41 protein-coding genes and 2 tRNA genes (1 of these 43 running past the window's edge) are annotated in these 40,700 nt (G+C 65.0%); 23 read left to right on the top strand and 20 right to left on the bottom strand.

From position 1 onward, the window contains the following. The 3 genes from H6G99_RS10165 to H6G99_RS10175 form a co-directional block, all read right to left on the bottom strand. Positions 1-173 carry the 5' end (the start) of a DUF1350 family protein gene (locus H6G99_RS10165; RefSeq protein ID WP_190611400.1) on the bottom strand. It extends 865 nt beyond the left edge of the window, so the window shows 173 of its 1,038 coding nt (coding positions 1-173); its start codon is at positions 171-173; the stop codon falls past the left edge of the window. 118 nt (positions 174-291) lie between these two features. Further along, positions 292-852 (bottom strand): hypothetical protein, encoded by a 561-nt coding sequence (locus H6G99_RS10170; protein ID WP_190611402.1) that lies wholly within the window; start codon positions 850-852, stop codon positions 292-294. Positions 853-989: 137 nt separating this feature from the next. Continuing rightward, on the bottom strand, positions 990-1,658 hold the full coding sequence (locus H6G99_RS10175; RefSeq protein ID WP_190611403.1) for a TetR/AcrR family transcriptional regulator: 669 nt from the start codon (positions 1,656-1,658) through the stop codon (positions 990-992). Positions 1,659-1,776: 118 nt separating this feature from the next. Here H6G99_RS10175 and H6G99_RS10180 point away from each other — a divergent pair, with 118 nt between their 5' ends. The 7 genes from H6G99_RS10180 (at position 1,777) to H6G99_RS10210 (ending at position 11,825) form a co-directional block, all read left to right on the top strand. Further along, entirely contained in the window at positions 1,777-2,496 is a 720-nt protein-coding gene (locus H6G99_RS10180; protein ID WP_190611405.1) for a Coq4 family protein, read from the top strand. An 11-nt stretch (positions 2,497-2,507) separates the two neighbouring features. Beyond that, a complete protein-coding gene (locus tag H6G99_RS10185; protein ID WP_190611406.1) occupies positions 2,508-3,698 on the top strand; it encodes an MFS transporter in 1,191 nt (396 codons plus the stop codon). Between the two features lie 356 nt (positions 3,699-4,054). Next, positions 4,055-5,107, top strand: a complete 1,053-nt coding sequence (locus H6G99_RS10190; RefSeq protein WP_190611408.1) for a hypothetical protein — start codon at positions 4,055-4,057, stop codon at positions 5,105-5,107. 130 nt (positions 5,108-5,237) lie between these two features. After that, entirely contained in the window at positions 5,238-5,903 is a 666-nt protein-coding gene (locus tag H6G99_RS10195) for a hypothetical protein (protein ID WP_190611409.1), read from the top strand. Between the two features lie 124 nt (positions 5,904-6,027). Continuing rightward, positions 6,028-7,752, top strand: coding sequence for a HEAT repeat domain-containing protein (locus tag H6G99_RS10200; protein ID WP_190611411.1), 1,725 nt, complete (start codon positions 6,028-6,030; stop codon positions 7,750-7,752). Continuing rightward, on the top strand, positions 7,749-9,449 hold the full coding sequence (locus H6G99_RS10205; protein WP_190611412.1) for a hypothetical protein: 1,701 nt from the start codon (positions 7,749-7,751) through the stop codon (positions 9,447-9,449). Before H6G99_RS10200 ends, H6G99_RS10205 begins: the two co-directional genes overlap by 4 nt. Positions 9,450-10,739: 1,290 nt before the next feature. Then, positions 10,740-11,825 carry a M14 family metallopeptidase gene (locus H6G99_RS10210; protein WP_190611414.1) on the top strand — a complete coding sequence of 362 codons (1,086 nt, stop codon included), beginning with the start codon at positions 10,740-10,742 and terminating at the stop codon, positions 11,823-11,825. Positions 11,826-11,955: 130 nt separating this feature from the next. Here H6G99_RS10210 and H6G99_RS10215 read toward each other — a convergent pair whose 3' ends face one another. The 4 genes from H6G99_RS10215 to H6G99_RS10230 all read right to left on the bottom strand — a co-directional run bounded on the left by H6G99_RS10215 (position 11,956) and on the right by H6G99_RS10230 (position 16,026). After that, entirely contained in the window at positions 11,956-12,720 is a 765-nt protein-coding gene (locus H6G99_RS10215) for a DUF3598 family protein (protein WP_190611416.1), read from the bottom strand. Between the two features lie 186 nt (positions 12,721-12,906). Then, positions 12,907-14,070: an LLM class flavin-dependent oxidoreductase gene (locus H6G99_RS10220; protein WP_190611418.1), complete on the bottom strand. Its 1,164-nt coding sequence runs from the start codon at positions 14,068-14,070 to the stop codon at positions 12,907-12,909. After that, the gene (locus H6G99_RS10225) at positions 14,067-14,846 is read right to left on the bottom strand and encodes an alpha/beta fold hydrolase (RefSeq protein ID WP_190611420.1); all 780 of its coding nucleotides are present in this window, start codon (positions 14,844-14,846) and stop codon (positions 14,067-14,069) included. The genes H6G99_RS10220 and H6G99_RS10225 overlap by 4 nt, the downstream gene beginning before the upstream one ends. A 4-nt stretch (positions 14,847-14,850) precedes the next feature. After that, on the bottom strand, positions 14,851-16,026 hold the full coding sequence (locus H6G99_RS10230; protein ID WP_190611421.1) for a glycosyltransferase family 4 protein: 1,176 nt from the start codon (positions 16,024-16,026) through the stop codon (positions 14,851-14,853). 307 nt (positions 16,027-16,333) lie between these two features. Between H6G99_RS10230 and H6G99_RS10235 the strand changes: the two genes are divergently transcribed. From H6G99_RS10235 to H6G99_RS10245, 3 genes are all read left to right on the top strand, one after another. Next, the gene (locus tag H6G99_RS10235; RefSeq protein WP_190611423.1) at positions 16,334-16,702 is read left to right on the top strand and encodes a hypothetical protein; all 369 of its coding nucleotides are present in this window, start codon (positions 16,334-16,336) and stop codon (positions 16,700-16,702) included. 31 nt (positions 16,703-16,733) lie between these two features. Then, positions 16,734-17,213, top strand: a complete 480-nt coding sequence (locus tag H6G99_RS10240; RefSeq protein WP_190611472.1) for a nuclear transport factor 2 family protein — start codon at positions 16,734-16,736, stop codon at positions 17,211-17,213. An 87-nt stretch (positions 17,214-17,300) separates the two neighbouring features. Next, positions 17,301-18,041 (top strand): hypothetical protein, encoded by a 741-nt coding sequence (locus H6G99_RS10245; RefSeq protein WP_190611424.1) that lies wholly within the window; start codon positions 17,301-17,303, stop codon positions 18,039-18,041. On the opposite strand, the gene H6G99_RS10250 is transcribed toward H6G99_RS10245, so the two are convergent. Further along, positions 18,011-18,850 carry a glycosyltransferase family 25 protein gene (locus tag H6G99_RS10250; protein ID WP_190611426.1) on the bottom strand — a complete coding sequence of 280 codons (840 nt, stop codon included), beginning with the start codon at positions 18,848-18,850 and terminating at the stop codon, positions 18,011-18,013. The genes H6G99_RS10245 and H6G99_RS10250 overlap by 31 nt on opposite strands. Positions 18,851-18,948: 98 nt before the next feature. Between H6G99_RS10250 and H6G99_RS10255 the strand changes: the two genes are divergently transcribed. Beyond that, complete coding sequence (locus H6G99_RS10255) at positions 18,949-20,736, top strand: glycosyltransferase family 2 protein (protein WP_190611427.1); 1,788 nt, start codon at positions 18,949-18,951, stop codon at positions 20,734-20,736. 15 nt (positions 20,737-20,751) lie between these two features. Here H6G99_RS10255 and ileS read toward each other — a convergent pair whose 3' ends face one another. Together ileS and H6G99_RS10265 are read right to left on the bottom strand one after the other, a co-directional pair. Next, a complete protein-coding gene (gene ileS, locus H6G99_RS10260) occupies positions 20,752-23,679 on the bottom strand; it encodes an isoleucine--tRNA ligase (RefSeq protein ID WP_190611429.1) in 2,928 nt (975 codons plus the stop codon). Between the two features lie 25 nt (positions 23,680-23,704). Further along, positions 23,705-24,316, bottom strand: coding sequence for a Ycf66 family protein (locus tag H6G99_RS10265; RefSeq protein WP_190611430.1), 612 nt, complete (start codon positions 24,314-24,316; stop codon positions 23,705-23,707). Positions 24,317-24,411: 95 nt separating this feature from the next. On the opposite strand from H6G99_RS10265, the gene H6G99_RS10270 reads away from it, so the two are divergent. The 3 genes from H6G99_RS10270 (at position 24,412) to crtR (ending at position 27,222) form a co-directional block, all read left to right on the top strand. Next, positions 24,412-24,493 (top strand) — tRNA-Leu (locus tag H6G99_RS10270). A 70-nt stretch (positions 24,494-24,563) separates the two neighbouring features. After that, on the top strand, positions 24,564-26,117 hold the full coding sequence (locus H6G99_RS10275; RefSeq protein WP_190611432.1) for an alpha/beta hydrolase family protein: 1,554 nt from the start codon (positions 24,564-24,566) through the stop codon (positions 26,115-26,117). 85 nt (positions 26,118-26,202) lie between these two features. Beyond that, a complete protein-coding gene (crtR, locus tag H6G99_RS10280; protein WP_094585827.1) occupies positions 26,203-27,222 on the top strand; it encodes a beta-carotene hydroxylase in 1,020 nt (339 codons plus the stop codon). On the opposite strand, the gene gatC is transcribed toward crtR, so the two are convergent. After that, on the bottom strand, positions 27,219-27,512 hold the full coding sequence (gene gatC, locus H6G99_RS10285) for an Asp-tRNA(Asn)/Glu-tRNA(Gln) amidotransferase subunit GatC (RefSeq protein ID WP_094585826.1): 294 nt from the start codon (positions 27,510-27,512) through the stop codon (positions 27,219-27,221). The genes crtR and gatC overlap by 4 nt on opposite strands. 48 nt (positions 27,513-27,560) lie before the next feature. Next, positions 27,561-28,379: a creatininase family protein gene (locus H6G99_RS10290; RefSeq protein ID WP_190611433.1), complete on the bottom strand. Its 819-nt coding sequence runs from the start codon at positions 28,377-28,379 to the stop codon at positions 27,561-27,563. A 70-nt stretch (positions 28,380-28,449) separates the two neighbouring features. On the opposite strand from H6G99_RS10290, the gene H6G99_RS10295 reads away from it, so the two are divergent. Continuing rightward, positions 28,450-28,746 (top strand): DUF6679 family protein, encoded by a 297-nt coding sequence (locus tag H6G99_RS10295; RefSeq protein WP_190611435.1) that lies wholly within the window; start codon positions 28,450-28,452, stop codon positions 28,744-28,746. A 36-nt stretch (positions 28,747-28,782) separates the two neighbouring features. Here the strand turns inward: H6G99_RS10295 and H6G99_RS10300 are convergent, their stop codons facing one another. Together H6G99_RS10300 and H6G99_RS10305 are read right to left on the bottom strand one after the other, a co-directional pair. Beyond that, positions 28,783-28,920 carry a DUF8629 family protein gene (locus H6G99_RS10300; protein WP_015109478.1) on the bottom strand — a complete coding sequence of 46 codons (138 nt, stop codon included), beginning with the start codon at positions 28,918-28,920 and terminating at the stop codon, positions 28,783-28,785. 65 nt (positions 28,921-28,985) lie between these two features. Next, positions 28,986-29,705, bottom strand: a complete 720-nt coding sequence (locus tag H6G99_RS10305) for a hypothetical protein (RefSeq protein WP_190611437.1) — start codon at positions 29,703-29,705, stop codon at positions 28,986-28,988. 90 nt (positions 29,706-29,795) lie between these two features. Between H6G99_RS10305 and H6G99_RS10310 the strand changes: the two genes are divergently transcribed. Beyond that, positions 29,796-30,488 (top strand): DNA-3-methyladenine glycosylase, encoded by a 693-nt coding sequence (locus H6G99_RS10310; protein ID WP_190611438.1) that lies wholly within the window; start codon positions 29,796-29,798, stop codon positions 30,486-30,488. Then, positions 30,485-31,495 carry an aspartate carbamoyltransferase catalytic subunit gene (locus H6G99_RS10315; RefSeq protein ID WP_190611439.1) on the top strand — a complete coding sequence of 337 codons (1,011 nt, stop codon included), beginning with the start codon at positions 30,485-30,487 and terminating at the stop codon, positions 31,493-31,495. The genes H6G99_RS10310 and H6G99_RS10315 overlap by 4 nt, the downstream gene beginning before the upstream one ends. 33 nt (positions 31,496-31,528) lie before the next feature. Here the strand turns inward: H6G99_RS10315 and H6G99_RS10320 are convergent, their stop codons facing one another. From H6G99_RS10320 to H6G99_RS10335, 4 genes are all read right to left on the bottom strand, one after another. Continuing rightward, the gene (locus H6G99_RS10320; RefSeq protein WP_199297110.1) at positions 31,529-31,867 is read right to left on the bottom strand and encodes a DUF565 domain-containing protein; all 339 of its coding nucleotides are present in this window, start codon (positions 31,865-31,867) and stop codon (positions 31,529-31,531) included. 318 nt (positions 31,868-32,185) lie between these two features. Further along, positions 32,186-32,383, bottom strand: a complete 198-nt coding sequence (locus tag H6G99_RS10325) for a DUF8635 family protein (RefSeq protein ID WP_015109473.1) — start codon at positions 32,381-32,383, stop codon at positions 32,186-32,188. A gap of 44 nt (positions 32,384-32,427) precedes the next feature. Beyond that, entirely contained in the window at positions 32,428-32,589 is a 162-nt protein-coding gene (locus H6G99_RS10330; protein ID WP_094585821.1) for a PCP reductase family protein, read from the bottom strand. A 91-nt stretch (positions 32,590-32,680) separates the two neighbouring features. Beyond that, positions 32,681-32,753 (bottom strand) — tRNA-Ala (locus H6G99_RS10335). A gap of 46 nt (positions 32,754-32,799) precedes the next feature. Here H6G99_RS10335 and isiD point away from each other — a divergent pair. Together isiD and coaBC are read left to right on the top strand one after the other, a co-directional pair. After that, entirely contained in the window at positions 32,800-33,018 is a 219-nt protein-coding gene (gene isiD / locus H6G99_RS10340; protein ID WP_190611442.1) for a protein IsiD, read from the top strand. Further along, positions 33,008-34,279, top strand: coding sequence for a bifunctional phosphopantothenoylcysteine decarboxylase/phosphopantothenate--cysteine ligase CoaBC (gene coaBC / locus H6G99_RS10345; RefSeq protein ID WP_190611444.1), 1,272 nt, complete (start codon positions 33,008-33,010; stop codon positions 34,277-34,279). The genes isiD and coaBC overlap by 11 nt, the downstream gene beginning before the upstream one ends. Here coaBC and H6G99_RS10350 read toward each other — a convergent pair. After that, positions 34,245-34,607 (bottom strand): hypothetical protein, encoded by a 363-nt coding sequence (locus H6G99_RS10350; protein WP_190611445.1) that lies wholly within the window; start codon positions 34,605-34,607, stop codon positions 34,245-34,247. The genes coaBC and H6G99_RS10350 overlap by 35 nt on opposite strands. Positions 34,608-34,719: 112 nt before the next feature. Between H6G99_RS10350 and psbO the strand changes: the two genes are divergently transcribed. From psbO to H6G99_RS10370, 4 genes are all read left to right on the top strand, one after another. Further along, positions 34,720-35,532 carry a photosystem II manganese-stabilizing polypeptide gene (gene psbO / locus H6G99_RS10355; RefSeq protein WP_094585817.1) on the top strand — a complete coding sequence of 271 codons (813 nt, stop codon included), beginning with the start codon at positions 34,720-34,722 and terminating at the stop codon, positions 35,530-35,532. Between the two features lie 151 nt (positions 35,533-35,683). After that, positions 35,684-36,853: a sulfate adenylyltransferase gene (gene sat, locus H6G99_RS10360; protein WP_190611473.1), complete on the top strand. Its 1,170-nt coding sequence runs from the start codon at positions 35,684-35,686 to the stop codon at positions 36,851-36,853. A gap of 66 nt (positions 36,854-36,919) precedes the next feature. After that, positions 36,920-38,764 (top strand): ATP-dependent zinc metalloprotease FtsH3, encoded by a 1,845-nt coding sequence (ftsH3, locus tag H6G99_RS10365; protein WP_190611446.1) that lies wholly within the window; start codon positions 36,920-36,922, stop codon positions 38,762-38,764. 49 nt (positions 38,765-38,813) lie between these two features. Further along, a complete protein-coding gene (locus H6G99_RS10370; RefSeq protein WP_502707680.1) occupies positions 38,814-39,383 on the top strand; it encodes a bifunctional 4-hydroxy-2-oxoglutarate aldolase/2-dehydro-3-deoxy-phosphogluconate aldolase in 570 nt (189 codons plus the stop codon). Between the two features lie 9 nt (positions 39,384-39,392). Here H6G99_RS10370 and aroC read toward each other — a convergent pair whose 3' ends face one another. Continuing rightward, on the bottom strand, positions 39,393-40,481 hold the full coding sequence (gene aroC, locus H6G99_RS10375) for a chorismate synthase (RefSeq protein ID WP_190611448.1): 1,089 nt from the start codon (positions 40,479-40,481) through the stop codon (positions 39,393-39,395). Between the last annotated feature and the right edge of the window lie 219 nt (positions 40,482-40,700).

The following is a 40,700-nucleotide window of genomic DNA, read 5'->3' on the forward strand; positions in this document are numbered from 1 at the left end:
AAGGCAATGATGGTGTATCCCTCCTCAAATAGCCGTCTCAAGAAATAGCGATAGAAGACGGTTGGGAAGGTGCCGAAGAAAGCGCCACCCATGAACTGGATCACCCCTTTGGGCTCAGGATGGATCGCAATCCAGCTATGGCTGATCGGTCTGAACCGGAAGGCTGGAGCCATGGTCGTTCACCATGAAGGATGTATTTGCGAAAGCTATGCCTAAATGAATGGCGGAGACTATGGGAGATTTCTGGGGGGATGGTTGGTCTCCATCCCCCTGGCCCTGGAGGCTCCAGCCCTAGTTCAGGGTGAGCAGGCCACCATTTTGAACTGTCAGCCCATAGGCAATCTGATCCAGTGCCCTGTCGGCGATATTGGGAGCTGTGGTGTTATCGAAGAACGTGCCCCGCTGCTCTGCTGTCACCAGAACTTTTGTCCCCGCTGGTGGCATTCCTGCCAAGGACGAGAGCTGAAGATCCACAAAGCCGCGAGCTTCAATGTCCAAAGCGGCGAGAGCCGCGTCCGTGGGGCTGGGCTGCAAGATGAACAGGGCCGTTGCGTCCGCAGGAAGGAAAAGAGGTGAAAACCTGTACTTATTTCCTACGCCTGACAAGGGGGCAGCCGTGTTAAGCCCGGACGTATCGACAAAGGTAATGACTTCATCCAAGGTCACTCCCGAGGGGAGCCGGGTCGTGAAGACCAGGGACAAGACGAGATCATACGGATTGATATTGGCGATGGTCAGAAAGTAGCCCTGAAGGACGTTGCGACCCAGGTTTTTGACATCATTGAAGCCGGGTGGCAGGGTCGCAGGCAGCTGGGGCGTGAGCAGGACTTCAAAGGTGGAGACGAGGGGCATGGCCGTAGCTCTCTTTGATGGGATGGCAGTATCCGTCTAGAATCTGAGTTGAGAATGACCAGGCGAATACGTCCAGGACCATCGCCTGATTAAAAGCCCAGGGCTGTGATCTTGATGACACGATCCTGTCCTGTTGGTTATGCCATCCGGGCATCCAGCCGCCGCCGCAGATAGGCGATCGCCAGGTCGCCGCATTCGGCCACCAGCCGGTCGCGGCGGCCCTGCTCCTGGGTGGCCGCCAGCCACAGCAGGTGGCCGACGGTCTTGACCAGCACGTAGGCGATCAGGTGGCCCTCCTCCGCGCTGAGGGGGCTGCCCTCGGCGGCGGCCTTCTCGACGATCAGGCCGCTCCAGTCGTTGATCAGCCGGACGTCGGCCTCCTCCTCGATGGCCAGCAGCTCGGGGGTGGCGCTCTGCACATCCAGGAAGATGGCCGGGTAGCCGGGGTGGTCGCGGAAGAAGCGATCGGTGAGGGCCACGGCGGCGGTGATCGAGTCCTCCAGGGGGAGGCAGCGGCCGTCCCCCTGGTCGAAGAAGGCCGTGAGCAGCCCGTGCAGCAGCTCGGCGTAGAGCTGGGCGAGGCTGCGCAGGATCGCCCCCTTGTCGGGGAAGAACTGGTAGAGGGAGCCGATCGGCACCCCGGCTCTGGCGGCGATGGCGTTGGTGGTGGTGCTGCCGACGCCGCCGGTCACGAACAGCTCCTCGGCCGCCGCCAGGATCCGCCGCACCCGTTCCTGGCTGCGGGCCTGGCGGGGCTGGCGGCGCAGGGGCGAGGGCTCGCTGGGGGCGGCTGTGGCGTCGGCCATGGCGTGAAGCGGCAGACCGGGAAAACCTGAGCGATCCTCGCATCCCGTTGACAAAGGCGAGGGATGCTCATAATTTCTTGGACGTGAGGACTGCTCACGTTCCTTCGCGACCTTTCCGATGCCCACCACCGTTTTCCGCCCCAATCCCTCGCCCGCCCCTGCGTCGTTCGAGGCCCCTGAGCTGCCGCCCCAGCTGTTCCGCGTCCTCGGCACCTTCGTGGCCATGGCCGGCGGCGACACCGACCTCGAGCTGGTGGGGGCCCTGGCTGAGGCCCTGCTGGAGACGCCCTCCTATGCCCTGATGGCCGAGCAGCTGCGCCGCGATCCGGCCTGCGCCGCCCTGATCGAGGCGCGCTGGATCCCACCGGCCCACGACCTGGCGCAGCTGGCCGCCCTGCCCGAAGGCAGCCTCGGCCAGGCCTACGCGGCGTCGCTGGCACGGCTGGGCTACGACCCCAACCTGCACGCCGGCATGGAACCCGCCACCGACGCGGCGTATGTGGAGCTGCGGCTCAGCCAGACCCACGACCTCTGGCACGTGGTCACCGGCTTCGACACCACGGTGACGGGCGAGATCGGCCTGCAGGCCTTCCATCTCACCCAGTTCCCCTACCCCCTGGGGGCGGTGCTCACGGCCCAGGCCCTGGTGTCGGCCACCCTCGGGGCCCCCGAGCTGCTGCCGGAGCTGGTGGAGACGATCCGCACCGGGCTGCAGATGGGCCTGGAGGCCAGGCCCCTGTTCGCCCAGCGCTGGGAGGAGGGCTGGGAGCGGCCGCTGGTGGAGTGGCGCGAGGCACTGCAGCTGCGTCCCTTCGCCGAACGGGTGGGGCGGCTGTGAGCGGGAACGCCGTGAGCGGATCCCTGCTGCGGCGGCCGGGCTTCCGCTGGCTGTGGCTGGGCCAGACCCTCCTGTTCGCCGGCGTCCAGTTCTGGTTCGTCGCCGTCACCTGGCTGATGCTGCAGCGCACGGGCTCGGGCACCTCCCTGGCCCTGGTGCTGATGGCGGCGGCCCTGCCCCGGGGGCTGCTGCTGCTGCTGGGCGGCGTGCTCAGCGACCGCCATCCGCCCCGGACGATGGCGGTGCGGGCCGGCTGGATCCTGGCGATCGCCACCGGGGTGCTCACCCTGCTGGCCAGCCGCGACGCCCTCGACCTGGGCCCGGTGCTGGTGCTGGCGGCCGTGTTCGGGGCGGCGGAGGCCTGCCTCTACCCCGCCGCCCTGGCCCTGCTGCCCCGCCTGCTGGAGGACCGCCATCTCGGGCGGGCCCACGCCTGGCTCCAGGGCAGCGAGCAGATCAGCAACGTGGCCGGCCCCGCCCTGGCGGGGCTGTCCCTGGCCGTGGCCGGGGCGACGGCGGCCCTGGCCTTCGACACCGTTCTGCTGCTGCTCGCCGTGGGCTGCTTCGTGCAGGTGCGGCCTTCCTTGGCCGCGGCGGACACGGTCCCGACGGGGGGCCTGGGGCAGGGCCTGCGGGAGGGGATCGCCTTCGCCTGGGGCCACGGGGCGATCCGCACGGGCCTGACGCTGATCGCCATGATCAACCTGGCCGTGCTGGGCCCGGTGGTGATCGGCGTGGTGGAGCTGGTGACGCTGCGCTTCGGCGGTGGCGCCGCCAGCTACGGCTGGCTCCAGGCCGCCTACGGCGTGGGCGCCCTGGCGGGGGTCTGGTGGGCCGGCCGGTTCGGCGCCATCGCCCATCCGGGGGGCGCGCTGGGCTGGCTGTCGGCCGGGCTGGGGGCGGGCCTGCTGGGGCTGGCGGTGGCCGGCCAGTGGTGGACGGCGGCCGCCCTGCTGGCGGCGATGGGGATCGGCGGCGGCCTGGTGGGGGTGCTGGCCACGGCCTGGCTGCAGCGGGAGACCCCGGCACCCCTGCAGGGCCGGGTGATGGCCCTGGCCATGCTGGCCGGCGTCGCCTTCGATCCCCTGTCCCAGGCCCTGTCGGGGGTGCTGATCGACATCTCCCTGCCGGGGCTGTTCGTGGTCGCCGGGGGGAGCCTGTTGCTCACTGTGCCGTTTGCCTTGCGCAGTGCGGGGGGGTGAGGGGGCGGCATGGGTATCCACCTTGTGCTGGTTCGCGTTGCGGGACTTGAACTGCTCAAGGTGGGCGGGAGGGCAAGACTTGGGTATCGCTGGTTACAGGTGGTTATCGGACCCGTGAAAATTGCTAGAAAGCGAAAGTTGCTCTCGAAAGGCTGTGAAGAGATAGGGGTTTCCGGCAATCCTCACGGCCGCTCTTCAAGTGGTTCTTGGAAAGAGAGCAGATCGCAGGAGTGGTTCTGGGAACCGTGACATGTCGTGTTAGACCGTCTATGCTGTCTCTATGCTAATGATAAGCACGCAGTCCGCTAATCGCCCTTCGATGCAACTCCGTAAATACTGATTGACAGACATCTGCCATGGCATTTCAACTTCGAAGAAAGCAACCATTTAAGATTGAGACTCGCGGTCTTGGTTCAATGCTATTTCCGCCATTCTTGGCCGGGACACTAATTGCTTTTGACAAGTCCTTGGTCAACGGAGAGGCCAATCCGGAGGAGTTTGTCAGGTACTTTTGCGCAGATCAAGGACGCAAGCCCTGCCACAATGAAGCGGATATTTCCTTGCAGTATGAGAACGGTTCGACAATCGATATCACTGAAGTTACTACAGAAGATATACCTATCATCGCTGCCGAGTACTTGCGAGTCAATGAGACAGAAATGGCTTGGTATGCTTCGGGAGATGATATCGAAACCTCAGAGCCCAATAAGTGGCAGCCAGCTCAAATAGTAAAGCGCAGATCGAGCGAGAGCGATGTTGATTACTTCAGCCGTCTGGCTCAAGAATGCACCAATCAATCAGCTGCATCATGGAAGCGAATAAGCGAATCATTTAAGTCAATTACGGATATTGGCAAAGTCGGTCAATTCGCATTGGCAGACTTTAATGCTACTTTGAGCGCAAATCGGATTAAAGCCTTAATTAATTCTCCAGCCATGCATTTTAGGAACGTGGCGCCAATCCAATCCACTCCAAAGAATTTGGCACCTCAAGCCAATGACACCATAAAGAATAGCCTTGAGGAGTTGATTGGTGAAGTCCAAAAGGTGTCAAGCTTGATCGCTGAGCAGTGTGAAGCTGCACGGAACCAAAATATACAAACCGATCTTCTCATCGAAGCTTCAAATGAATCCTCATTGAATGCGGCTGAAAGTCTGAGAAAAGCAGACGCTAACTTGAAATGGGCAAAGAGAGGGGTATTCTTTGCTTCCATTCTAAGTCTACTCTCTCTGCTGCACTCCGTTCAGACTGCACACGAGCAAGGCTTGGGCGACACAACACGCGCCAAGGAGACTGCTCGGTTAATGAGCATTGCTTCTTCCTATCAAGATGCATTGATTTCTATTAGTAAATCCATTGACTCGATCAGCGATCAAATCAAGTTGTGGCCTGGCAAGAGTATAAAGTAATGCCCATAGAGGCAAGCTCATCACAAAGCGGTCTACCATCACTCACCCTACCCAGTGCTTGCATTAGGTCTTCAAGCAACGGGACCTGCGGGCGGGTGATGATGAGCGTTGGGCATTCCATCAGACACTAATGGCTAATCCAGATTTGGAGCTAGTTGATTTGCTCCCGATCAGATCCTCTTATCCAAACTCGGCAATATCCCAAGCGCTCTTGGAACATGGTATCGGCGAGCTCATCTCATCACAAGTCCACGAGTCTCATGAAGCATTGCTTGAAAAAATCATTAGCGATGAAGGCTTAGGCGCTACTGCTAGAGCAGTCGAAGAAGCACTAAAGGCTTCCGTAACTTATAAAAAGTGGCAGAGATTAATGCCGTATCTTCGGGATGTGCCGCAGATTAGAGCATATCGAATGGAGGAAACCGAAAATGATCTTTCTGGTGTCAATCTAGAAGTGCTATGCAATGGTGGCTTTCTTCAGGCAGGCCAAATCCTCTTTTGCGGAGGAATCTTCGTCTCAGAACAGGTGGTGATCTCGAATGGCCCAATGTCCACGACAATGCATCCAAGTGTCGCTCGGTGGCACGCCAAAATGGTGAATGGCCAAATTGCAATACTCAAAATCGCAGCTTCTCACTCGGTCCTTGGATTCGTGTATAGAGTGACGGGGAACCAGAAGTTCAAGCATGAATATGAGGTTCTGCTGCAGAATAATTTGCGACTCGTGCAGACTTCAATCTGCTGTGTCGGCGAATTTCAAGTCAGATCATATGATGTTCACCCATGTACTGCCTAAACTCCAAGTTAAGAAGGCGGGATTCCAAGGTGCCTCCTATGCCGCCGCCTCAGCCCACTTCTGATTTGGAGCGGTGTGCCAAAGTGCTATCGGCAAACAAGTAGTCTTCCATGGAGATTCCCAAGTGAATGCCAAGCCCTCTCTTCATGAGCGACTAGAAGATGCAGATCGGCGTGGTGGCTTAATCCCTTTTCTCCTTTTGCTTGATAAGGGTATCCGAAACAGGGAAGTCGCCCCCGCCTTGAGCGAGTTGAATAACTCAGGGAAAGTATCGCTGACCTCAGAGCATAATCTGAACGCTTTGCAGAGCTTGGATCGTAACGAGTTTTGGTCAGTTGTACATATATTTAACCAGATGATCCCCGAACTTGATTGTTCGTTTGGAGATGTACTGAGGTTGGTCCACACTCTTGTTTGTAAGGCTGGAAATGACGGCGCGGCAGGCAAGCCAAACATTTCACTGGTTAAATGGTGTAAAGCTAATCCGGATAAGGCTCAACTGATTGTTGAGGGTGCTATGTCTCTTGACCAGCTATGCCTATCACATTGTGTCTTTGCGATCCAAGGTCTTGGGAATATAGAACTAGCGTTCGAATTGGTGGGGCACTCAGATAAGGTTGTTGTAGCAGCGGGTCTGCGCTCTCTAGGAATGCTTGATCTGGGCAGTGAAGAATCCGCTAGGCGAGCCGTAGACCAATGCTGCCAAGCTATTTCTAATGAGAACGATAGGGATGTAAGAGCTTCTGCAATCGAGGCGGCTTTCTGTGCTTGGGAAAGGTCTAGTTCGTTGGGGTCATATCGTCAACAGGAGTTTGTTGGAGCCATTGTCAACGCAAATGTGGGTGGCGAGTTGGTTCAATTAGTAGCCAATCTCTTGTCGCATCCTAAAGGCGTTTCGGCTGAGAGCATCGATATAATCCTGGAGGCTCTCACTGGAGATATTTCAAACCCACAGGCATCTCTTCATTGGCTTGATGCCGCCTTGCATTCAAAAGATATTGATTGGAGCCTGACGAGAATCATTGATATCTTTACTGCCCAAATCCCGAAGCTCGAAGGTTCAATTGGGCCGATTCAGCTTGCAAATTTCTGTCAGTGGATATGGGACGATCCTGAAAACGCAGCTCAACTCTTTTCAAAATGGCTCATTAGTGGGCAACTTGAACTGTGTAGATTCCTTGCTGGTATGGTTGATGAATGTGGCGAGAAAAGCATGGTTGTGGAGCTTTCGAGAGCTAACTTGCCAAATGATCTGAACGATCAAGTCTTTTTGGCGCGGAAGTGTGTTGGTTTCCTTTGTCATAATCCAGTCACCGCCGTTTCCATTCTCTTGAGTATCGTAAAGCATGGCAAGATGATGGCGCGAGACGAAGCAGAGGAACTGATCTATGATCCTCTACTTCTTTGCTACAGTGTTTCTCTCCGAAGTTTCCTTGGTGAGCAAGGAAAAAATCCTTCTAAAAGGATCTCAAGTTGCATTGAGCGCCTACTAAAAAGGCACGACGATTATCTGGAAGGTCTTAAGAAGGCGGAACATTTGGTCGAACTACGCCCCACTATTGAGCAACGACGTGCCGCAGCGATTAAGGATCGTGAGTTCAATAAGGATATTCAGAAACAAGCGTATGAGAGATCAGTGCTAGTTTATTCGACTTCTCATAAGACTCTCCTTTACGGAAGGCAAAGCTTTTTCTTGGTACACGGGGACGATGGCAGTAAAGTTCCCAAAGTAATGCCATTATCAGAGTCTACATTTGGCGCCGAACTGCCGCGCTTGCACATACTAAACCCTGTGGGCTTTAGGGAGATGACCACGCTTCTTCGGATTGAGCCGAAGATTATGCAATGAAGATCATTCTTAAGGAGTACCTCGCATCCCTTAGAGAGCGTGGAGACTTAGATAAGTCTGTCTTGCCTAATCTTCTCTCTGAAATGGGCCTGCGCGTTTTGAACACACCAATGATAGGAACTAGGCAGAATGGTGTAGACATAGCGGCTGTTGGGAAAATTAAAGGCGACGATAAGCAGAGATATCTATACCTGTTCTGTATCAAGGCGGGAAACATCACTCGTAGCGACTGGTCAACGGGGGTTCAGGGTGTCCGTTCAGAGCTGGATGAAATTAGGGATGTGTATCTACGGAGCAACGTGGCGCGAGAGTACGCCGATCTTCCAATAAAAATCTGCCTATGCTGTGGAGGAGAACTAGAGGAGACTGCTCTTATGAACTGGGCAGGATACACTGATACGCACACGACGGATAGAATTAGCTACGAAGAGTGGAATGGAGATCGACTAGCTGATCTCATGATGCGATGCCTCTTGGCTCGTGAGCTTTTGGATGACGAGCCACGACGAAACTTCCAAAAGGCGGTGGCAATGGTCAATGAGCCGTCTGCTTGTTGCGACTACACTCGAACCTTTCTCGGAAACCTATTGCTAGATGAGCCTATATCTCAGAAGACCCAGCTACTTTCTTTACGCCAATCGTTCATCTGCCTACATGCCGTGATTTCTTGGGCGATTGAGGCAAATAACTTAGAAAGTACGTACAGGATATCCGAGCTTGGATTGCTGTACTGTTGGAACTCACTTCGGAAGGTAAAGCCATGGGAGAAGGCAAGTAAGCACAACTCTACGTTAATGCTAATTCTGGATCAGTTTTTACAGCTCTATCTCATGGCGTCTGAGATGTACTTTGAAAAAACGGCATATGCCCATTGTGAGACGCCGCACGCACTCTCTGTGGCTGTAAAATCACGAGAGCCTGTTGATGTCAACCTGGCAATGTATGAGCTCATGGGTAGATTGGCGATGCGAGGTATTTGGACTGACCATCTTTCCAAGGCTCTATCAGAAGCTGACTCAGGGCGCTGGAGAAATGCCCTAGTGGTGAGTACTATGCGCGCATTGAATACGATAGTCTCATTGATTAATACGAATCCAACTCTGAGCTCGCCGATTCGTGATGATCACATGATTGAAATTGCATTAGTTATGTATCTTGCGCAGTTGACGCACTCAGAGTCTCGTTTTCTCCCATGGTTAAAATGTATTTCTAGTCGAACAACCTTTGCTCTTATTGCGAATGCTCAGTATCCCACATGCCTGAGTGACTACGCCGATCTTCTAGTGCATCCAAAGAGCAAAGAACAATCTTATATTGACGAGGCATGCGTGGGCAGTATCTTGTATCCGTACATCTATTTCTGGATGCAGTACGTGGCCGATGAGCAGGAGCTGAACGCATTCACAGATCGGCTAAGCACCGTGATACCAAACTGTACCCATCAAGCATGGTTTCCGGACGAGGAATCCGATGAGCTAATGTGGTGTGGTGCCACGCATCATGGGATCTGCGTGCCCGATCTATCGCCTCAGAATGGCCTAGATGCATTGACGTTTACTTTAGATCAAGCTTTGGCAACCTGCACGGCAATAAGAACCAATAGTGCACTTGAGGCTGGATTTATACCTTTGTTCTTGGCTGCATGTAGGCACTATCGATTGCCTATTCCGCCAAGCTTCTGGTTTCTGCCTAAGTAGGCTCAATTCGCACATTTGCTATATCTCAAAGTGTTTCTTCGATGTGCCAAATGCTTGCCCGTGATTCAGTATGGCAAGTTACTTCATTTGGTAAGTCGCTTGCTCCGCTCTTGGTGTGCCGGTCGGCTGAGCAATGGGCGGATAGATGCGAAAGCTCTTTCAGTTATTGATGAAAATGATAAGCCACTCTATCATTTGCTGCTCTTAATGTGTTAGTCCTTTCTTTTCGGGAGGCGGTATAAAACTCACCCATTTTCCGCAGTCGCAATTACGCTTGCTAGCAGATATCCCAAGTCACGTTCTTCCACGCACATTGCCTTGGCTGCGAGTGTAAAAGATTACAATTCCGCTAATGCGTTTGCTGTTGGCCTCGAAGGAGGCCTGGCCGGCCTCGTAAAGAATGATTCTGATCGGCAAGTAAAATCGCTACATCTATCAACCTGCGCGGACCTTGTTGAAAGCGAACCAAGGACTGTGAAATTTACCTAGATGTGAAGTCTTTGCGGGGCCGAAGGAGACGCCGGCAAAGACCGCAGTTAGCGCCTAGGCTAAGATCAGTATCGCTGTGCAGTGCAACAGATGAGAGCTCTGAGGGTAATCGAGTATTATCCAGAGGATTGACTAGGGCCAGCTTCAATGGAGGCTAAGTCTGATTTTGGGGTCGAACTTCATGAAGTAAACTGGGTGATTTGGGAGACTCCTCCTTTCGCGTCTATTGTCACTTGGCCTGCTTCTCGAATCACAGGGATAGCGAGTGAAAATATGAGTTGATCTGTGGCTTTGTCGATTAGACAGATCTGGATTTTCTGTAATCAACGCGCTGAGGAGGACTGCGTGTGTTGCTGTTGTCCCTTGTTCTCCTCAATGAGATGGCTCATGAGCATGTCGGCCGCTCTGCTTCCAGATCAGCAGAGTGGTACGAGCTGCTATCTGTCACGATTGGCGCTTGCCCAGTTCTGGTTTGGGGGTGTTGCGAAGCGATTTCATGATCCTCCTAGCGTGTCAAGACACGGCATGAAGAGGTAAGCATGTCTAGAGGCGTCTAGGCGGATCTCGTCAGCGAAGCAATAGGTTAGAAGTCTTGTGCACCTATCTGCAGGCGAAGCTCCCGTTGATCGGCATCTAGTTGCCGTTCTTCTGAAACGATGAAGCGAGCTTTTGGTTGCAAGCGGAGCGCAGCGGTTACCCGTTAGGTCTTTGCATTAGCTCAGCTCCTGACTTCGCCTGCCACGGAGTGGCCCCCCACAACGACCACCCCTCCTGATCCCCCCCGGCCCCACCCCCTCCCCCATGGCCACCAGCGACTTCTTCCGCCCCGATTACACCTCGGCCCGTGAGGCGTTCCTGGCCGCCGCCCGTGGCACCGGCGCCCGGCTCAGCAGCCATGTCCTGCCCGATCACCGCGGCCCGGCCGGCGAGCCGCTCGCCATCGATGCGGCGGCCCTGGGCCCCGCCGAGCCTGAGTCCCTGCTGCTGCTGATCTCCAGCACCCACGGCGTGGAGGGCCTGGCCGGATCCGGTTGCCAGGTGGGCGTTCTGCTGGATGAACTCCACGGCGCCCTGCCGGCCGGCGGCAGGGCGCTGCTGATCCATGCCCTCAACCCCCATGGCTTCGCCTGGCTGCGTCGCGGCAACGAACACAACATTGATCTCAACCGCAACGGCCTCGACTTCCGCGGCCCCCTGCCCGAGAACCCGGCCTACGACGCCCTCCACGACGCCCTGCTGCCCGGCGACTGGGACGGGCCCGAGCGGCAACGGGCCGACGCCGTGCTGGAGGCCTTCATCAATGGGCAGGGGATGGCCGCCTACCAGGCGGCGCTGCAGCGCGGCCAGTACACCCATCCCACCGGCCTCTTCTACGGCGGCAGCCGCCCCAGCTGGTCGCTGTCCACCCTGGAGAAGATCCTCACCGAGCACCTGGGCCCGGCCTGCCGCCGCCTGGCGGTGATCGACCTGCACACCGGCCTGGGCCCCTGGGGCTACGGAGAGCTGATCGGCAGCGGCAGTACCGACGACGACTGGGACCGGCTGCAGCGCTGGTATGGCCCGGAGGTCACCCGCCCCGGCCAGGGCCCCTCCAGTTCGTCGGTGGTGTCGGGCTCGGTGCCGGTGTTTCTGCGCCGCATGTTCCCTGCGCTGGAGCTCACCTACCTGGCCCTGGAGTTCGGCACCCGGCCGATCGATCAGGTGCTGGCGGCCCTGCGCGCCGATGCCTGGCTGCACGCCGTGCCCGATCGCCCCACCCCCCACCGGGAGGCGATCCGCCGCCAGGTGCGCGACGCCTTCCTGATCGACAGCCCCGCCTGGCGGGCCGCTGTGTACGGGCGCTGCGCCGATGTGGTGCTGCGGGCTTGCCGGGGGCTGGGGGGGTGAGCGAAGCCCTTGATGCCCTGTCATCCAACCCTGCGTACCTTTTTCTAGCGCAATGAGAATGTGCCCGCTTCTCTGGCGGATGTTGGATGGGTTGCCGCCGCGGTGAGGCCGTTGCCGGCGTGCCGGCCCCTCAGACGCGCTCCAGCACCTCGTGGCTGGCGGAGACCCAGGCGCCGGTGGCGTCATAACGGCGGATCAGGCGCTCCATCCGGCCCGGGGCCGGCAGCCAGCCGCCCACCAGCTCGAAGGCCGCCCGGTGGCTCACCTGCTCCGGCAGGCGCACGAAGCCGCCATCGGGCAGCAGTCGCAGCGCCGCCAGCTCCGCGGGCCCCAGCTCCAGCTGCACGTCGCTGGTGTCGGACTCGCTCCAGTCGGCGCTGATCGTGGCTGACTGGCCCTGCCAGTGGCCCAGCAGCTGCTCGGCGTTGGCGCGCGCGGCCTCGGCGGCTTCGCTGCCGGCGCGGAACTCGCGGATCAGCACCAGCTGATCGAAGCGGCCGTCGGGGCTGTACAGCTGCACGATCCGGTGGCGCCGGTCGGCCCCGATGAAGCCGAACTCACCGCCGAAGACCGTGTTCGGCGCCACCTGCAGCGACCCCTTGTTGAACGCCCCGGAATCGAAGAACACCACCTGGCGCCCGAGGGTCCGGTAGTCCTGCTCCATGGCGCGGCTGGGCTCGCCCGCCCCCGGCGCCGGTCCGCCGCCCGTGGCGATCGCCGTGCCGGCGGGCCAGCGCTCCAGGCTGAAGCGCACCAGGCGGTCGTCGTCGTCGCCCGCCGCCAGCGTCAGCACCGACGGATGGCTCTCCAGCACCTCGCCGCCTGCGCTGATCGTGGTGAAGCTGCCCCGCCACTCCCCCAGGTTGCGCAGAAAGTTCTGCCATTGGCTGGCCATGGGGAAGGGCGGCAAAGGGGCGATGGTAGGCAGCCCGCCGTGGCCGGCGAGCCTGGGCGCCGGGGTGGGGAGCAAGCGGGGAATCGGCCGGCCTTCCGGTGCCCTTCTTCTGCAACGAAGACTGGGCCTGTGCATCTATTCCGATGTGGTGCTGCGGGCCTGCCGGGGGTTGGCTGCCATCGGCCCCTAGGGGCAGCTGCCTGCCGTTACTTTGGCTCGAAAATGGGGCATCACCTCTTCGGCAAACAGCTCCAGATTTCGCTTCGTCTGCGCATGCGGCAGGCTGCCGAATTGCATGATGGCGCAGAGATGGCCGATCCCCAGCCGTTGCTCAAACTCCGCCAGACGCTGACGGACCGTCTCGGGTGACCCCACCAGGAACATGCCGAGCTTGTCGACGGCCTCCAGGGAATGGTTAGCCATCAGCGTTTCGCGGCTGGTGATCAGGAGCGTTTTGAGGGAGGACACCGACGTGTAGCCCGGTGGCAACAACATCTCGTTGGTCATGCGCAGAAACTTGTTGAAGAACGCCTCGATGTGGGGCTTGGCTTCTCTTCGGGCGATTGCATCGGTTTCTGCCACGTAAATGGGCAGGGCCATGCCCAGCTGGTCGGAGCTCGCGGTATAGCCGTACTCCTCGGCACAGTTCCGGTAGGTGTCCATGAGGCCGCAGGCCACATCGACGTTGCTATAGACATTCAGATAGACATACTTCCGTTTGGGATCGGAGGCCCAGCGAATGGTTTCCAGGCTGCCTCCGGAGGGAATCCAGACGTCGGGATGGGGCTGTTGGAAAGGACGCGGCCATAGATTCACATAGTTGTAGCTGTAATGCTTTCCTTCAAACGGAAACGGACCCTCTTCCGTCCAGGCGCGGATGATCAGATCGTGCGCTTCATGGAAACGCTCCAGGGAATAGGTGGGATTGACGCCGGTGGCGTGATACTCAACACCAATCCCTCGGACGAACCCGGCAATGAAGCGTCCGCCGGTGATGTTGTCGAGCATGGCGTATTCTTCCGCCACGCTGAGGGGATTGGACAGCAGGGGCAACGCACGCCCCAGGATGCAGATCTTGCCTCGCTTCACGCTTCTGGAGAGCGCCCCCGCCATCACGGCCGGTGTGGGCATCAGGCCATAGGCCGACTGGTGATGCTCGTTGACGCACACACCATCAAAGCCGAGCTCATCGGCTAGTTCCAGCTCATCGAGATAGCGGTTATAGAGCTGATGGCCAATTTGGGGATCGTAGTAAGTGTTGGGCAGCACCAGGCTTGCCGAGATGTGCTTCTCGACGTAATCCAGATCGAGCGCCCCATAGGGCATCAAATGAAAGGAATAGAACTTCATGCGGATGCCTTGGCAGTGAATGCGTCCAGATGCTCGAGGTAGCGATCGGTGGCTTCCAGCATCGGGAAATGGCCGCAGTCCCTGTAGAGATGGAGCTGGGCGTGGGGGATCATGGCGTGGTAGCCGTGGGCATAGGCCACGGGGAAAAGTCTGTCGTTCTCACCCCATTGAATCATGGTTGGCATCGTCAGCCGATGCAACCATTTACGTAGATGGGGGTTGTGAAAGCGAGGATGCCAGGCCAATCGCGCCGACATCTGTCTGGCTTTCAACATCAGCTCGATATCACGTTCGCTCGATGGCTTCTCCCGCATGGTTTCCCTGGCCTGCGGATCAACGATCAGCTGGCCGATGGTGTCGTCCGGGTTCCACAGGAAGGCATCCCCCATCGGGCAGCCGTCAACACGGATGCCGGCTGCGGCACACAGGCTCAGGCTCTTGATCCGTTGCGGCTGCATCACGGCAACTTCCGCTGCCAGCCAGCCGCCCAGGCAGTGGCCGGCCAGGTGGCAGCTCTCGATCTGCAACGCATCCAGGACATCGAGGTAAAAGAGGGCCAGATCGGCCATGCCGTCGATCCATTCCCCTGACCCCGAGGAGCCAAAGCCGGGATGGTCGGGCAGGATCACATCGTGGTGCTCCGTCAGCCTGGACAGCACGCTTTCCCATGAGGCTCGCCCATCCATGCCATGCAGGAGCAGGAGAGGTTCGCCTTTGCCGCCACGCTGATAGAAGACTTGGCAGCCTCGAATGTCGATGTGATGTTCCGTGATCATGGGGCTATTCGGGCCTGCTGTCATGGGTCAAGTCCCGATAAAGCCGGTGGTGCCGCTCGACGGGATCCTTCCATGAGAAGCGCCTGCAGACGTCCAATCCGTTCCTGACCATGGCCTCCTTGGCGAAGTCTGACATCGTCATGAACCTGTGGATGGCGTTCTCGATGGCCTCGGCGCTTAGTCCGTCTGTCCGGATCGCGCACGTGTCATCGAGGTAGTCATTCATCCCCCCGGCAAAAGAAGCGATCAGGGGTGTGCCGCAGGCCAACGCCTCGAGTCCAACCAGGCCGAATGGCTCATGGATGCTGGGGAAGATCACGGCGTCGGCCGCTCGGATGATGTTGAACTTGTCATTCCCTGCGGTGAAAGGGATCCGGTGTAAGTTATCGCGTTCGCGTGCCAGGTTCTCAAGCCGTTGATACAAGTCCGGATTCGAGCCGGCTTCTCCTCCCATCACGATCAGGTCGACGCCGCTCGGCAATCGGACATCGAGCAGCCGCCCGACATTCTTCATCGTATCGATGCGCCCGAAATACAGGAGTTTCGTGGGGTTCGTGCCAGGAAGTCTTTTCTCTTCGAATGGAATCGACTGCACGTCCTCCAGATGGATCCCGTGGGGGATCACCTGCGAATCGTGCGGTCCATGGAGCCGTGTCTGATCGCTCCGGTTCAGGAAAGTAGCCATGTCTGAGCATTGAATGCTTTCCCGCTCCAGTCGTTCAATCTCGGCAACGATCGCCTTGTCGACTGGCGGAGCCGCCATCGACTCCTTCGCCAGATCCTCCAGCAACAGGGTGTAACTCAATTGGGTTGTGTACACCGATCTGATGTTGCCTCCCCAGTAGCTGGCTAAGGCATTGCCGACCGGGATGGACGTCCAGTCCTGCATGTGGATGATATCGGGCCTCCTCAGGTTCTTGATCCCATAGATGATCTGTATGGGGGCGTTCATCAGGGTCTGAACGATAAAGTCACTGCCCAGGACATCCCTGTATCCGCAGGAAAACACCTCGATCTGATCGGTGATCGTCTGATGGCCATAGTTCCATCGCAAATCCAACACCTGGATCCTGATGGACTTGTCTGCCTGGGCCAGGCCTTCAATGATTTCCTTGACAGAGCTCCCCATGCCGCAGGAGGCCCTGAAGGGGTTGTCACACAGGATGAAGAGGAGATTCATGCTCTCAAGCCAGGCGGTCCGTTGGATCTGGATGTCGCCCAGCGGATGTTAGATGGGCGTTTGCCATCGAACCCAGGCGGAGCACGAAGGAGAGCCTGAAGACGATGATGCAGGCTTCCGGAAGACTGTAACCGAATGCCATGGGGCTCGCCATGAACTTCGCCATCGGTGCGTTCAATCCAACCCTGATCGTTGTGCACAGGGTGTCCGTGACTTGAGATTCGATTCCTGTGGTTGCGAACAGTGCCAGACCACCGTGTATGAGGATGTTGATCCTCGTACAGTCCTGGAGTTCGGCACCCCGCCCATGCGTTCCCCCCTGGCGGCCCTGTGCACCCTTGTCGCCGCCGGCGCCGCCCTGGCTCTCCCGGCCATCCCGGCAGCCCATGCCCAGGCCGCCTGGCAGAGCTGCAGCTTCAACGGCCGCGCCGAAGCCTGCCTGGTGGCGGGCGGCTCCACCGCGTTCACGGTCACCTTCCGCTCCGATGGCAAGCAGATTGAGATGGAGAAGGTGGGCGAGCCCTGGTCCTGCGGCCAGCGTGATCAGGAGGAATGCGGCAAGTTGCTGATCACCGAGCCCAGCAATGGCCGCACCACCCTGGCCGCCTACCGGCAGACCTCCTCGTCCCTCCTGGTGCGCAGTGAGCGGGGGAACACCTACACCATTCCCTTCTGAATTAGCCTGTCCACGCTTGAATCACCTTCCAGTGACGACTCCGGAATCCCCCAGGCCCCCCTTTCCCCCCTTCGATGCCGAAACGGCGGCGAAGAAAGTGCGAATGGCCGAGGATGCCTGGAACGGCCGTGACCCGGAACGGGTGGCGCTGGCCTACAGCCCGGACAGCGTCTGGCGCAACCGGGCCGAGTTCGTCAGCGGCCGGGAGGCCATCCGGCAGTTTCTGACCCGTAAATGGGCCAAGGAGCTCGACTACCGCCTGATCAAGGAACTCTGGGCCTTCCATGGCAATCGCATCGCCGTGCGTTTTGCCTACGAATGGCACGACGATTCCGGCCAATGGTTCCGTGCCTACGGCAACGAAAACTGGGAGTTCGATGCCCGGGGCTTCATGCACACCCGCATCGCCAGCATCAACGACCTGCCGATCAAGGAGAGCGAGAGGAAGTACCACTGGCCGCTGGGTCGCCGCCCCGACGATCACCCGGGCCTGTCCGATCTGGGCCTCTGAGGCCGCGCGGCCCCCGCTGCCGATCTGTCGGTGCGAGCGCGCCGGCCGGGGAATCGGTAGGCTCCGCCCACTGATACGTGGCGCGGGATGGAGGAGAAACTCGTCTTCGTGAGTGTGGGCGCCACCGCCACACCGGAGCAGGAATCCTTCGTGCGCCTGATTGAAGATCGCCTGCGCAGTGAATCCCTGAGTCCTAAAACCGTCGGCCGCAACACCTTCAGCGCCGACGCACCCTTGAAGGCCATCACCGAGCTGATGGAGCATTGCTCCGGGATCGTCGTCATCGCCCTGGAACGCTCCTACTTCCCCGCCGGCCTCGACAAGCGCGGCGGCCCGCGTCAGGGCAGCCTTGCCGACGTCCGACTGCCCACCCCCTGGAACCACATCGAGGCGGCGATGGCCTACACCAAGCACCTGCCCTTGCTCGTGATCGTGGAGGCAGGGCTGAAGGCCGAGGGGCTGCTGGAGCCCGGTTACGACTGGTACGTCCAGACCGTCCCCCTGGAGGCAACGGCGCTGGCCTCCAACGAATTCAACGGCGTGCTGGCCGACTGGAAGGAGAAGGTGCTGGCCCTCAAGCCGGGGGGCGACGCCCCCCCTTCGCGTGGTCCCCGGGCCCTCAACCCGGCCGAGCTGTCGATCGCCGACCTGGTCGGCGCCCTGCGGCCGGTGCAGCTGTGGAGCGTGGCGATCGCCCTGGCCGGTCTGCTGGCGGGGGCCTTCAGCCTCGGCGCGCGCCTGGTTCCCCCCATGAAGGACACGCCCCCGCCCGCCCAGGGCGTTCTGCCGCCAAAGCCTCAGGCCGGGGACACCTCCGGGCGCGGCTGAATGTCCGTGCCGAAGCTTTCCTCCTGATACACCAGGCCGCAGTTCCGCCTGATCCAGTGGGGATTCGTGCCCCGTTCCTCCACAAGGGAGGGGATGCGATGGCCGTTCCAGGCATACCAGCGCAGCGGGAAGCCCGAGACATGGGTGCGCCCGGCCATGGCGTCGTGAATCATGCAATCAGGGATGTAGAAACCGTCGCTCTGGGTGGTCAGGAACTTCAGCAACTCCTGGCAGCCCTTCCGGGTGATGCTGAAGGCGTGCATGCAATAGAGCGGCCCCTGCACCACATCGCCCAGCCGACGGGAGGGCCAGGGCCAGGCGCTCTGGCTCAGGCGTGTGAGTGTTCGGGAGCGATTCAACCGCCGGGCTGGATGCAGGCGGGGCAGGGCGTCGTACTGAATCTGGGAGCCGAGGAAGAGCAGGTCGCAGTGGCGGGGCGTTCTGCTCAGGAACGCCGGTGCCAGCTGGTGCCACGACCGGGAGAAGCGGATGTCGTCCTCGAAGATGCAGGCCCGTGGATACCCCTGATCGATGATGTGCTGGAGAAGCGTCAGATGCGAAACGGCGCAGCCCTGGGCGCCAGACTGGCTGAGAAAGTGTTCGCGATCCGCCAGTTGATCGATGCCGAACCGTTTCAGCTCCTGCCTGACGTTTCCCTTCGCACCATCAAAGGCCGACCAGCGATGTGTGTCCGTGAATCCTGCCCATTCCAGTTGCCTGCGACTGTTCTCCCACCGATCCGGCCGGCGATCGAGATTGACCACAAAGGCAGGTCCGTTGAGTAAGTCCTGCCAGGAAAGTTTGGCCATGCATCAATGCGGCGTGGAAGCAGGCCCTCCATGGGGCGTGCGGGGATGCCTCATTGAGAAGAATGTTATCATCGCCATCCGGATCTGATTGGCATTGGATGAACGCCCCCGTACGCCGCACTGACGTACAGCACGGCGACGTCGGGCAGGCCAGCCCGGGCGGCTCCCCGGTGCTCCCCCTGGTCACGGTCGTCGTGGTGTTCCGCGAACGGCACAGCTTTGCCTCCCGCTCGCTGCGCTCGCTCCTGGAGCACAGGGATTACCCCTTCGCCCTGCATTACCACGACAGCCAGTCCCCGCCCTCGGTGCGCCGGGAGCTCGAAGCGGCCGAGGCCCGCGGGGAGCTGACGCTGTTCACGGCAGGAAACGGCACCCCCAACCAGCTGCGCAACCAGGCGCTGCAGGCGGTGACGACAAAGTACGTGTGCTTCATCGACAACGATGTGCTCGTCACCAAGGGCTGGATCGAGACCCTGGTGGCCACGGCAGAGCGAACCGGAGCGGGCATCGTGTTCCCTCTCTATCTGATGGGTGAGTTGTCGGAGGATCGCATCCACATGGCCGGAGGCAAGAACCATCTCTCGGAGAACGATGGCCAGATCGAATACAACGAAGAACACCTCTTCGCCAACGCCCCAGCCTCCCGCATCGTCGGCACTCTCCAGGGGGGAGACTCCGATTTCGGCGAGTTCCACTGCATGCTGCTCAGCATGAAGATGCTCCAGGAGGTGGGCCCCCTTGATGAGGCCTACCTCCAGGTGAACGAGCACATCGACATCGCCATGGTGGCCAGGCAGGCGAACTACCGGGTCATCTTCGAGCCGAAGTCCGTTGTCAGCTATGTGTACGCCAACGCCCAATCCCCCTACTGGCTCTGCGATATCGAGCCCTTCCGCAGCCGCTGGAGCCATGAGCAGGCGGCCCGGGACGTGGCCTACCTGTCCAGCAAGTGGAAGCTGCGCTCCCTCCAGAGCATGACCTCCTTCCTCAACCGCCAGATCGGCAGCATGGAGCTGGTGCACCCCCGCACCCAGGGGCCTGCGGCGGCGGCGGCCGAGGCCGTGGATAACCACGCCTATCCCTACGTCCACTCGTTCCCTCTGCTGGTGCGGCAATGCCTGGCGCAGGGCCATTCCCGCAAGGAGATCGCTGAGCTGAACAGGGTGTTCGATGTCGCCGCCGAGCTTCACGGCGGTTCCTTCCGGGGCTCCAAGAAAACCTTCCAGGAGCATGTCGTCCGGGTGGCCAGTGTCCTGGTCGTGCACGGCGCCCCCTTCGATCTGGTCAAGGCCTCCCTGCTGCACGCCGCCTACATGGCCAACACCTCCTCCGGCCGCCATCTGGCCCCCACCGAGCGGAACCGGGCCCTGCTGCGGGAACTGGTGGGCCGCAAGGTCGAGGCGATCGCCCATGCCTACGCGGCCGCCAGCGCCGCGGGCACCCGCGAGGCCCCGCCGGTGATCGAGGAAATGCCGATCGTCAGCGCCCAGGCCAGCGTCGTGCGGATCGCCAACGACATCGAGGATCTGCTCGACCATGCCGCCCTGCTGGAGCGCAAGTCGCTCCAGCACTTCGCCCGGGTTCATGCCTCCCACGGGCCCGTCGCCGAGGCCTGCGGCTACAAGGCCATGGTGGCGGAGTTCGCCGAGCGCATCCGCCTGGCGGAGGCGGCCCTGGCGCCGGGTTCCCAGGATCCGGCGGCGGAGGCCTGGCTGATCAAGCTGCTGCGGGAGCGTTCCCCCTACCCCCTGCTGGAGTCCCATTCGCTGGCCACGCGGTCCCGCCGGCTGGCGGCCCGCGTCGTGCGCAAGCTCCCCAGGCAGGGCATTCCGCTGCAGCTCAAGATCGCGGCCAGAAAGGTCCTCAGCCCCTTCGGGCTGGTCTGACCCGACCCCGCTGGATCAGGCGGGCCCAGCCCCCTGGCGCTCCAGCACCCCCACGCAGCGCCCGCACAGGGTGGGATGGTCCGGGTGCTGGCCGATGTCGCTCTCGTGGTGCCAGCAGCGCTCGCACTTGTGGCCCGCCGCCCGCGCGATCCGCACCCGCACCCCCTCCTCCTCGGTCTCCGCCAGGGTGGCCTCCGCCGGCGCAGGCCCGCCGACCCGCAGGGCCGAGACCAGCAGCCAGTCGGCCAGGTTGTCGACCTCGGGGTGGGGGCTGGCTACCACCAGGGCCAGGGCCTCCCGCAGCGGGGCCGCCTCCGGGCCGGCCTCCACCAACTCCAGCTGCACCTGGGCCTCGAGGGAGGCGCCCAGTTCCCCCCGGCCCCGGCAGCCCTCCAGCACCCGGTTCACCTGGGCGCGCAGCTCCAGGATCCGCTGCATCGGCGCCGCCAGCTCCAGCGCCGCCCAGCTCTCCGGCACCGTGGGCCAGCCCCGCTCGAACACCGAGGCCTCGGCCACCGGGTAGGGCAGGTTCTGCCAGATGTCCTCGGCCATGTGGCAGAGCACCGGCGCGATCAGGCCCGCCAGCCGCTCCACCACCAGGTGCAGCACGGTCTGGCAGCTGCGGCGCCGGAAGTCGGCGGCCGCACTCACATAGAGGCGGTCCTTGGCGATGTCGAGGTAGACGTTGGACAGGTCCACCACGCAGAAGTTCTGCAGGGCCTGGAAGAAGCGGTAGAACTCGAAGCGCTCGAAATCGGCGCTCACCTCTTCGATCAGGCTGGCGGTGCGCTGCAGCATCCAGCGATCCAGCAGGGGGAGATCCGTGATCGGCACGGCATGCTCGGTGGGCACGAAATCGTGCAGGTTGCCCAGCAGATAGCGGGCCGTGTTGCGCACCTTGCGGTACACGTCCGCCAGCTGCTTGAGGATGCCCGGTCCCAGGGGCACATCGGCGGAGTAATCCACCGAGCTCACCCACAGCCGCAGCACGTCGGCGCCGTAGGGCGGCTCCTGTTTCTCGTTCTTGCCCCCCTCCACCAGCACGATGGGGTCGACCACGTTGCCGAGGGACTTGCTCATCTTGCGGCCCTTCTCATCGAGGGTGAAGCCGTGGGTGAGCACCCGGCGGTAGGGGGCCGTGCCGTTCACCGCCACCGAGGTGAGCAGGCTGCTCTGGAACCAGCCGCGGTGCTGGTCGGAGCCCTCCAGATAAAGATCGGCGGGACAGCCGAGCCCGCGGCCCTCCAGCACGGCGGCCCAGGAGGAGCCCGAGTCGAACCAGACATCCATCGTGTCGGTGCCCTTGCGCCACTGGTCGGCCTGGTCGGCCCAGGCGGGCGGCAGCAGGCCGGCCTCGTCCCGCTCCCACCAGACATCGGCGCCGTGCTCGGCGATCAGCGCCTCGGCGTGGGCCAGGGTGTCGCCGTTGAGCAGCACCTCGCCCGTCTCGCGGTGGTAGAAGACCGGGATCGGCACCCCCCAGGAGCGCTGGCGGGAGATGCACCAGTCGCCCCGGTCGCGCACCATCGCCTCGATGCGGTTGCGGCCGCTGGCCGGCAGCCACTCCACCGCCGCGATCGCCTCCAGGGCCTGGGCCCGGAAGCCGTCAACGGAGGCGAACCACTGTTCGGTGGCCCGGAAGATGGTCGGTTTCTTGGTGCGCCAGTCGTAGGGATAGCGGTGCTCGTAGCGCTGCTCGGCCAGCAGCAGCCCGGCGTCCCGCAGGGCGGTGATGATCGCCGGGTTGGCGTCCTTGAGCACGTTGAGCCCGGCGAAGGGGCCCGCCTCGGCGGTGAGGGTGCCGGCCTCGTCCACCGGGCAGAGCACCGGCAGGCCGTACTTGTTGCCGGTGTGGAAGTCGTCGACGCCGTGGCCCGGGGCCGTGTGCACCAGGCCGGTGCCGGTCTCGGTGGTGATGTAGTCGCCGCCGATCACCACCGGGCTGGTGCGATCCAGCAGCGGATGGCGGTACAGGATCCCCTCCAGCTGGGCCCCCTTGAGGGTGAGCAGGGGTTCGAGCGGGCGCTCCAGGCTGGTGCGCAGCTGCTCCACCAGCTGGGAGGCCACCACCAGGTAGCGGGGGGTGCCGCCGTTGGTGGTGCCGTCGCGGCAGATGGCGTAGTCGAGCTGGCCATTCACCGACACCGCCAGGTTGGCCGGCAGGGTCCAGGGGGTGGTGGTCCAGATGGCCACGAACAGCTGTTCCCGGTGGGCCGCATCGGTGGGTCCGGCGATGCCGGCGGCCGCCAGCAGCCCGGCCACCGGTTCCGGCAGCTCCACCACCGGGAAGGCCACGTAGACGCTGGGGGAGGTGTGGCCGTCGGGGTACTCCAGTTCGGCCTCGGCCAGGGCGGTGCGGGAGCTGGGGCTCCAGTGCACCGGCTTGAGGCCCCGGTAGATGTGGCCCGCCAGCACCATCTTTCCGAAGACGCCGATCTGGGCGGCTTCGTAGGACTTCTGCAGGGTCAGGTAGGGCTCGTCCCAGTCGGCCCAGATGCCCCAGCGCCGGAAGCCGCTCTTCTGGCCCTCCACCTGCTCGAGGGCATAGGCGTGGGCCCGGCGCCGCAGGTCGATGGGGGTGAGCTGCCGCCGCTCCTCGCTGCCCAGGCCCTGCAGCACCTTCAGTTCGATCGGCAGGCCGTGGCAGTCCCACCCCGGCACGAAGCGGGCCCGCCGCCCCTGCAGCAGGGCGTGCTTGTTGATGATGTCCTTGAGGATCTTGTTGAGGGCATGGCCCACGTGCAGGGCGCCGTTGGCGTAGGGCGGGCCGTCGTGGAGCGTGAAGGGGGCGCCCGGGTTGCCGCGGCTCAGCCGTCCGTAGAGATCGTGCTCCTTCCAGAAGGCCTGCAGTTCGGGCTCCCGCACCCGGGCGTTGGCCCGCATCGCGAAGGGCGTCTGCAGCAGGTTGAGCGTGTCCTTGTAGGACGCCGGGCTTGCCGTCACGTCGCCGGAGCGCGAGAAGGCTGGATTATCCCGCCTCGCCGAGACCCTCCTCCGGCTGCGGCGTCACGGGCTCGGGCGGGGCCTCCGGGACCGCTTGCTCCAGCAGGGCGTCGATCGCCTCGAAGTCGCTGACCACAAGTGGCTCCTCGCCGGCCGTCTCCGTCACCACGGCGGGCTCGGCGCCTGAGGCGGCGACAGCCTCCGCTTCGGGCCGCACCCACTTCTTGGTGCTGGCGGGGCGGGTGGCGCGCCGTTCCGCCAGCCAGGCCCCCAGACCGCTGGCCATGCCGCCGGCCAGCTGCAGCAGCCGCGCCAGGGAGGCGCCGAGCTGGCTGAGGCTGGTCTGCCAGCGCTCCAACGACCAGAGCCGCTGGCGCTCCTCGTCCGTGAGCAGGCGCCAGCGGGCCTGGCCCACCTCCACCCCGAGCCGGCCGATCAGCAGGCCGCCGCACAGCACCGCCAGCATCGGCGCGCCCGTGAGCCGCTCGGCGCTGGTCACAAGCACCAGGCCCAGCAGCAGCACCACCGCCCCCCAGACCGAATCCCTCGCCCGGCTCAGTTCGGAGGCCAGCAGGGGCAGCAGCAGCAGCAACAGCCCCAGCAGCAGGGCCAGGAGGCCTCCGAGGGTGGCAAGCATGGCCGGGGCGACGTCTGGCGCCATTCTGGGCGGTGACCACCGGATGGCCGATCCCGCCGGATGGCGCCGGCCGACCTGTCTAGAGTCCAGCAGGCGCCCACCTGGCGGAATTGGTAGACGCGCTGGATTTAGGTTCCAGTGGCTCAGGTCGTGGGGGTTCAAGTCCCCCGGTGGGCATTCCCCCTGATCGGTAGGAGGTGGCGTCTTCGCGGACACACCTACGCTGCCCATCAACGGAATCGCCGACATGAAGAGCCCTCTCCGCCAGCTCACGGCGCTGCTCCTGGGTGCAGGCTCCCTCCTGGCGGCGGCGGCTCCGGCCCGGGCCCTCGAGGAAATCCAGCTCAGCCTGCCCCTGCTCGAGACGGCGTTCACCATCCAGCTCAGGGAACTGAGGGATCAGCGCAGCCTGCTCTCCGGCGACAGTGACCTCGCCGAGCTGGATCGGGCCACCAACGGCGCCATCGGCCGCCGGCTGGTGGAGGCCTTCCAGACACCCCTGCCCCTGCCGGTCAAGGCCTTCGCCGAGCAGTCGGTGGGTTCGCCCCTGGTCAACCAGGTGCTGCTGCTGATCTCTTCGGTGGTGCTGGTCGAGGGGGTGCGCCAGCCGCTGGACTCCAGCCAGCTGGCGACCTCCCTGGAGAGCAGCCAGGCCAAGGGCAGCCTCAACCTGCTGGAGGTGCTCGAGGCCCTGCCCGGCAAGAGCGCCTCGGTGGATCTGCAGCGGGTGGTCTTCGCCATCGATCGACTCGCCAACCAGCAACGCCAGGGCAACGACCTGGTGACCTCGATGCCCGCCGCCGGCATCAGCCCGGCCCTCAGCCAGGCCGGCCCGCTGGCGGTGAAGCGTCAGGAGCTGGCGATCCCCGTCAGCCATCGCCCCAAGCCCCTGCAGGTCGTCACGATCCAGCCGGAAACCGGCGCCAACGGCCGCCTCGTGCTGATCTCCCATGGCCTCTGGGACTCCCCCGAAAGCTTCGAGGGCTGGGGCAAGCACCTGGCCAGCCATGGCTACACCGTGCTGCTGCCCCGCCACCCCGGCAGCGACAAGTCGCAGCAGCAGGCCATGCTCTCCGGCGAGGTGCCGCCCCCCAAGCCGGAGGACCTGAAGCTGCGGCCGATGGACATGACCTCCGCCATCGATGCGGCAGCAGCGGGCAGCCTGGGGCTGCCGGCCGGTCTGCGCACCGATGCCGTTGTGGCGATGGGGCAGTCCTACGGCGCCACCACGTCGCTGCAGCTGGCCGGGGCCCGGCCCAGCGCCGCCCTGCTCAACCGCTTCTGCAAGGACGTCACCAATCCGGCCCGCAACGTCAGCTGGGTGCTGCAGTGCAGTTTCCTCACCTCCGCCGACCAGGCGGGCCTGGCCGACCCCCGGGTCAAGGCGGTGGTGGCGGTCAGCCCGCCGATGTCGCTGCTGTTCGATCAGGGCTCGGCCAAGGCCATGAACGGCCGGGTGCTGCTGGTGAGCGGCAGCCGCGACTGGGTGGTGCCCTCCGGGCCCGAGGCCCTCAGGCCCATGGCGCTGGAGGCGCGCAATGCCGGCGGCGGCCACCGGCTGGTGCTGGCCAAGGATGGCGACCACTTCAACCTGCGCTCCTCCTATGAGCAGGGCGGCGGCGCCCTGCGGGGTCTGCTGCTGGCCTGGACCGACGGCGCCTTCGCCGCCGGTGCCGCCGCGGCCCCGGGTCCGGACGCGCCCCCGCTCATGCCCCCCGATGGCTGGGGTGCCACGGAGTTCCCCCTGGTGGATGTCACCGCCAACCTGCGCACCCTGCCGGTCGCTGCCAACCAGCCGTGATGGCGCCGTCCCGGATCCTGTCGCGCCGACCGGGCGGGTTCCGTAATCTGGGTCCTCCTTCGGGGATCCGGACCTGGCCCAGGCCATGACAGACACGCTGGCACCCACGTCCGCCCCCGTGGCTTCCACCACGCCCGTGCCTCGGCTCAGCGTCCCCCGGGAGTACCTGGATCCCCCCGCCGCCTGGAACCCCACGGTGGGCCTCTTCCTGGCCGGTTACGGCCTGGCGGCCCTGACGATCTGGGGCTGGTTCGTGGGCGGCTGGCCCCTGCCGCCCCTGCTGGCCCTGGGCTTCCTGGCCCTGCACCTGGAGGGCACCGTCATCCACGACGCCTGCCACAACGCCGCCCATCCCAACCGCATCTGGAACGCGGTGATGGGCCATGGGGCCGCCCTGCTGCTGGGCTTCAGCTTCCCGGTGTTCACCCGGGTGCATCTGCAGCACCACGCCCACGTCAACGATCCCAAGCTCGATCCCGACCACATCGTCAGCACCTTCGGGCCCCTGTGGCTGATCGCGCCGCGGTTCTTCTATCACGAAGTCTTCTTCTTCCGCCATCGCCTCTGGCGCCACAACGAGCTGTTCGAGTGGGTGCTGGCCCGCACCATCTTCGTGCTGATCGTGGTGGCGGCCGCCCAGCACAACTTCCTGCCGTTCGTCTTCAACTGCTGGTTCGCCCCGGCCCTGATGGTGGGCGTCACCCTCGGTCTGTTCTTCGACTACCTGCCCCACCGTCCCTTCCAGTCCCGCAACCGCTGGCACAATGCCCGCGTCTATCCCAGCAGGCTGATGAACTGGCTGATCATGGGCCAGAACTATCACCTGATTCACCACCTCTGGCCGTCGATCCCCTGGTTCGAATACCAGCCGGCGTATCACGCCACCAAGCCCATTCTGGATGCCAAGGGTTCACCCCAGCGGCTTGGATTGTTCGAAACCCGTACCGACAGCCTCAACTTCCTGTACGACATCTTCCTGGGAGTGCGCTCCCACAAGAAGCGTCGCAGCCGGCTTCGGCCGATCGTCAGGCTGATGCCCACCCGCCATGCCCGCCGGCGGGTGCTTGAGCTGTTGCACCGCACCGCCGTCTCGCCGGTGCGCTAGTCGCCCAGGATCTTGGGCACGCGGAAGAAATCCCCCTCCCGCTGGGGGGCCAGGGAAAGCAGCTCCTCCCGCACCGGGGTGGGGTCCACCGCGTCGGGCCGGGTCACGTTGACCACTTCGACGGCCCGGGTGGTGGGGGGCACCCCTTCGGTGTCCACCTGCTCGAGGTGGGCGACGTAGTCGAGGATCCGCTCCAGCTGAACGGTGTAGGTGGCGATCCGCTCCTCGGGCAGGGCCAGGCGGGCCAGCTGGGCCACCTTGCGCACATCCTCGGCCGTGATCCGCTCCATCGTCGCGTTCGTCATCGTCGTCCGAACCTAGCCGCGGCCGTCGCCGCCTCAGCTGGCTTCCCCTTCCGGCCCGAGGAAATCGGCCAGGTCGTCGGCCAGGGCCGCCGCCGCCAGCTCCAGGAAGCGGGCGCCGTGGTCGGCCGTGGCCAGGAAGGGGTCGGAGCCCATGCGGCCGTCGGGATGGCGGCGGCGGAAGTCCTCGGGGCCGTGGATCGGCCCGGCGGGGGCCGCCTCCGGCAGGGGCCGCTGCTTGGCGTTGAGACTGGGCTCCAGGTGCAGGGTGAGGGCGATCTCGCTGGGGGTGGCGTGGTGGCCCTCCCGGTCGCCGTAGCGATCACGGGCCTCGCGCATCACCGGGCCGGCGGTGAACCAGTTGGCAAGACGGCAGCGCAACCGCTCGGCGCCCGGCAGCCCCCGGGCCGCGGCCGTGCCATAGGCCTGGGCGAAGGCGGCCCGGGCGGTGGCGATGTTGCCGCCGTGGCCGTTGATCACGTAGATCCGCTCGAAGCCGTGGCGGGCCAGCGAGAGCACCACGTCATGGAGCACGGCCAGCAGGGTGGAGGGCTGCAGGCTGATGGTGCCGGCGAAGCCCAGATGGTGCTCGGCCATGCCGAAGGCCTGGGCGGGTGTCACCAGCACCCCGGTGCGGCGACCCACCTCCAGGGCCACGGCTTCGGCGGTGAGGGCGTCGGTGCCGATGGCGCCGGTGGGCCCGTGCTGCTCGGTGGACCCCAGCGGCACGATCACCCCCCGGCAGCGGGTCAGGTACTCCTCCACCTCGGGCCAGCTGCGCAGCTGTAGCCGGATCGCCTCGGTGCTGGCGACGGGGCCCGGAACCGTGCTGGGGGCTGGGGCGGTGCTGGGCATCGATCGGGTCATGGTGAACATGGCGGCAGGCGCCGTGCTGCCTAGGATCGACCCTATCCGCGGCGTCACGATGCTGCATCGCAAGCTCGACCGATTTCGCCTGGAGCAGCGACCGGTCTGGGTCTACCTGCTGGACCAGCAGCGCTGGATCGAGAGGGCCCTGGTGGTGGAGATCGAGGGCGATCTGGTCACCCTCCGCTTCGACGAGGAAGACGGCGACGAGCGCCACAGCTGGGAGGAGAGCGTCCGGCTGGCCTCGATCGGAGCCGTCAGCACCCGCCTGGCTTCGGTGAGCCTCTCCGCCGATGCCGACGACCTGCCCACCACCGGCGACTGCCCCGAGGCGGAGCGGCTGGGAAGTTCCTGATCCCTGGCTCGATGGCTGGCGGCCGGCTTGCCTGCCTCAGTGGGCGGTGCCGTTGCCGTCGTAGTCGTCGGTGTCGTAGTAGCCGCCCTTGGTGCCGAAGAACAGGGTGGTCAGCACGAACAGGCCGCTGACTGCCAGAAGCACGGTCCCGAGGTTGAAGCTGGCGGTTTCCATGGAGGGGGTGTGGATCGGCGGGTGAAGGGCTTTCCCCGCTGCTGTCAGTGTGGCCCGCAGACGCGTCAACGGTGCACAGGGGAGAGCTGTCGTCCGCTTCCCCGCACCGTGGCCGGGTCGGCGGGGGTGCAGGAGAGCTGGCCGCTGAGCAGCGCGACATCCTGGGCGTAGAGATCGCGGATCGAAGCGATCAGGGACGGACACAGGGCCCTGCGTGCTTCATCCGCCAGACCCCGCTCCGAGGCGTTGACGTTCACCGTGCTGGCTTCGGTGACGAAGCCCTTCTCCAGAAGCCATGAATCCAGCCGGCTCAGATGGTTGACCTCGTCAACGATCAGGTGACCGGATTCGTCGTACAACCACCAGCTCTGGGGCCTGAAGATGAAATCGATCCGATGCGGACGCTGCTGAAACAGCCAGTCGTGGCAGAAGGTACGAAAATCCGCCAGGGCCCAGCGGGGTGGCCTGTGCAGCGGAAACTGGGACACCAACTCGGTGCCGCCACGGAGCGAGAAGCAGTAGGCCGAAATCAGCCGCTCGACAGGACAGCGAACAAAGGCGACGGATGTCCGGGCGGCATAGTCGGTAGGGCCCAGAAGCTTGCGTCGGATGAAGTCGGCGTAGAGATGGCCGAGCGGCCTGCCGTGAATCAGGGTGGAGGCATAGGTGCCTCCGCACCTGGGGACGTGCACAAAGATGTACCTGGACTTCAGATAGTCGAGGCGAGACTTCAGGCCGGTCCGGGTGAAGCGCAGCCGATCGAGAGTGGAGTAGCGCTTCGCCATGGCCGCCCAACGTTATCCCTCGGTTAAGACCTGGTTAAGACGTCTGTCCCGGCCCCTGCCGTACCAACGGACACGGTTGCAACAATGAGAATGGTGATCAGCGATCGCGACCCTCCCGCCCAGGCCCTCCCCTCGCCCTTCTTCGCCCGCCCCGCCGAGCTGGTGGCGCCGGAGCTGATCGGCTGTCTGCTGGTGCGGCGCCGGGCGTCGGGCGCCCTGCTCTGGGGCGTGATTGTCGAAACCGAGGCCTACTGCCAGAGCGAGCCGGCCTGCCACGGCCACCGCCGCCGCTCGGCCAGCAACGACACCCTGTTCGGCGAGCCCGGCCGCTTCTACGTGTACCTGACCTACGGCGTGCACCACTGCGTCAACGTGGTCACCGGCCGGTCTGACTGGGCCAACGGGGTGCTGCTGCGGGCAGCCGCCCTGCCGGGGGCGCCGGAGCGGGCGGCGGCCGGCCCCGGCCTGCTGGCCCGCTGCTTCGCCATCGACCGCCGTCAGGACGGCCTGATCGCCACGCCGGCCTCGGGCCTGTGGCTTGCCCCGCGGCCGCCCGGGCTGGCGGCGCTGCTGGAGGAGCCGGGGCCCCCGGGGGAGGCGCCGCTGCTGCAGACCCAGCGCATCGGCGTCTCCCAGGGGCAGGAACTGCCCTGGCGCTGGTATCTGCGCGCCAGCCGCAGCGTCAGCCGGCGGGCCCGCGGCGATCGGACGCCCCGCCACGATGGGCTCGCCGACCTGCTGGCCTCTACGGTTGGGTCATTCGACGGGAGCAGAACGCCTTGAGCGGCTGGAGTCACCGCCACGTGCTGGACCTGGCGTCCTTCTCGGTCGACGACTTCGCCACCGTTCTCGAACTGGCCCAGCGCTTCCGGGCCCTGCCGGTGGCCGGGGCGCGCCGCTTGCCCGCCCTCCAGGGCCGGCTGATGACCAGCCTCTTCTTCGAACCCAGCACCCGGACGCGCAGCAGCTTCGAGCTGGCCGCCAAACGGCTCTCGGCGGAGGTGCAGAGCTTCTCGCCCTCGTCGAGCTCCCTCAGCAAGGGGGAGAGCCTGCTCGACACCGCCCGCACCTACGTGGCCATGGGCGCCAACATCCTGGTGGTGCGCCACCGCTGCGCCGGGGTGCCCCACAGCCTGGCCCGCGACCTCGACCGCTGCGGCGAGCGGGTGTCCGTGCTCAGCGCCGGTGATGGCCTGCACAGCCACCCCAGCCAGGGCCTGCTCGACCTGTTCACCCTGGCGCGCCACTTCGAACCCGAGGCCCCCTCCCCCGACAGCCTGCGGGGCCGCCGCATCGTCATCGTCGGCGACGTGCTCCATTCCCGGGTGGCCCGCTCCAACCTCTGGGCCCTCACCGCCTGCGGCGCCGACGTGGTGCTCTGCGGGCCGGCCACCCTGCTGCCCGATTGCTTCGCCGACTTCGTTATGGCTCCGCCGCCGGGCCAGGGGGCCGACCCGGTGGCCGCCCGGGGCCGGGTGCGGGTCGAGCGGCGCCTGGAGGAGGCCCTGCCCGGGGCCGACGCCGTCATGACCCTGCGCCTGCAGAAGGAGCGGATGCAGCAGCACCTGCTCACCAGCCTGGACACCTACCACCGCCAGTACGGGCTCAGCCACCGGCGCCTGGCCCTCTGCGGCGACGCCGTGCCGGTGCTGCACCCCGGCCCTGTGAACCGGGGGGTGGAGATTGCCGGCGAACTGCTCGACGATCCCGGCCGCAGCCTGGTGGAGGAGCAGGTCCGCAACGGCATTCCGATCCGGATGGCCCTGCTCTATCTGCTCGCCGCCGTCTGAGGGCTCAGACGGCCTGGGGGCTGCGCCGGTCGCTCAGAGCAGCTTGAAGCCATCCAGCAGCAGGCCGTAGAGCAGGCCCATGCGGGCCATGTCCAGCACCTGCAGCCGCAGCTTCAGCGGCTGGGCCAGCAGCCTGCGCCGCAGGCGGGCCGCCATCTCAATGGCCAGCACGCACACCAGGGCGCCGAGGGGATCGAACAGGGCGAGGGCGCCGGTGATCGAGCCGACGCTGCCGCCGATCACGAACCCGCCCAGCAGCACGATCAGCAACAGGGAAAGGCGGCGCCAGGGGTTCTGGGCCCACGCCTCAAGCAGGTTGCCGGACTGGGTGATCCGTTGCTGGAATCGGGTCTGCTGGAAGCGGGGAGGCAACGGTGCGAACCTGCCGCTGGGTGGTAAGGGGAGCAGGGGGCTCAACACCCAAGGGTGGAAAGCCGCTGGCGGTGATCCCCATCACCCGGCCCAATCCCTGCGATCTCTTGTCTACACCATCTCTGGCGTCTTGACAGCATTTTCCCCCCACCGATAGGGGATGCCAATAAAAAAGCCCGAGGCCGAGGCCCGGGCGGGGTGATGGGGACGACACCAGCAAACCAATCTCCAGCGGGTCGGGCAAGGGGGGGCAGCCGCTGACCGGAGCGTCCCTGCGGGGGCTTGACGGGTGGCGTGGGCGTTCTCAGACGTCCCGGTTCAGCCGTCCCCGTCCTTCTTGCGGGATCCCTTGCCTTCCAGCAGTTCCAGCAGGGCCTCCATCTGGGCCATCACACCCCGCACCTCACCGGCCTCCGGCAGCAGGCCGTCCTCCATGACCCCCTGGTGCATCTCCCGCAGCTCCTGGCGGATGTAGCGCAGATGACTGACAACCTGTTCGCGCTTGGACTGCGACATTGAGCGGGCCCCTGATCAACCCCCTCTTTTACCCCATCGCCGATTCACTTCCTTCCGAAACGCTCCTTGGCCTGCTGGTAGAAGGCGAGATCCACACCCTCGAGGCCGGCCTCGCGGGCCAGGGATTCGATCCGCCGCCGGATGATCGGCCGCACCACGAACGGGATCTCCTTCAGGCTGGTTTCCGCGTCGCTGCTCCAGTTCATCGGCAGGGGATCGGGACGGGTCGGGGTTGGGCCGGCAGCCGCCGAGACACCCCGCAGGACGTCGGCAGGCCCGGGCGGGGAGAATGGTGGATGGAGAATAGGGGACTCGAACCCCTGACCTCTGCGGTGCGATCGCAGCGCTCTACCAGCTGAGCTAATTCCCCTTCGATCGCCATTATCACCATCCCGTCCCCCTTCCCGGCCGCCCCCTTGGTTGATTCCAGCCTGTCCATCACCCCCGAGCAGCTCGCGGCCTTCGACGACGCCTCCATTGCCGAACTCGCCCGGCGTCTCGAGGAGGACGACTACCCCACGCCGTTCGCGGGCCTCGCCGACTGGCACCTGCTGCGGGCCCTGGCCATCCACCGCCCCGACCTGATCCGGCCCTACGTCCATCTGGTGGATCAGGAACCCTTCGATGAGGAGTGAGGAGGACGCCCTCGCCGGGCGGCGGGTGCTGGTGCTGATCAGCGGCAGCATCGCCGCCGTCAAGCTGCCCCAGCTCGTCAGCGCCCTGGTGCAGCGCGGGGCCCTGGTGCGCTGTGTGCTCAGCCCCGGCGCCGAGCGGCTGGTGAGTGCGGTGGCCCTGGCCAGCCTCAGCCGCGCCCCCTGCCACATCGAGGCCGACCAGTGGAGCCATCAGGAATCCAGGCCCCTGCACATCGCCCTGGCCGAGTGGGCCGAGGTGGTGCTGCTGGCCCCCCTCAGCGCCACCAGCCTGGCCCGCTGGGTGCACGGGATGGCCGACACCCTGCTGGCCAGCACCCTGATCGCCTGCGAGGCCCCCGTGCTGGCCGCCCCAGCCATGAACAGCGCCATGTGGGCCGCCCCGCCGGTGCGCCGCAACTGGCGGGAGCTGCAGGGCTGGGAGCGGGTGCTGCCCCTGGAGCCCGGCAGCGGCCTGCTGGCCTGCGACCGGGTGGGTGACGGGCGCATGGCCGACCCGGCTCTGCTGCTGCTGGCGCTGGAGTCGCTGCTGGTGGCCGGCTGCCGCCGCGACTGGGCCGGCCGCCGTCTGCTGGTGAGTGCCGGCCCCACCCGGGAGGCCCTCGATCCGGCCCGCTGCCTCACCAACCCCAGCACCGGACGCATGGGGGTGCTGCTGGCCCAGGCCGCCCGCCTGCGCGGCGCCACGGTCGATCTGGTCCACGGCCCGCTGGCGGTCGATCCGGCCTGGCTGGAGGGCCTCCACGGCCACCCCGTCGTCACCGCGGCGGAGATGGAGGCGGCGCTGCTGCGGCTTCAGGACGGCGCCGATGCCATCGCCATGGCCGCCGCCGTGGCCGACCACCGCCGCTGCAGCCCCGAGGGCCACAAGCTCCCCAAGGAGGCGCTGGAGGCCTCCCTCACCGAGGGCTGGGAGCCGGTGCCCGATCTGCTGGCGGCCCTGGTGCGGCGCCGGCCGCCGGCCCAGGCGATCCTCGGCTTCGCCGCCCAGAGCGGTGAGGTGCTCCAGGAGGCCCGGGCCAAGTTCTCCCGCAAGGGCTGCGATCTGCTGTTCGCCAACCCCATCGACAGGGACGGAGCTGGATTCGGGGCGGCCGGCAACGAAGGCTGGCTGCTCGGTCCCGGCGAGCGGGAAAGCCAGGTGGGCCGCACCGGCAAGCTGGCCCTGGCCCACCGCCTGCTCTCGGCGCTCGCGGAAGCGGCGGCGCTCAGGTCTCCGGATCGGGCGCCAGCAGATCCATGAACGTGCGCAGCTGCAGCCGGGGGATGTAGGGCCAGCCGCCGCTGCCTTCCATCTCGGAGAGCAGGGTGAACAGGCCGTTGCGGTCGCTGGGCAGGCTGCTGCGGAAGGGGCCGTCCTGGATGCTGCGGTGCAGGTGCTCGATGCGGCGCAGCAGATCGAGCAGGGCCTCGGGCTGCTCGGCGCGCTGCTCTGCGATCCTCAGCAGGGTGTCGAGGGCCCGCTGGAGTTCGGGGTCGGCGGCTGGGTCGAAGGCTGGCTCGGTCGCGGGTGCGGACGTCGGAGGGGAGGGCGTGGATTCGTCGATCGGGTGGGTGCGGCTCAGGGACATCTCCCTCTCATACAGGTTGTTGAGAGCCCACGCAAGCCACCTGGAATGGGCGTTTTGCACCGGTAGGATCCCGGCCAGCCCAGTTCCCGTTCCGTCTCTGCGGCTTCTCCCCATGCGTTTCCGTCCCCTGCTGGCCCTCGTGCTGGCTCTGTGCCTGACCCTGGTGTCCGCATGCAGCGGCGGGGCCAAGGCCGTTGATCGGGCCAATCTCACCTACGAAGACATCCACAACACCGGTCTGGCGAACGACTGCCCGACCCTGCCCGATTCCGCACGCGGCACGATCACCCTGGATCCCTCGGCGACCTACCAGCTCAAGGAGATCTGCATGCACCCCTCCGAGGTCTTCGTGAAGGGTGAGCCCGCCAACAAGCGCCAGGAAGCCCAGTTCGTCGCCGGCAAGATCCTCACCCGGTACACCTCCAGCCTCGATCAGGTCTACGGCGACCTCAAGGTCAGCGGTGACAAGCTCAGCTTCAAGGAGCTGGGTGGCATCGACTTCCAGCCGATCACCGTGCTGATGCCCGGTGGTGAGGAAGTGCCCTTCATGTTCTCCAGCAAGGAGCTCAAGGCCTCTGCCGCCGGCACCTCCTTCTCCACCAGCACCGACCTCAAGGGCGAGTACCGCGCCCCCAGCTACCGCACCAGCAACTTCCTGGATCCCAAGGGCCGGGGCCTGACCACCGGCTACAGCAGCGCCGTGGGTCTGGTGCCCGCCGGTGATGAATTCGCCGGGGAAACCGTCAAGCGCTATGTGGATGGCTCCGGCACCATGGACCTCTCGATCACCAAGGTCGATCCCAGCACCGGCGAGTTCGCCGGGGTGTTCACCGCCATCCAGCCCTCTGACACCGACATGGGCACCAAGGCCGTCGTCGACGTCAAGATCACCGGCGAGCTCTACGGCCGTCTCGAGGAGGTCTGAGGCCCGGGCCGGGTTTCGCCCCAGGCCCCCCTCACCACAACCCGTTGATCCCAGGGGCCCACGGGCCCCTTTTTCATGGCCGCCCTTTTTCATGGCCGAAGGTTGGTCTGGGAGGATGGGTCTATTCCCTGTGCAGCCCCGGCCCGTCGCCATGACGCTCGCCAACACCGCCGCCCGTTCCGATCTGATCGCCCCCCACGGCGGCAGCCTCGTCGATCTGATGGTGCCGCCCGACCAGCAGGAGGGTGTGCGCGCCTCGGTGGACAAGGTGCTGGAGTGCAGTCACCGCAACGCCTGCGACGTGGAGCTGCTGATCGTGGGCGGCTTCTCGCCCCTGCGCGGCTTCATGCACCAGGAGGACTACGAGGCTGTGGTGGCGGGCCACCGCACCACCAGCGGTCTGCTGTTCGGCCTGCCGATCATCTTCGACACCGACGACGCCTCCGTCGCCGTGGGCCAGCGGCTGCTGCTCACCTACCAGGGCCAGGACCTGGCCGTGCTCACCGTGGAGAGCCGCTGGGAGCCCGACAAGGTGCTCGAGGCCAAGGGGTGCTACGGCACCACCTCCCTGGAACATCCGGCGGTGCGCATGATCGCCACCGAACGGGGCCGCTTCTACCTCGGCGGATGCCTCCAGGGTCTGGCCCTGCCCCAGCGCGTCTTTCCCTGCAGCACCCCGGCCGACGTGCGCGCCACCCTGCCGGCGGGCCAGGACGTGGTGGCCTTCCAGTGCCGCAACCCCATCCACCGGGCCCACTACGAACTGTTCACCCGCGCCCTTGAGGCCCCCAACGTGAGCAAGGGCGGGGTGGTGCTGGTGCACCCCACCTGCGGTCCCACCCAGGAGGACGACATCGCCGGAGAGGTGCGCTTCGCCACCTACGAACGGCTGGCCGCCGAGGTGGACAACCCCCGCATCCGCTGGGCCTACCTGCCCTACGCGATGCACATGGCCGGCCCCCGGGAGGCCCTGCAGCACATGATCATCCGCAAGAACTACGGCTGCACCCACTTCATCATCGGCCGCGACATGGCGGGCTGCAAATCGTCCCTCACCGGCGAGGACTTCTACGGCCCCTACGAGGCCCAGGACTTCGCCCGTGACCAGGCCACCGAGCTCGGCATGGAGACGGTGCCGTCCCTCAACCTCGTCTACACCGAGGAGGAGGGCTACGTCACCGCCGAGCACGCCAAGGCCCGGGGGCTGCACATCCGCAAGCTGAGCGGCACCCAGTTCCGCCAGATGCTGCGCGGCGGCGAGGAGATCCCGGAATGGTTCGCCTTCCGTAGCGTGGTGGAGGTGCTCAGGGCCGCAGCCTGAGCCCCGTCCGACCGCGGACGCCCATTAACATTCTGTTACTTTCACTCTCACACAGGAGACAGGGTCGTGAAGAAACGCTGGCGCAACGCGGGGCTCTACGTGCTCCTGGTGATCGTGATGATCGCCGTGGGCACCGCCTTCCTGGAGCGTCCTGACCCGGCCCGGGCCCCCCGCACCCTGCGCTACAGCGACTTCGTCGAGGCCGTCCAGGCCAACGAGATCTCCCGGGTGCTGATCTCCCCCGACCGGGGCACCGCCCAGGTGGTGGAGAACGACGGCCAGCGCGCCGTGGTGAACCTCGCCCCCGACAAGGACCTCCTCAAGCTGCTCACCGACCACAACGTCGACATCGCCGTGCAGCCCAACCGGGAGCCGGCGGCCTGGCAGCAGGCGATCGGCAGCCTGATCTTCCCGCTGCTGCTGCTCGGCGGCCTGTTCTTCCTGTTGCGGCGCGCCCAGGGCGGCGGCGGCAACCCGGCCATGAACTTCGGCAAGAGCAAGGCCCGGGTCCAGATGGAACCCCAGACCCAGGTCACCTTCGGGGACGTGGCCGGCATCGAGGGCGCCAAGCTCGAGCTCACCGAGGTGGTCGACTTCCTCAAGAACCCCGATCGCTTCACCGCCGTCGGCGCCAAGATCCCCAAGGGCGTTCTGCTGGTGGGCCCTCCGGGCACCGGCAAGACGCTGCTGGCCAAGGCCGTGGCCGGTGAGGCGGGCGTGCCGTTCTTCTCGATCTCCGGTTCGGAGTTCGTCGAGATGTTCGTGGGCGTCGGCGCCAGCCGGGTGCGCGACCTGTTCGAGCAGGCCAAGAAGAACGCCCCCTGCATCGTCTTCATCGATGAGATCGACGCCGTGGGCCGCCAGCGCGGCGCCGGCCTCGGCGGCGGCAACGACGAGCGGGAGCAGACCCTGAACCAGCTGCTCACCGAGATGGACGGCTTCGAGGGCAATACCGGCATCATCATCGTGGCGGCCACCAACCGCCCCGACGTGCTCGATTCGGCCCTGATGCGGCCGGGTCGCTTCGACCGTCAGGTGGTGGTCGACCGTCCCGACTACGCCGGCCGTCTCCAGATCCTCGGTGTCCACGCCCGCGGCAAGACCCTCGCCAAGGACGTCGACCTCGACAAGGTGGCCCGCCGCACCCCCGGCTTCACCGGTGCCGACCTGGCCAACCTGCTCAACGAGGCGGCCATCCTCGCCGCCCGGCGCCAGCTGACCGAAGTGTCGATGGATGAGGTCAACGACGCCATCGAGCGCGTCATGGCCGGCCCCGAGAAGAAGGACCGGGTGATGAGCGAGCGCCGCAAGCGCCTGGTGGCCTACCACGAGTCCGGCCACGCCCTGGTGGGCGCCCTGATGCCCGACTACGACCCCGTCCAGAAGATCAGCATCATTCCCCGCGGCCAGGCCGGCGGCCTCACCTTCTTCACCCCCAGTGAGGAGCGCATGGAGTCGGGGCTCTACTCCCGCTCCTACCTGCAGAACCAGATGGCCGTCGCCCTCGGTGGCCGGGTCGCCGAGGAGATCGTCTACGGCGAGGACGAAGTCACCACCGGGGCCTCCAACGACCTGCAGCAGGTGGCCCGGGTCGCCCGCCAGATGGTCACCCGCTTCGGCATGAGCGACCGCCTCGGCCCGGTGGCCCTGGGCCGGGCCCAGGGGGGCATGTTCCTCGGCCGCGACATCGCCGCCGAGCGCGACTTCTCCGAGGACACCGCCGCCGCCATCGACGAGGAGGTCTCCCAGCTGGTGGCCGACGCCTACCGCCGTGCCACCGAGGTGCTGCTCGCCAACCGGGCCGTCCTCGATGAGCTGGCCGAGCTCCTGGTCGAGAAGGAGACGGTGGATGCCGAGGAGCTCCAGGAGCTGCTCATCTCCCGCGATGTGACGGTGGCCGCCTACGTCTAGGCCTCCCTGCGAGTCCCTGATCCAGTCCCTGCACCACCAGCCCCTGCTGGTGGTGCTTCGTGCTGAGCAGCCAGCGCTCCTGGCCCCCCAGCTGGGCCAGCTGGCCGACCTGGGGGTGCGCCATGTGGAGATCGCCTGGGGGCCCTCGCCGGCCTGGATCCCCGACTGCCGGCTCCTGATCGAGGCGTATCCCGATCTGCGTCTGGGGGCGGCCTCGATCTGCACCCCCGCGGCCCTGGCGGCGGCCCTGGAGGCGGGTTTCTCCTACGGTGTTTCCCCCGTCCTCGAGGCGGAACTGCTGGAGACGGCGGCCATGGCCCGCTTCGCCCTGGTCCCCGGGGTGATGACGCCCACGGAGGTGAACCGGGCCCGCTCCCTGGGCTGTCCGATCGTCAAGCTGTTCCCCGCCGCCAGCGTCGGCATCGGCCACTGGCGGCGTCTGCGGGATCCCCTCGGTCCACCGCTCCCCTTCTGCATCGCCGCCGGCGGTCTCCAGCCCGGTGATGTGCGTCCCTGGCTGGAGGCCGGGGTCAATGCCGTCGCCCTGGGCTCGTCGCTGGTCGCCCAGGGGCCGGAGCCCCTGCGGCAGGTGCTGGGAGAACTGCCGCAGCGGCCCTGAGCGGGCGGATCACCAGAGGCTGCACTGGCCCTGCTGACGCAGCAGGTGATCGGCCAGCACCAGGGCCACCATCGCCTCCACCATCGGCACGGCCCGGGGCAGCACGCAGGGGTCGTGGCGTCCCTTCGCCGCCAGGGTGGTCGCAGCACCGGTGGCATCGATGGTCTGCTGCTCCTTGCGGATCGTGGCCGTGGGTTTGAAGGCCACCCGCAGCTGGATCTCCTCCCCGTTGCTGATGCCCCCCTGGATGCCCCCCGAGTTGTTGGTGGCGGTCCGCAGGCGGCCGTCGTCGCTGGGCAGGAAGGCGTCGTTGTGCTCGCTGCCGCGCAGCAGGGTGCCGCCGAAGCCGGAGCCGATCTCGAAGCCCTTGGTGGCCGGCAGCGACATCACCGCCTTGGCCAGATCCGCCTCCAGTTTGTCGAACACCGGCATGCCCAGACCCACCGGCGGCCGCCGCACCAGGCATTCGATCACCCCGCCGCAGGAATCCCCGTCCCGCCCGATCGCCTCGATGCGCTCGATCATCCGTTCGGCGGTGGCGGCGTCGGGGCAGCGCACGATGTTGGCCTCCACCGCCTCCAGGCTCACGCTGGCGGGATCGATCTGGGCCTCAATGGTGTGAATCCGGCGCACCCAGGCGATCACCTCGGTGCCGTGGGTGCGGGCCAGCAGCTGCTTGGCCACCGCTCCGGCGGCCACCCGGCCGATCGTTTCCCGGGCCGAGGCGCGGCCGCCGCCGCTGCGGGCCTGGATGCCGTACTTGGCCTGGTAGGTGGCGTCGGCATGGGAGGGCCGGAAGGCCACCTGCATCTCCTGGTAGTCGCCGGGGCGCTGGTCCTTGTTGCGGACCACCATGGCGATCGGCGTCCCGAGCGTGACCCCGTCGAGCAGGCCGCTGAGGATTTCGACCCGGTCCTCCTCCTTGCGGGGGGTGGTGATGCGGCTCTGGCCTGGCCGGCGTCGGTCGAGATCGGCCTGGATCTGCTCCAGATCCAGCGGCAGCCGGGGGGGACAGCCATCGATGATCACCCCGACGCCACCGCCGTGGGATTCGCCGAATGTGCTGATCCGGAAGAGATCACCGAAACTGCTGCCCATCGCACCGCCCTGACCAACCGGGTTTCCCGAAGCAGGGAGCCTACCCAGCCGGACCGCGTCGCCATGAAAAAACCCCCTGCTCTCGCAGGGGGTTGAGAAAGTCCAGGAAATCTGGAGAGGCTGGATCAGCCGATCGCCGGGGCGGTCAGGGCCACGGGGGTGGCGCTGGCAGCAGCCAGGTCGAGGGGGAAGTTGTGAGCGTTGCGCTCGTGCATCACT

The sequence above is a fragment of the Synechococcus sp. FACHB-909 genome (assembly GCF_014698945.1).
In the GTDB taxonomy this organism is placed as follows: domain Bacteria; phylum Cyanobacteriota; class Cyanobacteriia; order PCC-6307; family Cyanobiaceae; genus Cyanobium.

Coding starts and splice junctions, on each gene's coding strand:
- H6G99_RS10325 (WP_015109473.1), bottom strand. CDS start 32,383: ATGTCGCAGTCCAAGCGCGAACAGGTTGTCAGTCATCTGCGCTACATC.
- H6G99_RS10310 (WP_190611438.1), top strand. CDS start 29,796: ATGGTGATCAGCGATCGCGACCCTCCCGCCCAGGCCCTCCCCTCGCCC.
- H6G99_RS10195 (WP_190611409.1), top strand. CDS start 5,238: ATGGCTAATCCAGATTTGGAGCTAGTTGATTTGCTCCCGATCAGATCC.
- H6G99_RS10225 (WP_190611420.1), bottom strand. CDS start 14,846: ATGATCACGGAACATCACATCGACATTCGAGGCTGCCAAGTCTTCTAT.
- aroC (WP_190611448.1), bottom strand. CDS start 40,481: ATGGGCAGCAGTTTCGGTGATCTCTTCCGGATCAGCACATTCGGCGAA.
- H6G99_RS10230 (WP_190611421.1), bottom strand. CDS start 16,026: ATGAATCTCCTCTTCATCCTGTGTGACAACCCCTTCAGGGCCTCCTGC.
- H6G99_RS10180 (WP_190611405.1), top strand. CDS start 1,777: ATGCCCACCACCGTTTTCCGCCCCAATCCCTCGCCCGCCCCTGCGTCG.
- crtR (WP_094585827.1), top strand. CDS start 26,203: ATGACAGACACGCTGGCACCCACGTCCGCCCCCGTGGCTTCCACCACG.
- H6G99_RS10305 (WP_190611437.1), bottom strand. CDS start 29,705: ATGGCGAAGCGCTACTCCACTCTCGATCGGCTGCGCTTCACCCGGACC.
- H6G99_RS10245 (WP_190611424.1), top strand. CDS start 17,301: ATGGAGGAGAAACTCGTCTTCGTGAGTGTGGGCGCCACCGCCACACCG.
- sat (WP_190611473.1), top strand. CDS start 35,684: ATGACGCTCGCCAACACCGCCGCCCGTTCCGATCTGATCGCCCCCCAC.
- H6G99_RS10275 (WP_190611432.1), top strand. CDS start 24,564: ATGAAGAGCCCTCTCCGCCAGCTCACGGCGCTGCTCCTGGGTGCAGGC.
- H6G99_RS10350 (WP_190611445.1), bottom strand. CDS start 34,607: ATGTCCCTGAGCCGCACCCACCCGATCGACGAATCCACGCCCTCCCCT.
- H6G99_RS10265 (WP_190611430.1), bottom strand. CDS start 24,316: ATGCTTGCCACCCTCGGAGGCCTCCTGGCCCTGCTGCTGGGGCTGTTG.
- H6G99_RS10300 (WP_015109478.1), bottom strand. CDS start 28,920: ATGGAAACCGCCAGCTTCAACCTCGGGACCGTGCTTCTGGCAGTCAGC.
- H6G99_RS10220 (WP_190611418.1), bottom strand. CDS start 14,070: ATGAAGTTCTATTCCTTTCATTTGATGCCCTATGGGGCGCTCGATCTG.
- H6G99_RS10175 (WP_190611403.1), bottom strand. CDS start 1,658: ATGGCCGACGCCACAGCCGCCCCCAGCGAGCCCTCGCCCCTGCGCCGC.
- H6G99_RS10210 (WP_190611414.1), top strand. CDS start 10,740: ATGGCCACCAGCGACTTCTTCCGCCCCGATTACACCTCGGCCCGTGAG.
- H6G99_RS10190 (WP_190611408.1), top strand. CDS start 4,055: ATGGCATTTCAACTTCGAAGAAAGCAACCATTTAAGATTGAGACTCGC.
- H6G99_RS10205 (WP_190611412.1), top strand. CDS start 7,749: ATGAAGATCATTCTTAAGGAGTACCTCGCATCCCTTAGAGAGCGTGGA.
- gatC (WP_094585826.1), bottom strand. CDS start 27,512: ATGGAGCGGATCACGGCCGAGGATGTGCGCAAGGTGGCCCAGCTGGCC.
- H6G99_RS10170 (WP_190611402.1), bottom strand. CDS start 852: ATGCCCCTCGTCTCCACCTTTGAAGTCCTGCTCACGCCCCAGCTGCCT.
- H6G99_RS10330 (WP_094585821.1), bottom strand. CDS start 32,589: ATGAACTGGAGCAGCGACGCGGAAACCAGCCTGAAGGAGATCCCGTTC.
- H6G99_RS10215 (WP_190611416.1), bottom strand. CDS start 12,720: ATGGCCAGCCAATGGCAGAACTTTCTGCGCAACCTGGGGGAGTGGCGG.
- H6G99_RS10250 (WP_190611426.1), bottom strand. CDS start 18,850: ATGGCCAAACTTTCCTGGCAGGACTTACTCAACGGACCTGCCTTTGTG.
- H6G99_RS10255 (WP_190611427.1), top strand. CDS start 18,949: ATGAACGCCCCCGTACGCCGCACTGACGTACAGCACGGCGACGTCGGG.
- H6G99_RS10290 (WP_190611433.1), bottom strand. CDS start 28,379: ATGCCCAGCACCGCCCCAGCCCCCAGCACGGTTCCGGGCCCCGTCGCC.
- coaBC (WP_190611444.1), top strand. CDS start 33,008: ATGAGGAGTGAGGAGGACGCCCTCGCCGGGCGGCGGGTGCTGGTGCTG.
- psbO (WP_094585817.1), top strand. CDS start 34,720: ATGCGTTTCCGTCCCCTGCTGGCCCTCGTGCTGGCTCTGTGCCTGACC.
- H6G99_RS10295 (WP_190611435.1), top strand. CDS start 28,450: ATGCTGCATCGCAAGCTCGACCGATTTCGCCTGGAGCAGCGACCGGTC.
- H6G99_RS10235 (WP_190611423.1), top strand. CDS start 16,334: ATGCGTTCCCCCCTGGCGGCCCTGTGCACCCTTGTCGCCGCCGGCGCC.